Source organism: Pseudomonas sp. D(2018) (genome assembly GCF_005502555.1).
Lineage (GTDB): Bacteria > Pseudomonadota > Gammaproteobacteria > Pseudomonadales > Pseudomonadaceae > Metapseudomonas > Metapseudomonas resinovorans.
The window spans coordinates 1-56,696 of sequence record NZ_SCOK01000023.1 but is presented as its reverse complement, the minus strand read 5'-3'; the positions used below and the strand labels follow the sequence as shown (position 1 = coordinate 56,696).

The following is a 56,696-nucleotide window of genomic DNA, read 5'->3' as shown; positions in this document are numbered from 1 at the left end:
GGGCCTATCGCTGCGCCAGGGCACCATCGTCGATGCCACGCTGATCCATGCGCCGAGTTCGACCAAGAACCAGGACGGTAAGCGCGACCCGGAAATGCACCAGACCAAGAAAGGCAACACCTACTACTTCGGCATGAAGGCGCACATCGGTGTGGATGCTGAGTCGGGGCTGGTGCACAGCGTGGTGGGCACGGCGGCCAACGTGGCCGATGTCACCCAGGTCGATCGCCTGCTGCACGGCGAGGAAAACGTGGTCTGTGCCGATGCCGGCTATACCGGTGTCGAGAAGCGCGAAGAGCATGCGGGTCGCCAGGTGATTTGGCAGGTCGCGGCACGCCGCAGCACCTACCAGAAGCACGGTAAACGCAGCCTGCTGTACCGGGTGAAACGTCGGATTGAAAAGGCCAAGGCGCAGGTGCGGGCGAAGGTCGAACATCCGTTTCGGGTGATCAAGCGTCAGTTTTGTTACGTGAAGGTGCGCTTCCGGGGTCTGGCGAAGAACACTACACAGTTGGTGACACTGTTCGCCCTGTCGAACCTGTGGATGGCCCGCCGGCATCTACTGACGAATGCAGGAGAGGTGCGCCTGTAACGTGGGGAATAGCCGTCGCGAGGTGCTCGCGGCGGCTAAAAACACAGAAGTGAGCGGGTGATCTGATCGTTTTTGATCGACTCTCCGCCTTCAAAATCGGCGAGGGCCGAAGTCTGTACCAGAAATACATGGCTACTTCAGACCATCCCTAGGGCCTCTGACGTTACAGTTGCATCGTGATGATTATATGATGCTGCTTCGGTGATTTTTCGGGCACCGACGACCGATAGGGGCCTGGACCCGCCCCCGCTGGAGGGAGCTCACCTGCGGATACTTTTCCTCGCTCTTACGTTTGATCGAGAGAGCATTCGGCCAACCAGAAGTATAGCTCCGAGGAGACACTGTCGGAAGATTTGCAACTACCACTCAATATGGGCACTGCCGCGTTCTCGGAAATACTCACGGAGTTGGGGTTCGTAAGAGGGCTTTTGCTTACGGTAAAGCTGCAATAACGGCTCTGGCTTACTGGAAACGCGTTGAATAGCGGTGTCAATACGCTTGGCCATCTGCCTGCCCCAAACGTTCCGTGGGCAATATATTCCTGTTGGTATCAGGCTTGGGTTCTCCATCATAGGGACGCTGACCAATACAGTCGAGTAGGGGATCGCCCTTCTGATCTCTGCCGAGACAATGGGAAACTCAAAGGTGTAATCCAAGCGTTTGAGGCTAACCATGGCGATCAGGTTAACTCCGGGTGAGGAAGTGTTGATGATCTCAAGCGTGCCCTGCTTGACACCCTTATCAATGAGGTCTGCAAGTTCTGGTGGATACGCGCGGGTCGATGAAATTCCGCCCTTGAGCGGTTTTTCCAGCAGTTTTGCAAGGCTGAGCTGTCCGTGCTCCACAGCGAGGGCGGGCAGTAGGTCGGCGCGGCTGACTAGCTCCATTGGCAATGCAGGGAGATAGGGAATGAAGACTCCGCTCTTGCTCCGATCTGGATTTCGCAGCGTCAGAGTGGAACAGATCGGCCGGCCTGCGAAAAGATCCCGATCAAGACGCCGTGGCGTAGACCTTTCATACCGATGAATTAGCCCAGGAAGCTGCGCTTCGAGCAGCTTCTGCGCATCTAGTACGATGCCCTCATCAGGCGTTCCGTCGCGATGAGTCGCTGCCCCGGGCACGTCCAGTACTGCCCAGGTCATGTCCTCAGCGAAGGTATGAGCACTCAGGAAGCTCCAAGAGGCCACCGTCAGAACAAGGAGCTTAGGGAAGGTCATCATAGATACCGCCACAGGACGTCCTGAGCGTAGATGCGGGCGTCCTTCATTTTGTAAGGATAGCGACTCGAAAGAGAGGGAGAGCAGGTGGGTGTTCAGTGGTCAACCCATCCTAGTGTAGTGGGGTCACTGAAGTGGGTACCCCTTTTAGGCGAGGTCAGGGTCAGAAACGGTAGGTGGAGTGGGCGTTGAACGCTTCGCTCAAGCAATACCTGAGGGGAATCGCTCTAGCAAGTACCTCATGAACTACTAATATGACGCCGAGCATATTTATGTGCGCGGAGGGGAGGGTGCAAACTCGTCGTTGAGGCGAGACGCCAGGCAGGAGTTTATTTGCGCCTTATGAGCTGAAGAAACTCCTGGCGAGAGTTGGCAGACTCGCGGAATGCTCCGAGCATCACCGACGTGGTCATCACCGAGTTCTGCTTTTCCACTCCGCGCATCATCATACACATGTGTTTTGCTTCGATTACTACTGCGACGCCTGCGGCCTGAGTGATGCTGTGTACTGCGTTGGCGATTTGCTTTGTGAGGTCCTCTTGAATTTGCAGTCGACGGGCGAACAGATCTACGATTCGCGCGACTTTCGAGAGGCCAAGGACCTTCCCTGTAGGCATGTAAGCTACATGCGCCTTACCGATAAAAGGCAGTAGATGGTGCTCGCATAGCGAATACAATTCGATGTCGCGCACGATCACCATTTCATCGGTATCAGACGCAAAAAGGGCGCCAGAAACTACGTCCTCTAGCGAAAGCGCATAGCCTTGGCATAAATAGCTCATGGCGTTTGCGGCGCGCTTGGGCGTATCTAGCAGACCTTCGCGGTTGGGGTCTTCACCCAGGTCAATAATGATCTCTCGGAAATGTTCCGCCATCTTATCTTTCATGGTTATTCCTATTGCAGCGCCCCCCCTGGCCCGGGGGAGCACCAAACAGTGTTGTTCCTTGACGTGCAGGCTGAGTTTTCATTCCCATTGCATTGGCAACCATGCAGCTGAACAGTGAGACCACATCGGGCTGGCTGCTGGTAGTTGCCCCTTCAAGCATGGAAAAGATCGCTTGTGCGGCTATTTCCGGGGGGAGTGGATGAAACAGTTGCTGTGCGATGCCTTGCTGCAAAATGTTCTGTAAACACTGTTTTTGCTGTAGCCGCAACGAATGAATGCTCAGCTGCTGTTCACCTGTCAGACTGCGAAGCTCCCGACGTGCCAGATCTTGATGTTGTCGATGCTGCAGATTGAACTCGATGTGCGCGCGCACGAAGGCTTCGAGGCGCTGGCTTGGATGCGGGATAGTCTGGCTTTCTTCGATCAGTGTGTCGAGCAGGTCCGCCTCATACTCTTCAATTAGTTCGAAAAGCAGTGAACGCTTGCTGTCCATATGGTTGTACAACGAGCCGACTTGCATACCTATTGCGGCGGCCAACTGGCGCAGGCTAACCGCGTCGAAACTGCGTTCGACGAACATTTCCAACGCGACTTGACGGAGGTGCTGGCTCGACGAAGGACTTTCCATGCAATGCCCTGGCGACCGAGTGATCGAGTAAGCTGAGGCAGGAAGCATTTGTTCAGCTCCTTTTCAGCGCTAGTGCAACACCTTGACCGCCGCCGATGCACAAGGTCGCTAGTCCAGTCCAAGCGTCGTGCTTGAGCATCAAGTGAATCAGGGCAGAAGTGCGGGTGATGGCTACTATTACAACCTCTTGCATGATCACCTCTGAATAAAACACGTGGCTCTATAACCTTTTGAGTCGGAGCCACGGTCTGCCAAACGGGGGGCAGAAAACTCGCTAGGATGGGGCCTAATCAAAGCTGGGCCGCATGTATGCGCACCACCTTGTCGGCCTGGCCTGCATCATGAAATTGCGGGGGAGTGCCATGCCACTGCTCCAACAAGCGCGCTTTCTGCTGTTGGGCGTGCGCCAGATAGCGCTCTTTGACTGCGCCATAGCCACGTACGGCATCCGGTAGCTTGGCCAACTGCACGGCAGTGTCGAGCTTGTCAGGTGTGAGCCCGGACAGCAGTTCCTCAAGGATTTGTTCGTAGTTACGTAGCCACTCGCGTTCGACCTTGCGCTCATGGGTGTAGGCGAACGGGTCGAGCCACGTGTTACGTATGCCCTTCAGCTTGGCAAGCAGCTTGAAGCCTTTGAGCATCCAGGGACCGTAACTGCGCTTGGCCGGCGCGACACCGGGACCCGCTTTGTTGAGCAGTGGCGGGGCAAGATGAAAGCGCAGGTTATAATCGCCCTCGAAGGTTGCCTCGATCTTCTTGAGGAACTCGCCGTGAGTGAACAGACGAGCGACTTCATACTCGTCTTTGATCGCCAAGACCTTGAAGTAGTATCGGGCCACCGCTTCGGTCAGCTCGCCGGGCTTGCCCGACAAAGCGCGTTCCGCGGCGCTGAACTGTTCGACTCGACTCAGGTAGCGATTGCCGTACTCTGCGTTTTGGTACGCAGTGAGATACTCGACGCGCCGCGCGACGGCTTCTTCCAGGCTCTGGGATATTTGCCTGTCAGGGTTGACCACCTTCCCTGCTTCAAGATTGTCTCGTACGCGTTGCAGGTCCACTGCGGCGCGACGCCCCCAGGTGAAGGCACTGCGGTTGAACGCCACGGCAGTACCATTGAGTTCGATGGCTTCAAGCAATGCAGCTTCACCCACCGGCAGCCAACCCTTTTGATAGGCATAGCCGAGCATAAAGGTATTGGTCGCAATCGAATCGCCCATTAGCGCTGTCGCAATATCGCTGGCATCGATAAAGGTGGCGTGGCTGTCACCGACAGCCTCCCGAATCTGTGAGGCCATCCCTTGGCTACGAAACTGTGGGTCAGGATGGGCCGTTAGGTCACCGCTTTCGGCTTGCTGCGCGAAGGTTCGGATAAAAGCGCTGGTGATGCTTTCCTCGCTATTGATCAGCGCATAGGTGACACCCTGGCGGACTTTGGCGAGAGTCTCGGTATTGGCGCTGACTACCAGATCGCAGCCCAGCAACAAACTGGCCTCACCTTCTGCGATGCGTGGAGCGAACAGTTGATCCTGGTGCGCGGCGATGCGGATATGTGACCAGACCGCGCCGCCTTTTTGCGCCATGCCGGCCATATCAAGGTTCAGCGCACCTTTGCCCTCGATAAAAGCCGCCATGCCGAGGAGTGCGCCGATGGTGACCACCCCGGTGCCGCCTACGCCGGTGACCAAGATGCTGTAGGGCTCATCCAGACTCATAGTCGGAGGGGCTGGAAGATCCCATCGGTCCTCTGGGTGTTCTGCCATAGCCTTGGGCTTGCGCAGGTTACCGCCTTCGACTGTGACGAAACTCGGGCAAAAGCCGGACAGACAAGTGAAATCCTTGTTGCAGGATGACTGGTCGATCTCGCGTTTGCGGCCGAACTCTGTTTCTACCGCGACCACGGACATGCAGTTGGATTTGCTGCTGCAGTCGCCGCAGCCTTCGCAGACGGCTTCGTTGATTACGACCCGGCGTGCCGGGTCGGGAAACTTGCCGCGCTTGCGGCGGCGGCGTTTCTCGGCGGCGCAGGTCTGGTCGTAGATGATTGCTGACACGCCAGGAAACTCGCGTAGTTCCTTCTGCACCTCTTGAATCTGGTCGCGGCGCAGGACCGGCACGCCGGGCGCCAGGTCGTGCACATCCCGGTACCTGTCCGGGTCGTCACTGACCACCACGATGCACTGCACGCCTTCGGCGGCGAGCTGGCGGGAAATCTGCGACACGGTCAGGCTCCCGTCCACCGGCTGGCCGCCGGTCATCGCCACCGCATCGTTGTAGAGGATCTTGTAGGTGATCGGCACCTTGGCCGCCACGGCCGCGCGGATGGCCAGCAGGCCGGAGTGGAAGTAGGTACCGTCGCCGAGATTGGCGAACACGTGGCGGGTTTCGGTGAATGGCGCCTGGCCGACCCAGGCCACGCCTTCGCCGCCCATCTGGCTGAAGGTTTCGGTCCGCGGGTAGATCCAGGCGGCCATGTAGTGGCAGCCGATGCCGGCTAGCGCGCGGCTGCCTTCCGGCACTTTGGTGGAGGTATTGTGCGGGCAGCCGGAGCAGTAGTGCGGCACGCGGTCCATTAGGTTGCTGAACTGCTGCTTGCAGCCGAGCTGGGCCTTCAGCACCCCCAGTCGCGCCTGCAGCGGCCCATGCGGATGCAGGTGCAGGATGCGCTTGGCCAGGGCGCGGGCGATCTGCGTCGGAGTCAGGTCGTTGATCGCGGGTAGTAGCCAGTCGGTGTGCGGCAGGCTCCACTCACCCTTGTCATCGAACTTGCCGACGATGCGCGGGCGCACGTCCTCGCGCCAGTTGTAGAGTTCCTCCTTGAGCTGATACTCGATCATGTGGCGCTTTTCCTCGACCACCACGATTTCCTCCAGCCCTTCAGCGAACTGGCGCACGCCCTCAGCTTCCAGCGGCCAGACCATGCCCACCTTGTATACCCGTATGCCAATTCGTTCGGCCATCTCCTGGTCGATGCTGAGCATGTCCAGCGCCTGGCAGACATCCAGGTAGGATTTGCCGGAGGTGATGATGCCGATGCGCGCATTCCGTGAGTCGAGAGTCACGCGGTTCAGACCGTTGGCGCGGGCATAGGCGGCGGCGGCGTACAGCTTGTGCTCCAGCAGGCGCTGCTCTTGAGCCAGCGGCGGGTCCGGCCAGCGAATGTTGAGGCCGCCCTCCGGCAGATCGAAATCGGGAATGACCGGCTGCACGCGGTTGATGTCGAGATCGACGATGGCCGCGCTTTCCACGGTGTCGGCCACCGCCTTGAGCGCCACCCAGCAACCGGAGTAGCGCGACATGGCGAAGCCGTGCAGGCCATAGTCGAGATATTCCTGTACGCCGGATGGTGCCAGTACCGGCATCATCACGGCCTTGAAAATGTGCTCGGTCTGGTGCGGCAGCGAGGAGGAGCGGGCGCCGTGGTCATCGCCGGCGATAGCCAGCACGCCGCCGAACTTCGAGGTGCCGGCGGCGTTGGCGTGGCGGAACACGTCGCCGCAGCGGTCCACGCCGGGGCCTTTGCCGTACCACATGCCGAACACGCCGTCGTACTTGGCGCCGGGGAACAGGTTGACCTGCTGAGTGCCCCATAGCGAGGTGGCCGCGAGGTCCTCGTTGACCCCCGGTTGGAACCTAACATGGTTCTGCTTGAGGTGGTCGCGGGCTTTCCACAGCGCCTGGTCGAAGCCGCCTAGCGGCGAACCGCGGTAGCCGGAGATGAAGCCGGCAGTGTCGAGACCGTTGATGAGGTCGCGCTGGCGCTGCATCAGGGGCAGGCGCACCAGTGCCTGGATGCCGGTCATCAGGGCTTTCCCGGTTTGCTGGACGTACTTGTCTTCCAGCGAGGGCGATGTGCTCATGGCTAACCTCCAATTGTTCTTCGATGCGACCAACCTGTGGGCGCCGCATTTTTCTTTGAACAGATTATTGGTTAGTGTTTAGATATCGTTAAGCAATAAAAATTAGTCTTAGGTATCTGTTTATCAAATACCTCGGTGGTCACCCTGCTGTATTTCGGCGATAGCCTTTTGCATTTCGGCGATAGCCCGATTCGTTGTCTCCGCCTCCGTCCTTCCGTTTACTCGTTTTGCGGTCCCGCTGAGAGGGAGCGCCAGCAGCGGCTGAAAACAACAACAACGAGCGAGACGGAGATTTCTGATGTCGAGTGCCAACCTGATCGGCGGCCGTTTGGTAATTGGCTTGGCGGCGGCCCTGGCCTGTGGCGGTGTGCTCCAGGCGAAGGAGTTCGGGACCGGGAATCCAGACCTGAGCCTGCGCTGGGACAATACGCTGCGCTACAACTTGGGGGTACGGGCCGAGGAGCGGGAGCGCGCGCTGGCCAACAACGCTACCTATGACGAGTCCGACTCCAAGTTCGACCGTGGAGATGTGGTGACCAACCGCCTCGACCTGATGAGCGAGTTCGAGCTGGCCTACCAGCAGTACCACGGCTTCCGTATCAGCGCCGCGGCCTGGTACGACCAAGCTTACGCGGATGGCGACGTGGAGACCGGCGAGGGCAACGTCTTCTACCCCGGCGCCTTTCCAGGGCCGAGCACGCCGAGCTACCGGGGGGGCGAGTACTCTGGTTTTACCAAGCGCTATCACCGGGGCGTCAGCGGCGAACTGCTGGATGCCTTCGCCTTCACCCGTTTCAACCTCGGTGACGTACCAGTCAGCCTGCGCGCCGGCCGGCACACGGTCTACTGGGGCAGCGGGTTGCTGATCGCCGGCCACGCCATTTCCTACTCGCAGGCTCCGCTCGACGGTCGCAAGGCGGTGAGCAACCCCGGCACTGAGACGCGCGAGATATTCCTGCCGCTGACCCAGCTCTCAGCCCAGGCACATGTGACCGATAGGCTGTCGGTCGCCGCCCAGCACTTCTTCGAATGGGACACCACACGCGCGCGAGAAGGCGGCACCTACCTGGCCTCGGCCGACATCGCCCTGGAAGGGCCGAACCAGTTGCCGGTCGCGCCTGGCTTCGTGCGGCCTCTGATCGATCCGCTGACTCCGGGCGACAGCAGCAACTGGGGGGTGATGGGCACCTATAGTCTCGATTTCCTGCACTCTGATATCGGCCTGTACTACCGCGAATTCGACGATTACAACCCGTGGGGCCTGCAGGTGGGTGGCAACTTCGCCCGCTACGTGTATGCCGACAACGTCAGGCTCTATGGCCTGAGCTGGTCGGCCGGGCCGGTGCTGGGGGGCGGCTCGGTAGGGGTGGATCTGTCCTATCGGCAGAACACTTCGCTGGTCTCGAGCAATTTCAGTTCCGTGGATAACCAAGGGGCGCGTGGCGACACTTGGCACCTGGTGGTCAACGGCCTCTGGCTGCTTCCACGCACGGACTTCTTCGACACCGGTAACTTCATCGCCGAAATGGCCTACAGCCACGTGCAACGCGTGACCGACCGCAAGGAGCTGTTCAAGGGCGAAGGCTACTCCGGCTGTCCGACTGGACAGGACAAAGAGTGGGGCTGTGCCACGCGCAACTATGTTGGTGTCGCCTTCAGCTTCGCGCCGCAGTGGCTGGGAGTGTTTCCGGGCTGGAACATCTCCGCGCCCATGAGCTTTGACTACGGCGTGTCGGGCAATGCCGCCACCGGCGGCGGCAGCGAGGGTAAGTACAGCTACAAGATCGGCATCAAGGGCACGCTGGATGAGCGTTATGACGTGACCCTGGCCTACATCGGCTACGGCAGCTCTCGCAAATACGCCGACATCCCCAGCGTGGGCAAGACGGTGGTCGGCGGTGCCGGCGACATCGGGCTGTCCGATCGCAACTGGATCTCGCTAACCCTGAGCACCGCGTTCTGATCCGCTGCCGGCTTCGCGGCCGGTGCGACACCACGGTACTGCGCTTGTGACGAAGACGCGCGGCGCGCTCGCCTGGTGTTTCCCAAGACCATGACTGGAGATTTCCATGCAACCGAACATCTACACTACGGGGCTCCTTGCCATCGTACTGGCCGGCCCGGCTCTGGCCGAAGGCAGCGATTTGCCAAGCGATCTCGGCGGCAAGCTGACGCGTTTTGGTGCCATTGCCGCCGGCAATGCGGAGGGCACCATCGCTCCCTATGACGGGGGCCTCAAGGTGCCGGCCGGAATGCAACCCGGTGACGGCAGTTGGCCCAACCCGTTCGAGGGTGAGAAACCTCGGCTGCGGATCACTGCGGCCAATGCTGATCAGTATGCCGAACAGCTATCCGCAGGGCAGATGAGGCTGCTCAAGCAGCTCCCGGATACCTATTTCATGGATATCTAAACATCCCCGATGCCCTGGGCATGTCCTTGCCGCAAGCCGCGGACATCGTCGCCCTGGCCCTGCGGGAACTGCCCAACGGACCGACCCTGATCCACCCGCAAGACGTCGACATAACCGGCTTCGGGCAGCCACCTGGGTCAGCGCGGCGCGAGCACGTGATCGCCCAGAGCGCCGAGGCGGCGGTTTTCATCGGCAACGACTGACGCACTTATCACGGGAGCGACGAGACTTGAGTATGAAGGGTTTCAATAACGCGGAATTCAAGCGTGGCTGGCACGTGCTGATCCTGGCCGTGGTCGGGGTGGCCACCAGCTCCAGCTCGCTGCTGCTTTACAGCTTCAGCTCTATGATCATCCCGCTGGAGGGGGCCATGGGCTGGGCGCGCAGCGACCTGCAGGCGGCTATTACCGCCCTGTCACTGGGCACGATCGTCGGCGCGCAACTGGCTGGCTGGCTCAACCTCCGCTACGGCCTGCGCGTCGTCACATTGGTGTCGCTGGTCGTACTGGCCCTGAGCGTCTTTATGCTGACTCGCATCGGCGGCTCGATCTGGACGCTCTATCTGGGGTTCTTCCTGGTGCCGTTGGCGGGCGTAGGCACCCTGCAAATCACCTGGTCGCACCTGGTCAACCTGTGGTTCGTGGAGAACCGCGGGCTGGCTCTGGCGATTATCCTTAGCGGCTCGGGCCTCGCGGCTATTGCCCTGCCGCTGATCACCACCTGGGCGGTCACGCGCTGGGGCTGGCAGGCCGGCTTCCTTGCGCTAGGCCTGCTGCCGGTGCTCTTCGCTCTGCCACTGGCGCTGCGTTGGCTGGAGCCTGTGGCGGCGACGCGCCGGGTCGCGGTGGAGGTAAGCGAGACGGTGCGGAGGTTGCCGGGCATCATGCTGAGAGATGCGCTGCGTTCCTGGCGCTTCTGGGTCTGCAACCTGTCCATGATCCTGGTGGTGGCCTGTGTGGTCGGCATGGTTACCAATATCGTGCCGCTGCTGCAGGACCGTGGACTGAGCGCCACCCAGGCCGGCCAGGTGTTCAGCAGCTTCGGCATTTCATTGATCCTTGGCCGCCTGGTAGTGGGCTATCTGATCGACCGACTGTGGGCTCCGGGGGGCTCTGCCCTGGCGCTGCTGATGCCGGCTTTCGCCTGCCTGATCTTCGCCTACGCCGAACCCGGGCTGCAGTGGTTCACCGTCGCCACGCTACTGGTGGGCATCGGCGCCGGTGCCGAGTTCGATATTGCCGCGTTCCTCATCGCACGCTATTTCGGCATGCGTGATTACGGTCGCCTGTTCGGCGTGCACTTGGGACTGGTCACCGCCGGTGCTGCCGCCGCGCCATTGCTGTTCGGCCAGTTGTTCGAGATCAGCGGCGGCTATGCCGGCATGCTCGGCTTCTGCTTCGTCTGCTTCCTGGCCGGCCCGCTGCTGCTAACGCTGGGCGGCTACCCGCTGTTCAGGCAGGGGGCGGCAGTGTCGCCTGGATAAAATACTGGACAAATAATAAAAATGTGTTCAATTAAATGACTTCCGAATTCATGCATAGAACAACAAGATGGAGGCCGTATGCGCGCTGCTGTGATTTCCGAACGCAATGCCCCGCCGGTGGTGGGCGATTTCCGTGAACCCGAGCCGCAGGACGGCGCGGTACTGATCGACGTGGACACCGCCGGCCTCGGCGGCTGGGATGTGCTGGGCGCCTATCGTCTGGGCGTGGAGTATCCCTGCGTGATCCGTGGCGAAGGAGTGGGCCGCGCGCCCGACGGCCGCCGCGTATATTTTGGCGAGCGCTCGGTCGCGCCGTTCGGAGCCTGGGCCGAGCGTACTCTGGTGCCCGCCGCCGAGGTGTGGGAGGTGCCGGACGAGGTGGACGACAAGACCGCTATCAGCATGGGCATCGCCGCCACCGGGGCCATCGTGCCGTTGGAGAAGGCTGCAATCCAGAAGGGCGAGAAGGTGTTGATCCTCGGCGCCACCGGCACCCTCGGCCAAATCGCCCTGCAACTGGCGCGCAATATGGGCGCTGGCAAGGTGGTGGGCGCGGCGCGCTCGGCTGAAGCGCTGATAAGCTTGAAGTCGCGCGGCATCGTCGACGAGGTGGTGACCCTGGGCGGCGCCGACGACGTAGCCGCACTGAAGGACGCCGCCGGCGGCGGCTTCGACGTGGTCCTTGATCTGGTCTGCGGCCAGCCGATGCTCACCGCGCTGAAGGCCACCAACTGGGGGGCGCGAATCATGACCATCGGCACCGGGGCGGGTCGGCAGGTCAACCTGGACATCGCGGACCTGCTGTTCCGCTCGTTGTCCTGCATCGGCACCGGCCAGCGTCCACCAGCAGAGCGCGAGCAGATCTGGCGGCGCCTGCTGAAAATCGCCAAGGAGCAGGACATCCAGGTCGACTATCTGGATTACACCCTGGACCAGGCCGCTGAAGCCTGGGCCGCCCAGGTGTCCGGCCCACACGCGAAGATCACGGCAAGCATCAGACGCTGAGCCAGATTGATGGGGGACCTTCCGCCGCTTACCCCGGTTTCGGCTGCGCAGACTTTTGTACACTGAGGCCGAAGCCGAACGATTACTTGACGTGTCAGGAGGGACGTCAACTGCTGCGCTGACGACGGAACTCCTCCGGCGTCAGCCCGACCTCCTTGCGAAAGGCCGCCGTGAAGGCTGCGGCGTTCTGGAAGCCGGCAGCATAGGCGACCTGCTTGATCAGCAGATGCTGGTCAGCGAGCAGCGCGATAGCTTTCCTGATCCGGATTTCCGCCGCGTAGCGGCGCAGGGTCTTGCCGGTGGTGTTCCGAAAACGGGTCGACAGCTTTCTCACCGACAGGGCGCAGGCATCGGCCAGCCGGTGCAGGGAAGTGTCCTCGTTCGGGCCGGCCTCCAATATCTCCCGCAGCAGATTGAGTTGGCGGGGGCCGAGTTTATTGGAATCCTCGTCGTCGTTCCGGTTGCCGAGGAATTCCCGGCGCAACTCCAGGGCGATGCTGGTCAGTAGGCATTCGGTATGCAACTCGCTGGCGAATCCCGGTGCGGCGACTTCTTCCGCCAGGCGTTGCAGGGTGCTCTGCAGGTACAGGCTCTGCAGGTTCAGCATGTTCTCGTCGGTGTGGCCATCCCAGTCCCAGTGATAGGCGGCCAGAGGGCCGAGGTCCGTAGGATCGAACAAGCAGATCAGCGCCTTTTGCTGGCAGGCGCCATGTTTGAGGTGGAATTCAGTACCATGAGGAATGAACAGAAGTTGGCCAAGTGGCTTGAATCGATGTGTGGCGTGTCCGCGGAAGCTGCCGAAATTATGCGATACGTCGTTGCACTCGAGGCCGGACGGCGTGAGTAGCATGCGTACCAGACAGCTTTTCCGGGTCTCGATCAGTGCTGTTCCCGCTCTGGACCACTGGGCGTGTTCCAGCCGGACGTCGAAACCTTTCTTGCTGAGCGAGGCTTCGGTCAGAAAGTCGCCCGAGTGTTCAGACTCGTACTCGCAATAATTGATCGCGTTCATTTTCAACCTTCAGCAATTCTTGTTCTTGGTGCTGAAATTCGAACGGTCGCGAAACCGCTGGGCATCCCGATTGCCGATACGCCGTTGACAGGAATCGCCACGAACACCTGAGTTTACCCAGCACGATCGCGAAGGCGATTCATAAAAACAAGAGGCAGGTATTAGGAAAGCAGATGGCGAAAGGCAAAGACATTTCCATGCGTCAGCTTCGCTACTTCGTGGCGGCGGCGGATGCCGGCCAGTTCTCCCAGGCTGCGCTCAAGGTGCATGTTTCACAGTCGGCGATCACCGCGGCGGTCCTGCAACTGGAGGAGAGCCTGGGTGTCAGCCTGTTCGAGCGCCTGCCCTATGGTGTGGCGCTGACCGCCGAGGGGCACAAGTTCGCCCAGCACGCACGGCACATCCTCGACACTCTGCAGGATGCCTTGAGTGAACCGCTGTTCCTAAGGCATGTGATGCAGGGCGAGGTGCGGGTCGGCGCCTCGTATACAGTGCTCGGCTACTTCCTGCCTTCTCTGCTGGCGCGCTTCAAGCGCAGCTACCCGCAGGTGGAGATCGACCTGATCGATATGGATCGCGAGACCATCGAGGCGGCGGTGGCCGATGGCCGACTCGACCTGGGACTGGCGATTATTTCCAACAGCCCGGACCTGTCCCGTTTCGAGCACCATGTGCTGATCCGATCGCGGCGCCAGCTCTGGCTGGCCAGCCAGCATCCGTTGATGACGGCGACCTCGGTCACCTTGGAGGATGTTGCCAGGCATGCCTACATCCTGGCGACGGTCGACGAGGGCGACGTATCCACCAGCCGATACTGGGATGCGCGCGGACTGGTGCCGGACGTGGCGTTCCGCACTTCCTCGATGGAGGCCCTGCGCGGCCTGGTGGCCCACGGTTTCGGCGTCACCATTCTCTCCGACATGCTCTACCGTGCCTGGTCTCTGGAAGGCAAGAAGATCGAGGCGCGTCCACTGGCCGACGCCATACCGCCCATGGAGCTCGGACTAATCTGGCGCCCCGGCGCAAGCCTGTCGGAGCCCGCCCAAGCGTTCCGGCAATTCCTGATTATGGCCTGCGCTTCCTAGGGGGCGTCGGCGTTTCAATCTTGGCCACGATGAGGCCTATCAGTAGGTGAAGCTTTTAGCCGAATAGGAGCGCGTAGCGCGCTCCTCGGGATGCCCCTAGTGCTCCTCCAGCTCGGCTTCGATGGCCTGGAGCAGACGGGGATCGTCCGCCGCCACGTCCGGTGCGAAGCGACCAATCACCTGCCCGTTACGGCTGACCAGGAACTTCTCGAAGTTCCACAGCACCGCCAGTTCTGACGTGGACTCTATGCCGTAACTCTTGAGGCGCTCGCGCATTGGGCCTTCGCCGATAGTGTGGGGTTGCGCCTCGGTCAGCAGCCGGTATAGCGGGTGGCGGTCTTCGCCGGTCACCGTGATCTTGGAGAACAGGGGAAACTGGACTGCGTAGTTCAGGCTGCAGAACGCCTTGATCTCCTCGTCGCTGCCCGGTTCCTGCTCTCTGAAGTCGTTGGCCGGAAAGCCCAGCACCTCAAGCCCGGTTTCACGCTTGTTCTCGTAGAGCTTCTCCAGGCCCTCGTACTGCGGGGTGAGCCCACACTTGGAGGCGACGTTCACCACCAGCAGCACCTTGCCCTTGAAGCGGTCGAGCGTCAGGGAAGCGCCTTCGATGGTCTTGAGCGGGATGTCGTAGATCGTCTGGGTCATGCTGTTTTGCACCTTGCGGATGTGGAAAAGGGGGAAGGTTGTCCCTCTCACGCGTTTTCGTTGCGCTTGCGAGCGGCTTCCGCAAAATCGCGCTTGAGGGTTGGGAAATAGGCGATCTGCCCACCCATTCCGCCGCTGATGTCAATGGAAGCGGCGCTGATGAAGCTGGCGTACTCACTGGCCAGGAACAGGGCCATGCCGGCGATGTCCTCGGGCTTGCCGAAGCGGCCGAGCGGCACCACCTTGAGAACCATCTCGTTGAACTCCTCGCGGCTCACGCCTGGGGGCATCTCCTTATAGTGGCGGTCCCACTGTCCGGTGTCGATCCAACCCATGTTCAGGCTGTTGACCAGGATGTTGTCCCTGGCGAGGGACATGCCCAGCGAGCGTGAGAGGGCGATGCAGGAAGCGCGGTTGATCACCGAGGGAATTCCGTCCGGGGTGGGGATGCTGCCGGCGAGGGCGTTGATTTCGATGATCCTGCCCCAGCGCTGTGCGCGCATGTGGGGGACCACCGCCTGGACGAAGCGGAAGTGGCCCATCTGCAGGATATTGGCGTGAGCAAGGATGTCCTCAGGCGTCAATGTATCAAGGTTGCCACCCTTGCCTTGGCCTGCATTGTTCACGAGCACATCGACGCCACCCCAGGCTTCTACCACTTCGTCGACGAAGCTTCTCACCCTGGCGGTGTCCGTTACGTCAACAGCGCGCGCGATGACGTCCAATGCGTAGTCTTCGAGGGACTTTCCCACCGCTGATATTGCGTCTTCGCTCCGGGCGCAAATGGCCACTCTCGCACCTTCTGCAGCAAATGCCTCAGCGATTGCTCGGCCGATGCCTCGTGAAGCGCCAGTTACGATTACTCGCTTCCCTCTGAGGTCAATGTTCATACGTTCTCCTTGCTAGTAGACGGGGTCGCCGCCCCAACGGCAGCGCTGATGCGGGTTTGGCTCGGGCGCTAGGCTGGCCACTCCCGGTCGCCATGGGAAGGCTTGTGTTGAACATAAAACAGCAATGTGTTTAATTTGTCGAGCCACGCATCAGTTTGGATGCATGCGTACCCAAGCAGAAGTGCACAAGGAGTGGGAGGGCAGTAACAATTCTGTATATGGAATTGCAATCTGTATCTGGAATTTGTGGGTTTTATCGGCTAGTCTAGGTTTCACGCAAAAAGGAACGGTTCCTCAGTTCCTGTGCAGATGGTCGATCTATTCCTTGGGCGTGCCTGGTCCGGAATGGAGTGGGTTTCCCTTTTAAGTAGCTGAAAATAAAAATAAAAGGACCTCAAATGAATGTGATGAAACAGCTGGGTGATGGGCCGTTTATACGCAGCAGTCTGGCTCTCGTAGTCATGGCGTGCAGCAGCGGGATCGCGGCGATGGAGTTCGATCTCGGAAATCCGGATCTGCGCCTGCGGTGGGACAACACGGTGCGCTACAACCTGGGCTTCCGAATGGAGGATCAGGACAAAAAGATCATGAACAATCCGAACTTCGATGAGTCCGACGGGAAGTTCGATAAAGGCGACATTGTTACCAATCGCCTCGATCTGTTGACCGAGCTCGACTTGTCCTATCGGCAGGATTTCGGTGGGCGTGTCAGCGCCGCCGGCTGGTATGACGACGCCTATCACAACCCTTCTGTGGAAAGTAACGTTCCCGGCTTCTCAACCAGCTACAACAGGGATCGCTACAGCTCTGAGGTGGAACGCTACACCAATGGCCCTTCTGGCGAGATCCTCGACGCGTTTCTCTGGACCAACTTCAGTCTCGGTGCGACTCCCGTCAACCTGAAGGCGGGTCGCCATGCAGTGTTTTGGGGTGAAGGCCTGCTGTTCGGGGCCCACGCAGTTTCCTATTCGCAGGCGCCGACGGATGGGGTCAAGGCCGTTACCAGTCCTGGTATCGAGACCAAGGAAGTCTTCCTGCCGATAGGTCAGGTTTCCGCCAAAGCCCAGGTAACCGATTCGTTGTCTGTCGCTGCCCAATATTTTTATGAGTGGGATAACACTCGTTTCCCTTACGGGGGGACCTTTTTCGGCGCTGCTGACCCTTTCTTCGAGGGGCCTGACCGACTGCCGGCCGCTCCGGGCTTCAACCTCAATCACGTATCGTCGAAGCGCGGCCGGGATGGCGAAAACTGGGGCCTTATGGCCAAGCTGAATGTGGAGTCGATTGAGACAACATTCGGGGCTTACTATCGACAGTTCGACGACTATCAACCTTGGCTTTCCCCTCAGATCAACTTGGCTTCGCGTGAGTACCGGCTCGTTTATCCTCGTGACGTAAAGCTTTACGGCCTGAGCTTCTCCAGGGCTATTGCCACTGTCGCAGTCGGGGCAGAGCTTTCGTATCGAAAGGACGGTGCGCTCAACGCCACGGGTGTGAGCCTTCTGGATGACGAGGGCCCGCGTGGTGACACCATTCATTTCGTGGCGAACGCTGTATATGGCGTACCGCGCAACTTCATTTCGGACAACGCCACTCTCGTGGCTGAGTTCGCGTACAGCCACTTGGACAAAGTGACCTCCCACGAAGAACTGTACAAAGGCGAAGGCTTTGCCGGCTGTACGGATCTCCGAACCCCCAGAATTCCTGGATCCGGCAACAAGTCCGATGGATGCTCGACTCGTGATTACTACGCCATTGCCGTGAATTACACGCCGCAGTACGTGGAAATTCTGCCGTCATGGACTCTGGATGTGCCGCTCACCGTGAATTACGGCCTGCATGGCAACGCCGCTAGCGCCGGCGGAGGTGCGGAGGGTGCTCTGTCCTGGTCCGTCGGAGCCAAGATGACCTATCGGCAGGAGCATGAGTTCAGCGTTCGCTACGCCGATACTTCAGCACAGGAGAAAAATGTTCTCAATGCCAACGGGGATAGGATGGTCAACGGCAATGGCAACGTCGGAGGTACGGACCGTGGCTGGCTGACCTTCACTTACAAAACCTCCTTTTAATAATTCCAAGAGCGGAGACTGGCTATGAAACTCCAACTCGCTTTGAGTCTTGCCTTAAGTGGACTGTCTGTATGTGCTTTTGCTGCGGTCAGTTCGGAAGAAGCTGCCGAACTGGGTAAATCGCTGACGCCTTGGGGAGCAATCCAGGCCGGCAATGCAGACGGGACGATTCCTGCCTATGAAGGCGGCCTCCGCCAGGCTCCGCCCGGTTTCAAGCCGGACAGCGGATTCTGGGTTGATCCGTTCAAGGACGAGAAGCCCCTGTTCCGGATCGATGCGAAAAATGCAGATCAGTACGCTGACAAGCTGAGTGAAGGTCAGAAGGCGTTGCTGAAGAAGAACCCGGACACCTGGTACATGGACGTCTATCCGAGCCACCGCACCACTGCCTATCCGCAGGAAGTGGTGGAGGCTACTTTGCGCAACGCTACCGGCTGCCAGGTTCAGAAGGACGGCTTGGCGGTTGATCCAGCCTGTCGTGGCGGCTTGCCGTTCCCGATACCCAAGAATGGCAACGAGGTGATCTGGAATCAGCAGCTGCGGTACAAGATCGGTCCCGGCTACTCCACCACTAAGTCGTCCAACAGTTGGGTGATCGACAGCAATGGTCAGGTAACCAAGACTGCGGAGCAGGCGACCTTCGAGGAAACCCCGTACTACCAGGTCAGTCTGTCTGATCGTGATCCGCTGATGTATGCCCGCGTGTTCTCTCTGAACAACTTTCCCGCGCGACGCTCTGGAGAGGTCATCGTTTTGAATGACTACCTCGACCCGACGTCCAAGCCGCGACGCTCTTTCAGCTACACCCCGGGTCAACGCCGGGTCAAGTTGGCTCCTGAGTTCGCGTTCGATACTCCGGTTGCCAGCCAGGGTGGCGTGACTCTCTTCGACGAGCTCCAGATGTTCTCCGGTAGCCAATCTCGCTTCGACTACAAGTTGGTTGGCCGTAAGGAAATGTACATTCCCTACAACGCCTACAAGTTTTACTTCGATTGCAAGCAGGACGAGCAGTTCCAAAAGAGCCACGCCAATCCAGCTTGCGAGCGTTGGGAGTTGCATCGTGTCTGGGTGGTCGAGGCCACACTCAAACCGGGTCAACGTCACGTCTACAGCAAACGCACCTACTACCTGGACGAAGACACTTTTGGCATCGGCCTGTATGACGCCTGGGACAAAAGCGGCGCGTTGTATCGCTCGATCTTCCTGAGTGGTGTGCAGCTGTACGACAAGAATATTCCCTACAGCGTGAAGAACGTCGTGTATGACTTCAATAAGGGGATGTGGGCGTTGCTTAACGATGCTCTGAAGGGAGGCTACTGGTTCTCAGGCAAGGCGTACAGCGAGCGTGAAATGAACCCGGAGGCGATTGTCTCGCGGGTAACCCAGCGCTGATATCTGTTGCTTGCCCGCGCTGACTGGGAGGTCCGTGTGGGCAGGTCAGCTGAAATGGGCCGCAAGGGCGCATCTTTGAGCGCCCGCTGCGTCCCACCCTGCGGTTGAGGATAAAAACAATGATTAGCCCGGGCCTTGACGTAATTCATTCGCTGTTCAGTCGTGCGATCGTGGGATTGCCCCGTCGATCGTTCAGCGCAGCGTTGTTGTTCTCACTACTGCTGCCTGTTTCCGTCTTTGCTGAGCAAGGCTCGGACGCCGATTCGTTACGGGCGCCTGCGCAGATTTTTGACTCGCGCCTGCCTGCGCCGGTGATAGGTATAGCCCGAGCTGGCAAAGCCTTAGTCAGCGTTGGGCCCCGCGGTCTTATCCAGCGCTCTGAGGATGGTGGCAAGTCCTGGCGGCAGATGCCCAGCCCGGTATCCAGCGATTTGGTCCAGGTGCGTTTCAGCGATGCGCTGAATGGATGGGTTGTTGGTCACGATTCCGTATTGCTACATACCACCGACGGCGGCACCAACTGGAAAGTTCAACTTGATGGACGCAGTGTGCTTGCACTGCTGCAAGACCAGTACAGCCGTCGCGCCAATGCAGGCGATCAAGTAGCCGACGACCTGCTTCGCGAAATCAATCTCGCGATGAGTACCTCAGCAACGCCCGATGTTATGGCCGCTCCTTTCCTCGATGTGCTGTTCGATGGTAACGGCAACGGTTTCGTGGTCGGTGCATTCGGCATGATCTTGCACAGCCGGGACGCTGGCGCGACCTGGGAGCCTTGGGTTGACCGCACCGCCAACGAACGACGCATGCACCTGTACGGATTGGCTGAGCGAGAAGGCGTCTTCTATGTCAGCGGGGAACAGGGCTTGTTGATGCGTCTTGATTCCCAGACACAGCGATTTGTGACTGTGGAAACCCCCTACACAGGAACCTATTTCGGCGTCAGGTCCTTCGAAGGCTTGCTGCTGGTGTATGGCCTGCGCGGCAATTTATTCGTCAGTCGAGACAACGCCCTGCACTGGCAAAAGATCGAGACCGGTCTGAAATCCAGCGTCGTCGATGTTGTGGAGCTGGGCAGTGAGTTGCTTGTCGCCAGCCAGAGCGGACAGATGGTGTTGCTCAATCAGCGCAACCTCGGCATCACCTCGCTGCAGTCGCCAGAGATCGGTGAAATTTACGCGGCGAGCTATTCCGACGAGGCCGGTATGTTGGTTGTGACTCAGTTCTCCGGCGCCAAGCTTGTCGACATCGCCAGCGCAGAGTGAGCCTGCCGTCGCGGACCTCCAAAGAGAATAAAGAAATGGTAGAGCAGAAATACAACAGCGGAATGCCGGTGGTTCCGGACCTCAAGGACTTTGACATGTCGTCCGGCGGGCTCTTTGAACGGGTGATCTTTAACAACCGCATTCTGGTGATCGTTGCCTGTTTGCTCGCTACGGTGGTGCTCGGTTTTTTCGCGACCCGACTGCAGGTCAATGCCAGTTTCGAGAAGATGATTCCGAGCTCCAGCCCTTACATCAAGAATTATCTGGCCTACAAGAGCGAGCTGCCGGGATTGGGCAATAGCATTCGCGTGGTGGTCGAGAACAAACAAGGTGATATCTACAACCCGGACTACCTGCTCGCCTTACAGAAAGTCAACGACACGCTCTATCTAATTCCCGGCGTCGACCGGTCGTGGATGAAGTCGTTGTGGATGCCCATCGTTCGCTGGAAAGAGGTGACGGAGGAGGGCATCGAGGGTGGTGCCGTGATGCCAGCCGACTACGACGGGAGCGAAGCCTCGATCAGTGCCTTGCGCCGTAATATTGCTCGCGCCGGCATCATCGGAGGCCTAGTGGCCAATGACGGCCGCTCCAGCATGATCGTCGCGCCACTGCTAGATACCAATCCTCAAACTGGGGAGCCGCTCAACTATGGTGAGTTCTCCAGGCAGCTTGAAGAACAGTTGCGCTCAATGGAGAGCGACAAGATTGGTATCCACATCGTCGGCTTCAGTAAGCTGGTTGGCGATCTGATCGACGGTCTCTACGCCGTCATGCTGTTCTTTGGCGCTTCTGTGATCATCGCCGCAGTGTTCGTCTATCTCTATACCCGCTGCCTGAGAAGTACTCTGCTGCTAGTCGGTATTGCCGTAGCAGGCGTGGTCTGGTTGCTCGGTCTGATGCAGTTGCTCGGATATGAACTAGACCCTTATTCGATTTTGGTGCCGTTCCTGATCTTCGCCATAGGCGTTTCCCATGGCACCCAGAAGATGAACGGGATCCTGCAGGACATCGGTCGCGGTACACACAAGTATGTCGCCGCGCGCTATACCTTTCGCCGCCTGTTCCTCACAGGGTTGACGGCCCTGCTGTGCAATATCGTTGGATTCGCGGTTCTGGTGATCATCGATATCCCAGTGATTCGTGATCTCGCGCTGACAACCAGTATTGGTGTGGCCGTGTTGATCTTCACCAAGCTGCTGCTTATTCCCGTGGCACTCTCCTATATCGGAGTAAGCAAAAAGGCTGCGCGCATCGCGATCGAGAAGGATCGCGCTGATGAGGAGAATCGCGGTTTCCTGGGGCATGTCTGGCATGGTCTCGATCGATTTACTGAACGCCGTTGGGCGACAGTAGTGATCGGACTATCTCTAATCGTTACTGCGGTTGGCAGCGTGGTCATGCTGGATCTCAAGGTTGGTGACCTCGATCCGGGTGCTCCGGAGCTACGCCCAGAATCACGCTATAACCGAGACAACGCCTACATTACCGCGCACTACGGGCTTTCCAGCGACCAGTTCGTAGTGATTATGAAAACCAACGAAGACAGCTGCCGTCTTTACCAGTCATTGCAAACAATGGACAAACTGGCTTGGCAGTTGCGTCAGACCGAAGGTGTACAGACCACTAACTCACTTGCTGAAACCGTGCGCTTCATCACTGCGGGGATGGCTGAGGGTAGTGGTAAGTGGCTGGCCATCAGTCGTGATCAGGCGATCACCAACTCGTCGGTGGATGCCGCAATGATTTCGGCACCAGGTATCACTAATCAGAAGTGCTCAGTGACTCCGCTTATTGCGTATCTGGCGGATCATAAGGCCGACACGCTTAACCGGGTGCTCAAGGTCACCGAAAATTTCGCCGCGCAACACAATACAGCCGCGGGATCTGAGCAGCCGCTGGAGTTCCTCCTGGCTGCCGGTAACGCCGGCATCGAGGCTGCGACCAACATTGAGGTTGAGAAGGGCATCGTCACCATGTATCTCGCGGTATACGGTGCCACGGCGCTGCTTTGCCTGCTGACCTTCCGCAGTTGGCGCGCCACTGTTGTCGCACTGATTCCGCTCCTTATGACCACAATTATCTGCAAGGCGCTAATGGTCTGGCTAGGTATTGGCTTGAAGGTGGCCACATTGCCAGTTATTGCAGTAGGCGTTGGAGTCGGTGTCGACTACGCGCTCTATTTGCTCAGCGTGCAGTTGGCTGTCCAAGAGCGTGGCGGCAGCCTGGCCGTGGCTTACCGGCGCTCGCTCGATTTTACGGGGAGGGTTGTGGCGCTCATTGGCCTGACTATGGCCGCGGGCGTCGTCACTTGGGCCTGGTCGCCCATCAAGTTCCAGGCCGACATGGGGATACTGCTGACCTTCATGTTCCTCTGGAACATGCTCGGGGCGCTGGTATTGATTCCCGCATTGTCCCACTTCCTGCTCAATCCCAAGACCAGTGCCGCCTCTCCCGAAACTACGCAAGGCGAGAAGGTCGCAGGCTCCTTGGAGCAGGGCAAGCGAGTGAATACCCAGGCCGTCATCGCACATTAGTAAACCAACGTACAGACGATGGCATCAGCCGATCTCGTTGGTCGGGCTTGTGCCGTGGCTAGCAATTGGAGGGAAGTCAGATGTTCGAATTATTGATGAGTGCCGACATGATGGTTCCGGATCCTGATGGGATGACGGAGAAGCTGGTAGACAAGCTCGGTGTCTACAAGCACGAGCGCTGGCGTCAGGCGTTCGATAACCATCCCTACATCGCGCACTTCCTGCGTGTGCATAAGTCATTAGCGGTAGCTCCGACACGTATTGAACCTCAGTGGCACCTCGATAAACCGAATCCCGGTGATCCGCTCTTCCACGACTTCCTGGAAAGCCTCAAGGACTACCAGGGACATCACCGGCCGATGATCACTCACTCCATTGTCCTTGCACTGCACCGTGAGAAGTTTGCCGTACTGGTGGACAAGCTGATGCGACGCCGTCTGCCGTTCCGCATGGCTCAGCGTACTCCGGAGATGCCCTTCGACCGCCTGTGGCTCGGTGCTACGCCGGAGAAGCCCTACTATCAGCCCTCGGTTGATGGCGGCCTGTGCATCGAGATCATGGAGACTGAGCCACTGCAGATGCCCCCGGAAACCTACGCCCTGCCACCGGCCCAGCCGCGGGACTTGGCGCCGGGTGGTATGGTACGGGTTACCGCCCGCGGCTTCCTGGTACGCGATCTGGATGAGACCTTGCGAAAGGTTTCCGCCAACCTCGACTGGGAACCCAGCGGCCCGGTAGAGCATCTGCGCGAAGAAGGCTATCGCCGTGCGCGCATGGGTTTCATGGTGGCCAACAGCGCGACCCTGGATGTGATCGAAGCGACTTACTGGAACACTGACGCTGGCCACTACCTGAACAATTGGGGACCGGGCCCGTACTACATCCGCATCGGCGTCAACGACCTGGCTGCCAAGGCCGAGGACCTGCGCGCGCGCGGTACTGCCTTTGAATGGATCGAGTCGTCTGAGGCGGTTGGAGGTAAGTCCTTGATCAAGATCGATCCGAAAGAATTGGACGGTCAGGTCATTGAGTTTGAGGAGTGCACCGCATGAGTGCCATCGATTCTCTTCCTCAGATCATCAACGAAGCGGTGCGCATTGAACGTGATGATGCGGTTGGGTGGATTGTGTTAACTCGCCCCGGGCAGATTAACGCGATTAACGATAGCGTCCGGCAGGGTGTACCTCAGGCTCTAGCGCAACTCGACAAAGATCCTCAGGTACGGGTCATTGTCATCCGTGGGGAAGGAGAGCGTGGGTTTTGCGCCGGCGCTGATATCAAAGAGCGTCGCAGTGTTGAATCTTCTCTGCAGGTCCGTCAGCGGATGGAAGGATCACGCTGGATCGAGTCGCTGGATTCGGTGGCCAAGCCCATCATCGCGGCGATCCACGGGTACTGTATGGGGGGCGGTCTGGAGCTGGCATTGGCCTGCGATATTCGTTTCGCCGCGCCGAATGCGATCTTTGCACTGCCAGAAACCGGACTTGGCCTGATTCCTGGTGGTGGTGGTACTCAGCGCCTATCGCGAGTCGTCGCGCCCGGACGGGCCCTGGACATGCTGCTGACTGGTGACCGGATGAATGCCGAGGAGGCGCGGCAGATTGGCTTGGTGAGCCGCTTGGCCGGCTCTGCGGAGTCCCTTCTCTCCGAAGTGGCTGCCTTCGCTTTGCGAATTGCCAGCAAGCCTCCGGCGGCCTCTGCATTCGTCAAGCAGGCGGCTCGCGCATCCTTGGAGATGGATCTGAAAAGCGGTCTGAACCTGGAGCTCGATCTGTTCGCTCTGTTGGCGCCGACCAAGGACGTGAAGGAAGCTGCGTTAGCATTCAGCGAGCGCCGTGAGCCGCGTTTCACCGGCGAATAGCATCTACTCCTCCTCAGTCACGAAAGAGAACAGTTTCATGAGTACAGGAAAGCTTGCGGGGCGGGTTGCCATAATCACAGGCTCCGGCGGCGGTCTGGGAGCCGAATGCGCTCGGGTACTAGCCTCACACGGGGCTAGCATTGCAGTGGTCGATATCAACGGCGATGCTGCGGAGTCAGTGGCGGAATCTTTGCGCTCGATAGGCAGTCAGGCACTGAGTATCCGTACCGATGTTTCATCGGAGGAAGACGTGCATGCGATGGTTGCGCGGGTCAAGGAGCGATTCGGTCGCATCGATGTATTGCACAACAACGCTGCGGTGCTGGACGCCGAGCAGCGCCAGCGCGACCGCGATCTCTGCAACCTCGACATGGTGGCATGGGATAGGGCAATGGCGGTTAACTTGCGTGGCGCGGTGCTATGCACCAAGCATGTAATTCCGGTGATGCTTGAGCAGAGCAAAGGCTCAGTGATCTTTGCTACGTCTGGTCTAGGTATGCAGGGTGATATGTCGTTGTCGGCGTATGCAACTTCGAAGGCCGCGCTGATGATGCTGCCGAAGCTGGTGGCAGCCCAGTACGGCAAACGCGGTATTCGTGGTAACGCCGTGCAGATCGGATTGGCGCCGCAGCACCCTTTGCCTGAGGCCTTACTGGACATCATGCGTGACAATCACTGTACGCCGGAGCTCGGCACCCCTCGGCAGATTGCTGACGTTGTGGCCTTTCTGGCCTCCGACGAGTCTTCGTTCGTCACCGGAACAACGCTTGTGGCCGACGGTGGCTTTAGCAGCCACACCCCTTCGCTAGTGGCGGTGCGCACGCTGTTCGAGCAGATGGGCCGCAATAGCATGTGATTGGCGGGGTGGTCCCACGCCCCGCAGGCTTCAGTGGCCGCTGTGCGGGGCTCGGGATGCATCGTTGGCCCGGCCGGCTAGTATCCAGGCCAGGGTGACAACGCCCAGCGACAAGGCCAGGGCCAGCGCTGCGCCGGAGGCGAGCAGCAGCGGGGTGTGCCAAAAGAACGGTGCGATGACCGCCGCTAGCACGGCATTGAACCCGGTCTGGATGAACAGTTGCAGCGACGATCCCAACCCCCGCCACTGCGGTACGCAATCCAGCCCCGCCAGCACGATGGTGGGCTGGACCAGTGCCATGCCGAGTGTATAGACGAACAGATAGGGTAGGTACCAGCCGGATGCCGCGGGCGCCCAGCGGCACAGGGCGAGATTCCACAGGCTGGCCATCGTCATAATGGCGAACCCAGTTGCCAGGTACCGCCTGGCCGACCAGCGCTGCGCGAAGCGACCGGACAGGTGGGAGCCCAGCATCATGCCTGCAGTAGCCGGACCGAACAGCCAGATGAAATCGGTTTCCTCCAGCCTCAGGTGACGCGCCAGGAACACTGGGGCGGACAGCACGTAGATGAAGAAGCCGGCGAACATCAGGGCGAAGGTGACCGCCCAGAGCATGAACGGGACGTTCGACAGCACCTGCCGGTAGTCCGCCAGCAGGGCCCTGCCCGAGAAAGGTTGCCGCTCGCCGGGCGGCAGCGTTTCCGGAAGGTGGAAGATCACCATGGCCAACAAGGTCAGGCCCATCGCCGTCAGCAAACCGAAGTTCGCGCGCCAGCCCATCCGGACCTGTAGCCAGCCGCCCAACACCGGACCTACGGCGGGGGCCAGCGCGAACAGCATGACCACTAGCGCATAGAGGCGCTGCGCGGCGGCGCCCGTGTAGAGGTCGCGGATCACGGCCCGGCCGACGACGATGCCGGCGCCGGCGGAAAGACCCTGCAACACCCGGCAGACATATATCTGCTCGATGCGCGTGGCGCAGGCGGCGCCCAGGGATGCCAGGACGAAGGCTGACAGCCCGGCGATCACCACCGGCCGCCGTCCCAGGCTGTCGGAGAGGGCGCCATGCCAGAGCGACATGAAGGCGAACGCGGCAAAATACAGGGACAGGGTGATCTGCAGCTCGATGTCCGTCACGTCGAACACCGCCTCCATCTCCGCGAAGGAGGGCATGTAGATGTTGATGGTGAACGGACCCAGCATCGCCAGGCCGGCAAGGAGGATGGGCAGGAGTCTCGCCGTGGCGGGGGAAATCAAGGGAAGCCTTCCGTCGTTGACCGTGGCAGGTGCCAGGCTTTGATTACTTTAAGCAAAAATAAAGAAAGTGTCTAAATTAATTCCGGGCATGCTTCGCCATGCAGCGCAAGGTCGGAGCGTGGTGAATGCTTTTACCGACGGTAAAACGACTGCCCAACTATTCGCAGGCGGTTATTGCTAGCGTGGAATTCCCGGTGGCCTGCCAGACCGGCTGGCACAGCCTTGGGCCGTTCGCCGTCCGATTGCGAGCAAGGCGTAGCGGCCCGACGACAGGTTTCCCGAGGACGTCTGAAACTCACCATAAACAGCGACGAACAAGAACAATCAACCCATGAACAACTACAACAGAGATTTCGATGTGATAATCGTCGGTGGCGGCACCAACGGTCTGTCGGCCGGCTGCTACCTGGGGATGGATGGCAAGAGGGTGCTGGTGCTCGAGGCGCTGGACAAGGTTGGCGGCATGGCTTCATCGGGCTACCTGATACCCGAGGCGCCCCAGCATCTAGTGCACCCCTGCGCCATGGACATGATGTCCATGCGTGTGCATGCACATGTGCCCCGTGAGTTGGAGCTCGCGCGGCATGGCTTCAAGTCGATCGAGCTGTCGCCGGGCTACGTCTACCTGCATCCCGACGGTACCTCGCTGGTGTTTTGGCGCGATAGACAACGGACGGCTGCGGAAATCCGTCGCTACAGCGCGAAGGACGCCGAGGCGTTCCTCGAATTCATGAAGGTCGTCGACCTGTTCCTCGACATCGCCCTACCGATGATGCGAGTCGACCCGGCGCGTACCAACCTTATGACCAAGCTGAAGGTGGTGGGCACCGCGCTCAAGCACCGCAAGCTGAAGCCTGAGCTGATGGCCCTGATGACTGGCTCCGCCCACCAGGCCGCGCGTGAGCGCTTCGAGCACCCGGTGACCATTTCCGCCATGTGTGCGCTGACCGGCCTGGCCGGCGACATCAGCGCCGACGGTGGCGGCATCTATTACGCCCTGCTTGGCTTCCTCCACCGCTTCGGTGTTGGCCGAGTGATCGGCGGCATGCAGCAGCTAAGCAATGCCATGCGCGAGCGCCTGGAGGAGCTGGGTGGCCAAGTCATGACCTCGGCCCGCGTCGGCGAAATCCTCGCCAGCCACGGCAAGGTCCGGGGTGTCAGGCTGGCCGACGGGCGTGAGTTCACAGCACGCGCGGTCATCGCCGGCTGCCACCCCAAGGTGGCGCTAGAGATGGTTAGCACCGGGGAACTGCCGAGGAACCTGCTGACCCGCATCGCCCTGGCACCGGCCAACGCCAGGGGTTCGGGGCCGTTGAAGGTCGACCTAGCGCTCGACGGGCAGATTTCCGTGCCCCGTTTCGAGGCCGCCAGGGGCGACGATGTCGATCTGCGCAAGGCCTGCCTGATAATCGGCACGGAGGAGGCGGTGTTGGAGAACTTCGCCGCCAGCGCCCGTGGCGAAGTGCCGCGCCTGCCGTATATCACCATGGTTGCACCCAACTCGGTGGACCCTTCGCAGTCGCCGCCGGGACAGGACGTGCTCTACATCTATCCGCCAGTGATGCCGGTCGCCCCGCGCGAGGGCTGGGACGCGCTCAGGGAGCGGGTGGCCGACCAGGTGGTCGAGCAGCTGTCCGAATACGTCGAGGGTATCCAGGGGCATGTGATTGGTCGCTGGATCGAGGCGGCGCCGGACTTCACTGCCCGCCTGAATACGGTGAACGGCTGTGTGGTGCATATCGACACCACATCCATGCGTTCCAGCGCCATGCGTCCAGCCTATGGGCTCGGCGGCGACACGTTGCCGGTCGAGGGGCTGTACCTCGGCAGCGCCGGCATCCACCCGGGCGGCGGCGTCAACGGTATGGCCGGGCGGCTCGCGGCCAGCCGGGTGAAGCGCTACCTGGCGAAAGCCGGCGGAAAGTAGACGGCGGGCGCGCCGGCACTAGCCGGCGCGGTCGTTTACCTCTGCGCAATGCTGGCGAGTATGAAATCCGCGGAGTGCTGGCGCCAGGTGGTTATGCCTTCCTCGGAGGCGGTGTCCAGCCCTGCCAGCGCCGACATCGAATAGCGGTTGGTGAACCAACCGGTGGTGACCAGCGCGGCGGTGGCGAGAAACAGCCGGGGGTTGATCCCTGCCTTAAAGTCCCCAGCCTCGGCACCGCGGCGGAGAATGCAGTCGAGCTTGTCAATAAGCGTCGGCGTCAGCTCCAAGAAGTGATTGCGTGGGGTCTGATGGGTGTCGTGGTAGTGGATGCCCTCCAAGGCCAGGGCGCCGAGAAGCGGGTCATGACGATACTGGTCGAAGAAGTGGTTGAGCATCCTGCGCATGGCCTGCGTCGGAGGCAACGAATCGATATCCAGTTCCACCAACTCGGACATGACACGCTCCGAGCACTCGTCCAGCACTGCGACGAACAATCCTTCCTTGGAGCCGTAGTAGTGGTAGATCAACTGCTTGGTGATCCCCGCCTCGCGGGCAAGCTCCTCCATACGCACGCCTGCAAGTCCTTTCTCCGCGAACTCTAGGCGAGCCGCCTCGATCAGGCGTCGGATCGTATTGCGTTTTCCGGGTTCGTTCTGCACAGGAGTTTTCACCCTGGTCCCCTTATGGCAGCGATGTGCCGACGTACTTCGTTTGACCTTGGGTAAAACGAATCGAGTCGCAGAAAAAAAGCAGCCCGTTAGTATCCCAAGTCAGTGATTCCGAAAGGATACCGCTACTTGTGGCCTGGCGAGCAAGCCGGCGTGTTTCCAAATGAATATCGCAGCGAGACCCTCGCCCCGCGATGCTGCTGGCCTGTCCTCGTGCCGGCGTCGGTCGACTTCGACAACAACAATTCCACAGAGTGTTGAATCTCATGAGCACCAATAGCGCTTCTGCCGTAGATCTCAAGAAAAACTACTCCGCAGTCTCCGAAACCTATCGCGGCACCGATCTGGACATTCATGCCGTATGTCGCGAACAGCGGCTGAAGTCACCAATCTATGAAGGAGACTTCATCGCCCAGTTTGGTGTCCCGACCAATGCCGGTGTTCAGCAGGGTACCCGACCGACTTTCGCTCTGTTTAAGTACCAGGACGTAATGGCCGTGCTGCGCGACGGCAATACCTTCACCAGTGGTTTCATCGCCGAGGGCCTGGGGGCCTTCTTCGACGGCCTCGTGATCCTGGCCATGGACGGTGAGCCGCACCGCAAGGTTCGCGCCTTGCTGCAGCCGGCCTTCATGCCTGAGAGCGTGAACAAGTGGCGTGGGCAGATTGACGAGTTGATTCGTGAGGAATTCCTCAAGCCTCTGGTGCCGCAGAAGAAGGCCGACCTGATGGAGTTCGGTCTGGAGTTGCCGATCCGCATCATGTACGCCCTAATGGGATTCCCCTCGGACGACCCTTCGAAATATAAGCAGTACGCTGCCTGGGCTCTGGCCATGGTCGGCGGCAACCAGATCGACCCGGCTAAGATGGAGGAGGCCCGTAAGCAGGCCGGTATCGCGGTCAAGGGGTTGTATAACGCTATCCAGGAAGTTGTGGTGCGCCGCCGCGCCGAGGGCAGTGAAGGCGACGACGTGGTTGGTCGTCTGCTGCGTGCCGAATTCGAAGGTCGCACCCTGGACGATCACGAGGTGATCACATTCACCCGTTCGTTGCTTCCCGCTGCTGGTGAAACCACCACTCGAATGTTCGGTTCGGTGATGGCTTTGCTGCTCACCACGCCGGGTCTGCTGGAGCGAGTGAAGGCAGACCGCTCGCTGATTCCCAAGTTGATGGACGAAACTGCGCGCTACGAACCGGTGGCCACTTTCAAGGTGCGTGAGACGGCAAAGGACGTGGAGTTCCACGGCGTGAAGATCCCCAAGGGCTCCTTCGTTCAATGCTTGGTGGTGTCCGCCAATCGTGACGAGGACGCCTTCGAGAATCCCGAGGTGTTCGACATCGACCGCAAGCTCAAGCCTTCCTTCGGCTTCGGTTTCGGCCCGCACATGTGCATCGGCCAGTTCATCGCCAAGGTCGAGATCAGTTGCTCGATCAACGCCATCCTCGATCTGCTCCCCAATATCCGCCTCGACCCGACACAACCTGCTCCTGTCATCGAGGGCGCGCAGTTGCGTGGCACCGCGTCGCTCCCCGTGATCTGGGACTGAGCATCGATATCCCCGTTGCCTTAGGTGCATTTCGACAATAACGACAAGAGACGATTTTCATGAGAGCGTTCAAAACGATTCCAGAGCGCGGCGATTTCGGCTTCCAGCAGCTGGTCGGCCCGCACCAAGTCACCGGCGCTGCGATAGGCGGCAGCCGCGGCTTCTTTGGGCTGCAACTGAGTAAGTCCGCGCCGTTCGGCTCAGTGCGTGACGAGGACGGCAACATCTATTCGTTCGTGCGCTCTCTGCTGGCCCCAGGCGGCACGCCGAACCCGACCAAGTTCTTCTACCTGAATAACCATGTCGACGGCGTCAACCTGCGCATGGACCACGAGAAGATGGCCCTTCAGGCGTTGACGCCGATGCCGGTGCAGACCCTAGACGGCGACACCGTGCGCTGGACTAACCAGCCCGGCGAGGCCGGCAACGGCTGGGAGATCACCGCCAACAGCGAGCGCTTGACCTGGCGGGAAGATGGCTTGTTCCAGCTGGAGGGTCGCCTGCTCGGTCCTGGTCTGCAGTGGTATCTGCCGGGGGTGGAGTGGGGCACCTTCTATGTGTCGCAGCTCTGGGAGCTGGCCGGCGTCTGCGAAGGTAGGCCGGTGAAGGGGGCGATGGCGCTCGACCAGTTCTACATGGCTGAGGGTGGCGCGATCCACTTCAAGAAGGACCTGGTGGTCAACAACAACAAGCATGTCCTGTGGTGGTCGTTCGTCACCGTGTACAAGGACGGAAGTTGGGATGCCGGCTCCTTCATGGTTGGTCACGACCACCTGGGCTACGCGATCTTCAGCAACGACAAGGGCGAGGTGCGCGTCACCACCGATATCGAGGGGCAGACCCGGCACAAGGAAGGCAGCTATTTCCTGGAGTCGGCGCGGATCGTTCTCGATAGTAAGGAAGAGTGGGAGTTCCTCCCCGACCCCAAGGGCGAAATGATCGACTTCGTCGGCGGCTTCCCGATCACCGCGCAACAGGAGGGGCGCTGGCGCCGGGTGGGTGATACCCGCGAGCCCTCGCACTGGCTGGGCTGGGGCGAGTCCGACCGGCGCAACGGATCGGCGCGTAACGTGCCGGGCCGGGATCTCTGACCCAACCTGACGAGCTTCCCGCGGCTTGATTGCCGCGGGAGTTTTCCCGAACAAGAACAACACCAGAGGAAGCAGGCGATGAGGTTTAAAGACAAGGTGGTGCTGGTCACCGGCGCCGGGCGTGGCATGGGGCGCGCAATCGCCCTGGCCTATGCGCAGGAAGGGGCCAGAGTGGTAGTGTCCGCACGCACGCCACGTCATGGCGAGGAAACCGTCGCGCAAATCACGTCGCTGGGAGGCGAGGCCCATCTGGTCGGCGGCGACATCGCCGATCGCGCGGCTGTCAAGGCCATGGTCGAGGGTGGCATGGAGCGCTTCGGCGCGCTGGACATCCTGGTGCATTGCGCCGCCGATACGGCGCGTGGGTTGATCAGCGAGATGGCCGACGACACTTTCGATCATCTGGTGCGCAGTAACATCCAGTCGCTGTTCTGGCTCGCCAAGGATTGCGCCCCCTACCTGTCCAGGGCGAGCGACAAGGGCCGGGTCATTTTCATCTCCTCCGGTGAGGCCAATCGCAAGTACACGCCAACGCTTATCCCCTACAGTTCCAGCAAGGCGTTTATGAACGCCTTTGCCCGTGGGCTGGCCGTAGAGTTCGGCGCGTTGAACATCCTGGTCAACGTGATCGAGCCGGGGCTGATCGGCACGGACCATATGTTCGAGTCTCTGGGCGAGGAACTGCCGCACCGTCTGGCCGGACACTTCCCCGTTCCACGTCTGGGGCAGTCGGCCGATATAGCCGCCGCCGCTTTGTTTCTGACCTCCATCGAGGCCTCCTACATTACCGGCACCTCGCTGCTGGTTGACGGTGGCGCCACCATGGTGGCCATGCCGAAGGTCGAAGAAATCCTCAAGGGACGTTGAGCCCGAAAAGTACGGCCCGACTGCCACGGCGGGCCGAGATAGGAGTCCTCGCATGTCCGATACATCCACTTCGCGCGAGCGGGCCGCCATTGACCTCGCCGAGTTCAAGCGTGGCTGGCGCATCCTGCTATTCGGCCTCGTCGGCATCTGCACTAGTATCAGTGCGGGCCTGCTCTACGGCTTCGGCACCCTGGTCATTCCCCTTGAGCAGGCCTTTGGTTGGAGCCGAGGTGAATTGCAGGCGTCAATCACCTTCCTGTTCGCCGGTGTCGCGATCTCCACTCAGTTGGTAGGTCCGTTGTATCGCTGCTTCGGCTTGCGCCGGGTGGCAATCTTCTCGATCGTGCTGCAGGTGATCGGATATACGGCGATCACCCGGATTGAGCATTCCATCGGCTGGTTATACCTGGCGTTCTTTGCCATGCCGCTGGTTTGCGCGGGAACCATCGCCATCACCTGGACGCAACTGGTCAACCTGTGGTTCGAGCGCAACCGTGGCCTGGCCCTGGCGGTCATTCTCTGCGGCACCGGAATGATGGCCGTGGTGTTGCCGCCACTGCTGGCCAGGCTGATCGCACTGTTCGGCTGGCAGGCGGGCTTTTTCACTCTAGCAGCGCTGCCGTTGCTGTTCACCTTGCCGATGGCATTGTTGTGGATGCGCCTGCCGAGCGAGGTCGGGTTGGAGTCGCTAGCGGGGAGCGAGACGGTATCGCAGATGGATGGTTTCAGCTTCCGCCAGGCGCTGCGATCACCGGTCTACTGGAGTTTCAACGTTGCCCTGATCCTCTCGGTGTGCCTGACCGTCGGCATGGTCACCAATATCGTACCGATGCTGCAGGGGAAGGGGATTTCCGCCCAAGCGGCGAGTCAGATTTTCAGCAGCTTCGGCGTTTCCATTATCGCCGGGCGCTTGCTGGTGGGTTATCTGCTGGACCGTTACCGACCGATCCTTGTGGCAGTGATCAGTCTGGCGCTGCCAGCCATCGGTTGTGCGATCTTTCTGTTCGGTGACGTGCAAAGCACGGCGCTGCTGGTGCTAGCCACCTTATGCATCGGTGCCAGCGCCGGCGCGGAGTTCGACTTGGCGGCTTTTCTCATGGCGCGTTATTTCGGGCTGCGCGAGTACGCGCGGATCTTCGGTCTGCACTTGGCGCTGATCACCATCGTCTCGGGGCTGATGCCAGTGTTCTTTGGCTACCTCTACGATGCCTACGATGGCTATTCGGCGGTGCTGCTGTGCTGCCTGGCCTGTTCCATCATCGGCCCGTCGATGTTGCTCTGGTTGCGGCCGGCAGCGGCGGTTGTGGCCCAACAACAGCCCACCTGAACGGGTGTGCACAAATCCGGCGACTGACTCGCCCATGGAAACCGAGGAGTAATCAATGAGTGCGCAAGAAGCCATCGAGCATTTCCTGCATGGCCAGATCGAATGCTGGAACAACGGCGACAAGGAGGGATTCTTCGAGCATTACCGTCGGGTGTCGCCTGCCGGTCTGAGTATTGAGTACGTCGGCCGGCCGCTGCCGACCGATCCCTGGCAGATCCTCGAAGGAATGTGGGAAAACCAGCAGCCGCGCTTCCGCGTAGAGGTCAAGGAAACCATTATCAACGGCGAGGAAGCCGCCTGCCACCATCGCAATGCGCTGCGCGACGGCAGCGGCGGCATCGAGACCATCGAGCTGTACCGTTTCCAGAACGGCAGGTTGTGGGTGCGCTACTTCATCAAGGCGTGAGGGGGCAAAGCGGAGCGCGACGACGGTCGCGCTCTGTTTGCACAGCGGTCAGCTACCGTTTGCCCCAGCACCAGATAGTTTTTTGACGTCGAGCAGCCGAGTGGCCTGTCTGGGATAAATTTGGACAGTGCATTGGCAATTGTTCCGTTACTCCCCCAGTCCCCGGCGTGGCTGCCGCTGGAGATTCAGCACCAGTAGCAGGCCGGTGGCCGATAGCAGAGCGGAGCAGAAGAACACCTGCTCCAGGCCGTAGCCGGAAACCACCAGCCCCATCAACGGTCCAGCCAGCCCCACCGCCAGGTCGAAGAACAACGAAAGCGTGCTTAGGGCCGAGTTGCGATTGGCATGTGGCGTGCGTGCCAGGGTTTCCACCGCCAGCCCCGGATATACCCAGGAAACGCCCAGGCCGGCCAGTGCCGAGCCGAGGATGGCCACTAGGGGCGAAGGCGCCAGCCAGACGAGCAGCAGGCCAAGTGTCTGCACCGCCATGCAGGCCGCGACCACTGGGTAGCCGCCGAAGCGTGACAGTGCATTGGGCGAGGCCAGCCTGGCGAAGATGAAGGCGATGCCGAAGGCGCTCAGGCAATAGGCCGCGTTGGCCCAGCCCTGGTTGTCGAAGTACAGGGCGATGAAGGCGGTCAGGCTGCCGAAGCCCACGGAACTGCAGGCGACGGCCAGGCCGTTGGGCAGCGCGGTGAGGAAAACGCTGCGGAACGGCAGCCGCGCGCCCGACAGCAAGGGCGCGGGGCGACGGGTCTGGGCGAACAGCAGGGTCAGGAAGCCGAGCAGGGTGATTCCCATACCGATGCCGGCAAGCCCCAGGTGATCCCGCATCAGTACGCCGAGCGGCGCGCCGATGGCGGTGCCGCCATAGGCGGCGATGCCGTTCCAGGACATGACCTGCGCGGTGCGTGCGGTGCCGTGCAAGCCGATGGCCCAGGTACAGCAGGGCGTGGAGATCAGGGCCGAAGAGAGGCCTTGGAGGATGCGCCCGGCCATCAGCAGCGCCAGGCTGACCCAGGGGGAAGCCGGCAGGACGAACGCCAGCGCCGTTAACAGGCCGCTGCTCGTCAGCACGGCCAGCCCCGCCATCACCGTGCATTTGGCGCCAAAGCGGTCGGCAAGCTGGCCGGCCAGTGGACGCGATAGCAGGGTCGTCAGGTATTGCGTGCCGATCACCAGGCCGGCTACCGCGCTGCCGAATCCCAGGGTGTTCAGCACATGGCCAGGCAGCACGGCCAGCGGCAGTCCGTTGCTGATGAAGGAGACGAAATTGAAGCATACGATCGAGATGATCGACAGGCCGGTGGGGAGTGATTGGCTGCGGGCGTTCATTGCATTTCGTCTTGTGCGGACGTGGAGTCGGCGAAGACCCGACGCCTAGGGGCCCGGGGTTGGCGAGGCGTGTAACGACGAGGGGCTGGGCACCCGGCGCCCAGGCCGAAGCCGCACCCAGGAGTGGGCGCGGCACCGGATGGTCAGTCGCGGTTGGCGGCTTCCCAAGCCTTGAGCTCGAAGCCCTCGGCGGCGGCCTCGGCAGCGGTCAGCCTGGGTGGGCGAGAGAGGATCTTGCGCGCGGACATGTGGTCCCCTGGTCGGTTGCAGGATTCCACCGCGATCAACTGGTCGTTGCGGAAGCACAGCACGGAGAGCTGGTGGGTTTCCGGAGAGCCAAGGGTGACGGTGCTGTCGTAGCCGGTGGAAAGCCCAGCGATCTGCAGCTTGAGGTTGCCCTGGTCGGTCCAGAACCAGGGCAGCGCACTGTACGGGGCCGGTTTGCCAAGCAGGCGGGCGGCCACGTTGCGGGCCTGGTCGGCGGCGTTCTGCACGGATTCGAGGCGGGTCGGACGCTCGTCGTTCTGCATGCAGGGGAAGCAGGCGACGTCGCCGATGGCGGAGATGTGCGGGTCGGAACTCAGCAAGTTGGAGTCCACGCGGATGCCGTTCTCTATGGCCAGGCCCGCTTCGTTGGCCAGTTGGGTGTTGGGGATCACTCCGATGCCAAAGACCACCAGTTCGGCCGGCAGCTTGCGGCCGTCCGAGGTTTCCACCGCGCTTACCTTGCCATTGTCACCTTCTATGCGAGTCAGGCCCTGGCGGAAGTCGAACTTCACCCCCCAGGCCTCGTGCGCCTGGCGGAACAGTTGGGACATCTCCGTCGATACGGCACGCGCCATCGGCCGATCGCCGAGTTCCAGCACGTGCACGCTGGCGCCCAGTTCGGCGGCCACCGCAGCAAATTCAAGGCCGATGAAGCCGGCGCCGACCACCACCACGTTGCGTACCTCTTTCACCAGTGGGGCGAGGGCATCGGCATCCTGCTTGGTCTTGACGCCGAATACCCCTTGCAACTCGGCACCGGGTACTGGCAGCGGACGGTTGTGCGCGCCGGTGGCCAGTACCAGGTGATCGTAGGCGGCCGCCTCGCCGGAGGCGAGCAGAACTCGGCGATTCTGCCGGTCGATGGCCGTCGCCTGGTTGTGGATCAACTCGATGCGCTGGGTGGTGAAGAACTCGGTTGGACGAAACAGCAGGGCGTTCTCGTTGATCTTACCGAGAAGGTAGGCCTTGGACAGCGGTGGGCGCTGGTAAGGAAGGCCAGGCTCGTCGCCGATCAGGGTGATGCTTCCGTCGTATCCCTCCAGACGCAGTGAGGCAGCAACCTGGAAGCCGGCTTGGCCAGCACCGACGATGACTACTGAGGCGAGTGACATGGGAACCTCTTCTTCAGAATTGCGACGCGGGCAGGTGCAGCACCAGGCCGTCGAGTTCTTCAGTAATGAACACCTGGCAGGTCAGGCGGCTGGTATCGCGGCGCTCGAAGGCGCAGTCGAGCATGTCGTTTTCGGTGCTGTCCGGAGCCGGGAGGCGCGCCAGCCACCCCGCGTCGACGTAGGCGTGGCAGGTGGCGCAGGCACAGGCTCCGCCGCAGTCCGCAGGGATGCCGGGAACGGCGGCGAAGGTGGCGGCCTGCATCACCGATTGGCCAATGTCTGCGGACACCTTGTGCTCGGTACCGTTGTGCTCAATGAAGGTCAATGTGGGCATGGTCTTCTCCTAGGGAGTCAGGTCAGGAATGGGCCGCGAGCGGTGTGGAGGCGAAGCGAGGGACGCGACCCAGGGTAAGCAACAGCAAGGGGCCGACAAGACTGCAGGCGAGGCAGTACACCAGCATTGCCGAGTAGGTGCCGGTATGGCTGAGCAGGAGGGCGAACAGCAGCGGTGCGAGGGCTGAAGCCACGGTGTTCAGACCTTGGTGCACACCGAACAGACGGCCATACTCACGCAGGCCGAAATAGCGGGCGACCAGGAAGGCGGCGATGTCGAACTCGGCGCCGGCACCGAAGCCGACCAAAACAGCGGCCAGCAGCAATGGGCCGAACTCGATAGTGCTGCCGAGATAGATAAGGCAGCCGATGGCCGGCAGGGCCAGGCTGAAGGCAGCCACTGCTGGTGGCCAGAGACGGTCGAGTAGGTAGCCGATGAGCATGCGACCGAAGATCAGCGCGATGCCGAATCCGCTGAAGATCAGGTTGGCCTCTGCGGCCGAAAGCCCCCTGGCCTGCAGCATGGGCACGGTACTGGTGACCATGCCGACTATCGAAGAAATCACCAGCGCCAGGGCCAGGTTGCATGTCCAGAATTTGGCCGAGCTCATCCCTTCGCGAAAGCTCAGGCCGGGTAGTTCAACCAGTGAGCTGCTGTCGTCCTGGCCATGCTTGCCGGTGCCGTCCGAGAGCTTGAACCACAGCAGGGTCACCGGTAGCAGTATCAGTAGGTTGAGCAGGGCGAGGATGATGAAGGCCGCGCGCCAGTCCCACTGTTCGATGCCCCAGGACATCAGCCTCGGGATGATCGCGGCGGTCAGGCCGGTACCGGACAGGCCGATGGCAAGGGCTAGCCCGCGATTGCGGTCGTACCAGAGGCTGAGCAACTGGGTCCAAGTCACCGCCAATGCGCCCATGCCGATCAATGGCAGGATGGCGAAAGCCAGGTAGAGCGACCAGACGGAGCCACTAAGCTGGGTGGTGCCCAGGTAACCCAGCGAGAGCAAGACCAGCGAAATGACTGTCATGCGCTTCATGCCATAGCGCAGGTTGAACCATCCGACCAGCTGCAGAGAAACCACTGCACCGCCGAACAGGAATGTGATTGCCGCCTGCAATTCGCTCTTGTTCCAGCCGAACGCCTGTTCCAGTGGCACAACCAGGGTGCCAAAGCCGTAGAGCAGGGCCGCATTGATACTGATGGCAACGCCGACTACGGAGAGCAATAGGATTCGCCATCCGCGGCGGAACTCACTGAAGTCAATTGCCGCTTCATTCTGGGAGGAAGGCATGGTCTGGCGTCCTTTATTGGTTTTGTGGGGCCAAGCTGTGGATAGAGACGCGGATTTTGTCGATTGATGATCTGAACATAAAACTGAATAATGTATAAATAATATGGCTAGGTGGGTGGCCTGTCTAGTCATGTCCCATAACAACAAGAAAGGTGAGCATCATGCTATTCCTGAAAAGACTCTCCATTGGCGCCAAGCTCCTCGTGCTGCCAGGGCTGTTCGTGCTCGCGCTGCTGATCGTCTCGGGTATGGCCTACCGGGGATTAGCCAAGCAGCAGGCGGTGATCGAGGAGATCGACCAGTTGCGTTTCCAGCAGTACCGTCAGGTACTTGAAACCTCTGCCGCCTCTCAGGCTGCGATGGTTGGTGCCTACGCCACGGTTGCGCGCATCCTCGAATCGAATGGATCGGCCTCATCCGAGGAACTGTTGTCTTACCTCGAAGATATGCAGGCCAGTGTCGACGACATGCGTGCCGGGCTGGACAGGCTGGCACGCGAGACAGGCTTGGGCGAAGAGGAGAAGGCTCTTTACCGTGCGGTGGAGGAGCAGGCTGGCGTGGTCGGCGAGGGGCTTTCCGAATTCAAGCGCACCGCGTTGGACGACCAGTTGCAAGCGGCATCGCTGCTCGGTCGGGTGCGTGCCGAATACAACGGTTTGCAAGGCCAGTTCAACCGTCTGTTGGGCCTGCAGGCGGAGCTGACCTCCGGCGCTTTCGCCGAGGCTGGCGCCATGCAGCGGCAGGTGTCGAAGATGCTGATTGGTGTGCTGCTGGCGGCCAGCACCTTGGCGCTGCTTGTCAGTCTGTTGCTGCGCGGTCAGATCGTTCGCTCCATCCGGGAGATCGAGCAGGCGTCGATCAGGTTGCGCGACGGCGACCTTACCCGGCGCGTGCGGGTTATCGGTCGCGACGAGATCGCTCACACGGCGCAGGCCTTCAACGAACTGATCGACAGCTTTCAGCAGGCCATGCGCCAGGTCGCAAGTGTGGCGGCTTCCGTCGGCGCCTCGGCTGAGGAGTTGGTGGGGGCCTCGGCACGGGTAGCCGAGAGTTCCACGGCGCAGGCCGGCGCTGTGGGAGCGGTGTCGATGACTATCGAACAGATGAGTGACGGCATCGCTGCGATTTCCAGCCATGCCGAGAGCCTGCGTAGTTCCGCTGAGGCCAGCCTGCATGGGGCGGAGGACGGTCACCTGGCCCTGTCGCGCCTGCTCGAAAAGATCGACAGTGTGCGCCACGCGTTCTCCGCCATACGTGGCTCGGTGGGCGACTTCGTCGAAAGCACCACGGCGATCACAGCCAGTATCACGCAGGTCAAGGACCTCTCCGCGCAGACTAACCTGCTGGCACTCAATGCCGCGATCGAGGCGGCGAGGGCTGGCGAGAGCGGGCGGGGCTTCAGCGTGGTTGCCGACGAAGTGCGCAACCTGGCTCAGCGCTCGGCGCTCGCCGCCAACTCCATCAACGAGTTGACTGCAAAGTTGGAGGGGCAGTCAGAGATTGTGGACGAAGCCTTGCGCGCTGGAACTGTGGCGCTGGAAGACAGTGGCAGGTTGCTGGTCGAGTTGGAGAGTACTCTGCAGCAGGCGACAGAGTTGGTGGGAGACTCAACCCGTGGAGTGGACCAGATTGCTGATGCGGTGCGGGTGCAGAGCGAAGGTGGACGAGATATCGCCTCAAACATCGAGCGTATTGCACGAATGGCGGGAGAGGGGGATGCGATCGCTCACCGGGTCTCTAGCGCGGTGATTTCTTTACGTGAGTTGTCCGAGGAATTGAATCTGGCGGTGAGCCGCTTTCGATTCCAGGGTTGATCTGCCCCCTCAGCGTAGATCCAGTCGGTCTCATTGCTCATGTCTTGAGCGTTTTATACAAAAAACGAATTAATGACCATATCCGTTCGCTTTTCTAGCTTGGCTTGTCCTATGGCGCGAGCACTAGCATTGGGTTAAGGGCGTGATTTGTTTGTTCAAGTATATGATTTTTAGGAATTTTATTGATGTAATTCGAGCTGTACATGATGGTTTATTTACAAACGCGCAAAAAGTGTTCATTATTTTTCTGCCTGCCTACATGAGGAGAATAAGATGAATTCTGACAAGGCTCGATTCGAAGTTGTGGTCGATCGCAGTCGCTGCTGCGGCTATGGGCTTTGTGCCGCGATCTGCCCAAGCGTCTACAAGCTGGATGCTGATGGTTTGGTTTATGTGGATAGCAAGGCCGTTCCCCCGGAGCTCGAAGAGGAAGCGCGCGAGGGGGCTGAGGCTTGTCCGGCCGAGGCGATCTGGCTCGAGGAGATCAAGTCAGAGGGTGAATAGCGGGGTCGTCATCGTGAGGCCTGGATGAATAAGAACAAGAAGTGGAGGGTGCAATGACTGGGCGTCTTGAAGGTAAGGTTGCTCTGATTACCGGGACCGGCGGTGGTCAGGGCAGGGCAGCAGCATTGCGCTTCGCCCGTGAGGGAGCGATTGTGGTGGGCTGCGACGTGAATGCCGTCGCGCATCGGGAAACCGCTGCCCTGTTGCACGCAGAAGGACTGCGTTTGTACGGCCAGGCGCCCGTCGATCTCGGCGACCACGAGCAGGCCAGGGCCTGGGTTGAAGCGGCAGTGACCGAACATGGCGCTATCGACATCCTCTACAACAATGCTTCGGCTGCGCGTTTTGGAAAAGTCAGCGAGTTCTCCATCGAGGACTGGCATTACACCATTCGTAACGAAGTCGATTTGCTCTTCTACACGACCAAGTACGCCTGGGATCATCTGGCCGAGCGACGCGGAGTGATCATCAACGTCTCGTCCACGGCGGCCTGGGGCGGTTCCAAGGTGGCCGGCATCTCTGCGCATGCCGCTGCCAAGGGGGCGGTAGTTTCTTTCACCCGCCAACTAGCGGTGGAAGGGGCTCCACTCGGTATCCGTGCTGTAAGTCTCAGCCCTGGTTTCATCGCTACTCCTGGCACCGCGGAGTTCCTGGAAAACCCGGTGGCGCGGGCCGCTCTGCTCGACGGTGTACTGATGGATCGCCCGGGAGAGCCCGAGGAAGTGGTCGCTCTGGCGCTGTTCCTGGCGTCCAGCGAGGCCTCTTTTGTTACCGGCTCCGATTTCGTCATCGATGGTGGTCTGCTGGCCATCTAGTCTCTGCGGCCGCCACTCATACGGCATTCGAACAATAAGGTGAATTCATGGATATCATCGGCATCGGTTATATGGGGTTCGAGACCGCGAACCTCGACGCCTGGCGCGAGTATGGCCCGCAGGTCATGGGCTTCGGCATCGGCAAGTCGCCGGAGAGTGATCCACAATCGCTGTATTTCCGCATCGACGACCGCCGTCACCGTTTCGCCTTCCATCCCGGCAAGGTCGACCGCCTGGCCTACATCGGCTGGGAGGCGCTCGGACGCATGGCGTTCGAGGATGGCCTGAGGCGGCTCGAAGCCGCAGGTATCGAGTTCACTCGCGGCGATGCTGCCTTCTGTGAGTTGCGTGGGGTACGTGAGGTGGTGCGCTTCCGCGACCCAGTCGGCTACCAGTACGAGCTGTTCTACGCGCAGAAATGGACGCCGCGCTCGTTCATCCCTGGTCGTCCGCATACTGGCTTCCTGGCCGACGAGCGCGGGGCCGGGCATGTGGTGGTGATCACTCCGGAGTACACTCCAGAGCTGGAACATTTCCTCCTCAATGTGATGGGGTTCCATTGGTATGGCGCGGGAGCGGGCAAGGGCCGCACCGGCTTCTTTCGGGCCAAGCTGAACAACCATACAAGTCATGACATTGCCTATGGGCATGGACCGGGGCGCATGGGGGTTCAGCACGTCGGTCTGTTTGTGCGCAGCGTGCGCGACGTCGGCGAGACCTATGACATTGTGCGCAAGCGTGAGTTGCCGATGATGATGACCCTCGGCCAGCACAGCCAGGATCCGCACCTGTCCTTCTACCACTTCAACCCCTCCGGCTTCGCCTTCGAGACCATCGCCGAGATCGAGCCGTGGCAGGGCGACCCCTATGAGCTCAACCCTGAGACTCTGAGTCTGTGGGGTCACGAGATCGTCGGGCCGATCCTAGGACCGAGCGTGCGCACGCCCGAAGAGGTGCTGGACGCCGAGTATCTGGCAGGCAAGAAGCGCTGAGCATGCGCCTTGCGAGGGTCGAGTCGGGCGGCGAGGCGTTTTGGGCGCTGCTCGAATCCGACCTCTGTCGATTGCGTCGTATTCGCGCGCCGTTCGAGGCCTGGGCGCCGACTGTGGGGCTGGGGCTGGCTGCCGACCTTTGTCTCGACAAGGTGCCCCTTGCGCTGTCGAACTGCCGTCTGCTGCCGCCCCTGCAGCCGGGGGCGCGGGCCTTCGGCGTGGGGCTAAACTATCGCAGCCACCTGGAGCGCCTGGGCAGTTCACCGCCAGTCCATCCGCTCGCTTACCTGAAGCCGGATTCTGCCTTGGTCGGTGCGCACGACGAGATCGCCTATCCGCCCCTTACCGGGCAGCTCGACTACGAGGTCGAGTTGGTCGCCGTGGTCGCCCGACCGCTATGTGACGAGCCCCGGGCCAGCGCTTGTCTGCTCGGCTACACGGTCGGCAATGATATCAGTGCGCGGGACGCGGGGCGGCGCATAGGTCGCCTCGATTTGCTGACCCAGAAGGCCATGGACCGTACCACGCCGGTCGGGCCCTGGATCGTGACACTCGACGAGCTTGGCGGTGCTGGGCAGCCGGAGCTGGAGGTGAGCCTGAGCGTCAACGGCGAGCGGCGTCAGCAGGACAACACTCGGCAGATGATCTTTCCGGTCGACGAACTTCTCGATTATCTCGATGCACGCATCAGCCTGCGTCCAGGGGATCTGGTGTTCACCGGCTCGACTCATGGCGTGGGTCTGGAGGACGGCCGCTTCCTGGCACCCGGGGACTTGGTTGAGGTGTGCATCGAGGGGCTCGGCACGCTGCGAAACCGGATCGGTCCCCGGCGCGTTCTAAATGCTGCACGCAGCGTCGGGCGGCTGGGACGGCCCGACGGCGAATGAGCATGGACAGGCAGACCTCCTCCACTCAGGGTGGGCCACTGGCAGATACGGAGCACTCTGTGTTTTGGGCGCCGCTGCGTCATGGGCTGTTCGTCGGGCTGTGGCTCGCCTGCGCCGTCGCCAACCTGGCAATCTGGATGCAGACGGTCGGGGCGGCCTGGATCATGACACTGCTGTCGGCGTCGCCGCTGATGGTCTCCCTGGTACAGACGGCGATCACCCTGCCAGTCTTCCTGTTCGGTCTGCCGGGCGGGGTGCTCGCCGACCGAATGGACCCTCGCCGCTTGCTGCTGTTTACTCAGTCGATCATCCTGGGGGCGGCCGCGGTGCTGTGCTTGTTGGACTGGGGTGGAGGACTGGAAGCCTGGTCACTGCTGCTGTGCACCTTCGTCTTGGGCACCGGTAGCGCCTTGGGGATGGCGGCCTGGATGGTGACGGTGGTCGGTGTCCTGCCGCGTGAGCAAGTGCCGGCGGCGATCTCTCTCAGCGGCATTTCGATCAACGCCACTCGTGCCTTGGGGCCGGCCCTGGCCGGCGCGTTGGTCGTATGGTGGAGCAGCGCCGCGGTGTTCCTGGCTATCGCCCTGTGCATGGCTGCAGTACTGGTCTTCATCTTCCGCCTGCCGGCCCGTGCCCGCGCCGACGCTCTTCCACCGGAAACCCTGGCTGGCGGCATGCGCAGCGGCCTGCGCTACATCCGCCATTCTGCTGTGCTGTCCAGCGCGCTCAAGCAGGTATTCGTCTTCACCAGTTGCGCCAGTGCGCTGTGGGCGCTGTTGCCGTTGGTGGCCAAGGAAGAGCTGGGCATGGACGCTGGTGGCTACGGCTTGCTGATGGCCTTCTTTGGGGCTGGCGCAGTACTGGCCGCGCTCGGCCTAACTAGCGTCTATCGCCGTTTCCCTCTGCGCCGGCTGATTGTCGTCGGCGCCATTGCCTTCGCCGCGGCAACCCTGGCGGCGGCGCTATCGCACAGCCAAGCGATGGTCTGCGTCATGCTGATGCTGGCCGGCATGGGCTGGATGGCGGTGAACGCAACCATCTCCACTGTGGTGCAGACCTACGCCGCGAACTGGGTGCGCGCTCGCGTCGCCTCGGTGTACCTGTTGGTGCTGATGGGCTCGATGGCCCTGGGTGGCGCTCTGTGGGGCGTTCTGGCGCAGTACCTGGGACTGGGCAACAGCCTGCTGCTGTCGGCGTCGAGCATCCTGCTCGGGTTGTTCTTGACGCGCCGCGGTGACATCGCCATGGGCCGGGAGGCGGATTTCGCCGACGCGCAGCAGACTGACAAGCTGGTGCTGGCCGGGGAGGTCGCCCATGACGACGGGCCCGTCTGCATCGAAGTCAGTTACCGGGTGAAGGTCGCCGAGCGTGAGGCTTTTCTGCGTACCGTCTATGCCGTAGGTCTGGCGCGGCGACGCAACGGTGCGCTTAACTGGCGGTTGTATCGCGACCTGACCGAGACCGACCACTATCTTGAGCGATTCATCGTCGAGTCGTGGCTGGACTACCTGCGTCATTGCGGGCGGCTGACTCAGAATGACGAAGCTCAGGAGTTGGCCCTGATGCGATTCCGAGATACGCGGCGAGAGGTCAAGCGTTACATCTACCAGGCACCGATGGAGCAGATCTGAGGTCAATTAATCTCTATATTAAATTTGTAGGTCCGATGTGTTCTCGTTATAGAATTGCAGCGTCAAGCCAACCGAGAAATAGCGCATGGATACTCCAGAGACCGTGGAAGCCGACGGCGACCGCAAGGCAATGGGTGCGGTCACTGTAAAACCGGTCGTCAATGCGATCCGCATCCTTCGTCACTTGAGCCAGGCCGGGGCGCCGGAGCGTTCGGTGGACATCGCCCGGCTGCTGTCGATCAACCCCAGCACCTGTTTCAACATCCTGCGAACCCTGGTGATGGAGGATGTCGTCGATTTCAATCCGATGTCGAAGCGCTATTCGGCGGGGCTGGGATTGGCCCGCTTGGTGGGGCAGTTGGTCACCCAGGGGCAGCGTGTGCAGTTGGTCAAACCCCTGCTGCAGGAGTTCGCGGCGCGTATGAGGGTGACCATCACCCTGTGGCAGCGCATGGGGGCGGACCGCATCGTCATCGTCAGTTCGGCGGCCAGTCCTACCGATGTCCGCATCGATATGGCCGAGGGTCAGCGTTTTCCCATGCTGATGGGGGCCAGCGGGCGCTTGTTTTCGACGCAGTTGGACCTGTATACCTCGGAGTTCGAAGCCATCTACGAGGGGATTCGCTGGGCGCGCCCACTCCCCATAGAAACCTACCGCGAGGAGGTGCGACTGGCCGCCGAGCGGGGCTGGGCGATTGACGATGGTTATTTCTCGGTCGGCATCCTGGCCGTTGCTGCACCTGTCTATTCCCCTGAGGGGGCGATCGACTACACCGTTTCAGCTGTGATGTTTCGTGGCCAGCGCGATGACGAAGGCATCAGGGAGCTGGCTGGCGCGATCACCGAGTTTTGCTCCGAGTTGGCCGACGTCTTGTTCTGATACCGGCCGAGTATGGGTCACTCGCGGACCAGCAGTAGGCTGCCGCCCAGCGGTCCACCGCCAGCGGCAACCACGGATACACGATTCTCCGTGGTCTGACGCCCTTGCGCGCGTCCCCATAGCTGCAAGCACGCCTCGTGGACGTAGCCCAGGCCATGGGTGCGGCCACCGGACAACTGGCCGCCGTTGGTGTTGATCGGCAGTTTGCCGTCCAAGGCGATGTGCTGGCCGCCTTCGACAAAGGCGCCGCTCTCGCCTACCGGGCAAAGGCCCAGCGCCTCGAGCCAGATCATGGTGAGGATGGAGAAGCCGTCGTAGAGTTGTGCCGAGTCGACGTCATCCGGGGTGTAGTCGGTCCGCTGCCACATCATCCGGCCAACGTCGAAGGCCGCCATCCCGGTCAGGGATATCTGATCCCAGGACCACGGCTGGTTCAACGCCGCGCCTATCGCCTCTATGCGGATCGGTGCGTGGCGGCCATCACGTGCGGCGTCGCGGCGCGACAGGACGATAGCGGTGGAGGCGTCGCAATGCACGTCGCAGTCGAACATGCGCAGCGGCGTGGAAATCATCCGCGACTGCATGTAGTCGTCCAGCGACATGGGGGTGCGGTAGATTGCCTTGGGATTGCGCATGGCGTTCCGCCGGCAGGTCAGCGCGATCTGCGCAAGCTGCTCGGGTCGGGTGCCGTATTCGTGGAAATGGCGTTGCGCGTACAGCGCCATCAGGTTGATCCCGGACAGCACATTGAAGGGGGTGAACCACTGCCAGGCATAGCTGCTGTCGCGACCCTGGGTCTTGTTGCTCAGGGCCCCGGCCTGCTTGTTGTGCAGGCGCGCCGAAGCCTCGGTAATGGTGCGGAAAACCAGGACGTGCCGGCACAGGCCGGCGGCGATGGCCATTGCGCCATTGATCATGCCCGCCAGTGGGCCGGGACCCTCGTAACCGGCACCGAACCAGTTGAGGTTCAGGCCTAGTGCGCTTTTCAGGGCGCTGGGGCCGACCGGGGAGAAGGGGTCGCCATTGTTGTTGTCCCCCGGCCAGCAGGCCACGCCATCTATGTCGTGGCGCTCTAGGCCAGCGTCGGCGATGGCTTCCAAGCAAGCATCGAGGGTCAGGCGCATGGCTGATTTGCTGGATGGTCGGGCCACCTCGGACTGGCCGATGCCGGTGATGGCGACATCTTTCTCGTAGCGCTGCTCAATCATCATTGATCCTTCTCGAATAAGGGCAGCCAGACGTCCTCGACGTTCAGGAAGCTGACCCGTACCGGCATGTCGATATACACCCGCTGTGGATCCATGCCGACGACGTTGCTGACGAAGCGCAGGCCCTCCTGCTCGTCCAGCTCAATAATGGCGACCACGTAGGGCACTTCCAGGTCGCTGCTCCACTGCTGGTAGTTGAGGGTATAACTCAGCACTTTGCCCTTTCCTGAGACCGCGCACGGCGACACATCGAGGCTCGCGCAGCGCGGGCAGATCGGGCCGGGCGGGTGGAAGAAGCGCGTGCAGCCGTTGCACTTGTGGATCAGTAGTTGGCCGTGCTCGCCGCCCTGCCAGAAGGCACGGTTGTCGGCATTGAGGGCGGGCAGTTTTCTGGGCATTCGCGGAACCTGCGGGTGCGCTGGCTTGGGATGCTGACGACTTTAACAATTGTACATATTTTTGAAAAGTGTCATATATTGGGCGGCGATACGAGCACGCCCAATCAGGCTCGCGATAAACAACAAGAGGATCCTTTTGCCATGTCCCGGCCTTTGCAAGACAAGACAATCATAGTCACCGGCGGTTCCGGCGCTCTGGGTAGCGCCTTGGGCCGCCTACTGCTGGAGCGCGGCGCGCAGATTGCCCTGCTCGACCGCGCCGACGCGCCTGCCAGCCTACGCGAGGCCCCAGGGTTGCTTTCGTTGGGAGGTGTCGACCTGAGTTCCGCCGAGTCGGCGCAGGCGGCCGTGGCCAAGGTGGTCGGGCATTTCGGGCGGATCGACGGACTGGTCAACGTGGCTGGCGGATTTGCCTGGGAGACCCTGGAGGGCGGCAGCCTGGAAACCTGGGACCGCCTGTACCAGATCAACCTGCGCACCGCACTGGTTAGCAGCCAAGCGGCTCTGAGCCATTTGCTCGAATCGCCGGCGGGGCGAATCGTGAACGTCGGCGCGCTGGCCTCGCTGAAGGCAGGGCTGGGCATGGGCGCTTATGCCGCCTCGAAGTCCGGTGTGGCTCGCCTGACCGAAGCCTTGGCCGAGGAGCTGAAGGATCGTGGCGTCACCGTCAACGCCGTGCTGCCGAGCATTATTGATACTCCGACAAACCGCACCGATATGCCGGATGCCGATGTCGGCCGTTGGGTCACGCCGGAGGCCCTGGCCCGGGTGATCGCCTTCCTGCTTTCGGATGACGCCGCGCCCATCACTGGCGCCTGCCTGCCCGTGAGTGGCCGGGTATGACGCCCACTTTCAGCTGCTGGCACTCGACGGGAGTACAAGAACTATGAGACTGGTGACCTTTACTGATGGCAGCGGCTTCCAGCTTGCAGGGGCGCTTTTGGAGAACGATCAGGTCGTTCTGGACCTGCAGGCGGCCTATCGGGTGGTTCAGGGGCGCGAATGTCCGGAGCTAAGCAGCGTGCTGGCGCTGGTCGAGGCAGGCGAGGACGGTCTGGCGCTGGCCCGCTCGCTGGTGGAGCGGGCGCCTGCCCTGGCGGTGCGCGAGCGCGACCGGGTGAAGCTGCGCGCGCCGATCCAACCGCCGCCGCAGATGCGCGACTGCTCCTGCTTCGAGCTGCACCTGCGGCAAAGCTTCGCCGCCGCACGCCGCGCCCGGGCACTGCGCACGCCGGACCCCGAGGCGACCCTCAAGGCGATGAATACGCGCGCCGACGAGCGGGTCATCGAGACCTTCAATCGGCAACCCATCTACTACAAGTGCAACCGCTTCGCTGTCATCGGCATCGACGACGAGTTCCAGTGGCCTGGCTTCAGCAAGGCGTTGGACTTCGAGTTGGAGTTCGGCTGCTACATCGGCAGACGCGGCAAGGATATAAGCCGCGATGCTGCCCGTTCGCACATCTTCGGTTACACCATCTTCAACGACATGAGCGCGCGCGATGCTCAGGCGGCGGAGATGCCCGGCATGCTCGGCCCGGCCAAGAGCAAGGACTTCGACACGGCGAACATCATGGGGCCGTGCCTAGTGACGGCCGACGAGCTGGGCGATCCCTATGACCTGAACATGGTCGCGCGGGTCAACGGCGAGGAGTGGGGGCGGGGCAACACCCGCGACATGCGTTGGTCCTTCGAGGATGTGATCGCCCACATTTCGCGTTCAGAAACCCTCTATCCCGGCGAATTCCTCGGCTCCGGCACGGTGGGTAATGGTTGCGGTCTGGAGCAACTGCGCTATCTGCGGCCGGGTGATCTGGTTGAGTTGGAGGTGGATGGAATCGGAGTGCTGAGCACTAGCGTCGGCAGCGCCGGGAAAGTTGTTACCTGATATGCCCGAATCACCTGTCCTGGGCGTGGGAAGCCGGCGGTTGCGGGTATACCCGGGGTGGGAGGGAAGATTCACCCACTTTTTTAGTGGTGATTTCTATGTACATTTTTATGAAAAGTGTCTTATATTCTGTCCCGACTTAAGTTCGCCGTAGTGCCCTGAACAGGAGGCAATCATGCTAACAAGAACAAGCCCAGTATTGTCCGACGGAACCAAGGTTTCCGATCTCATCTACCCCGATACCCGTGAAGTGCAGATGCGCGTGTTGTCGGACCGTGAGATCTACGAGTTGGAGATGGAAAAAATCTTCGGCAAGATTTGGGTCTTTCTCGGACACGAGTCCGAGATTCCCAATTCCGGAGACTTCATGGTCCGCGACATGGGCTCCGATTCGGTGATCGTAGCCCGGGGCAAAGACGGGGCCGTCTACGTGAACCTCAACGTCTGCCCGCACCGCGGTATGCGTATCAGCACGGCCGACTGTGGCAACACGCAGATCCACAAGTGCATCTACCACGGCTGGGCCTTCCGTCCTAACGGCGACTTCATCGGTTCGCCGGTCGAGCGCGAATGTATGCACGGCAAGATGCTGTCGAAAGATGAACTGGGACTGAAAAAAGCCCGGGTGACGCTCTACGGCGGTCTGGTATTCGCTACCTGGAACATCGATGGCCCGTCGTTCGAGGAGTTCCTCGGCGATGCCAAGTGGTACTACGACATGCTTTTCTGCCGCTCGGACAAGGGGATGGAAGTGCTCGGTCCACCACAGCGCTTCATCGTCAACGCCAACTGGAAGACTGCCGGCGAGCAATCGGCCGCCGATGGTTTCCACACCCTGACACTGCACCGTTGGCTGGGCGAAGTGGGCAACTACGCGAAGAAGGGCGAGGGGGAAGGCGAGGGGGCGGATCTCAGTCCCGAGATGATCGGCGTGGAGATCAGCTCGCCGCATGGTCACGCTCTGCGCTGCATCGACCTCGCGCGCAAGATCAAGCGTCTGACCGGCCTCGATCCGGAAGAGCTGTCCGTGCAGGAGAAGCTGAATGCGCTGCCTCCGGCCGGAATGACCCGCGACATGGTCGAGCAGCTGTCCCGCAACCTGAGCGAGGACCAGCTCAAGGTGCTGACTAGCATGCCGCCGCAGGTGGGTGGAATGTTCCCGAACATTCTTTTCGGTTTTGTTTATATTCCGCAGTCCGATGGTTCGGTGGTCGGCTCCATGACTATGCACGCCTACGTTCCTCAGGGGCCGGACAAGCTCGAGTTCGTCAACTGGATCTTCGCCGAGAAGGATGCGCCGGCCGAATTGCGGGAGAAGATGCTGAAGCAGACCATCCAGCTGTTCGGCACCTCCGGCATGGTCGAGCAGGACGACTCCGACACCTGGCCTCATATGACGCTGGCCGCCAAAGGAGCGATGGGCCGCCAGATGACCTTGAAATACCAGGCATGCTACGAGACTGGTGCTCCCGAGGGCTGGCCGGGGCCGGGTATCGTCAACGAGGGTTTCACCAAGGACGACACCCAGTGGCATTGGTGGCAGTACTGGCACGAGCTGATGACGGCTGAAGACTGATCGTCGCCCCTGGCACAACAACAATTTCAGGAGTTACTCATGGCCCAAGTACAAGAGCGTGGCGCCGACCAGATCCAGCCTGGATCCCCGGTTGGAATCAAGCGTGTCCCGGTCGGTTCCGAGATCTATAACCAAGTGGTGACCTTCCTCTACGAGGAAGCGACGTTACTGGACCAGATTCGCCTGCAGGAATGGGCTGCGCGCCTGGCCACCGACCTGGTCTACACCGTGCCGTTGCGGCACACCCGCCTGCAGTCCGAGCTGTCCACTACTATCGTGCGCAGCGTGCAGCATTACCACGACGACTACCGCTCGATCATGGGACGGATCCTGCGTCTGTCTGGCAAGAGCGCCTGGGCGGAAGACCCGCCCTCCCGTACCCGTCGGCTGGTAACCAACGTGTTCGTGGAAGAGACGGAAAAAGGTGACGAGTTCGTGGTGACCAGTTACCTGTTGCTGACCCGTAACCGCTTCAAGGATCACCATGTCGACATCATCAGCGGTGAGCGCCGGGATGTGCTGCGCCTGACCGAAGATGGTTTCAAGCTGGCGCGCCGCGAGGTCATCCTCGACCAGGCCGTGCTGGGGACGCCGAACCTCGCCGTGTTCCTCTGATGGCCTTGGCCTGCCCCTCGTTAGGAGGGGCGGGCTTCCTCTTTCCCGGACAGCCAGTTCTGGTCATCCATGCACAGCGCCGACGCCGCTTCGCTGAAGTCCCAGGTGGAGCCCTTGATCCGCAGCGCTTGTGTGGCCCGTGCTGGTTGCTGGCTGTAGCAGCGGCCAGTACTGGAGGCATGCACCTGAGCATCCAGGTTGTTCATGCGGCCCAGCGAGATCTGTATGCAGCGGCGTAGCAGCAGTGCGGCTTCCGCTTCCTCTTCGGACAGATTGTTGAGCGCCCAGCGAGCCATTCCTTCACGCAGGTTGACCCCGCAGTAGGGCGGTGGACTCTCGATGGTCGAGCCATGCACGTCCCAGCTAAGTAGGGTGGCGCCGTCGCGTAGCAGGACCGGGTTGGTGCGCTCGTCGATGCGGTCCGGAACCTGAATGTCGTACCGGCGCCGGGTCGCCCCTCGAGCGGCGTGGGCGATGGCCAGGCCGGCCAGGTCGAGCAGATGCGTGCATTGGTGCTGGGCATCTGTCTGCCGGGTCACTGAGTGGGCGATCTGGCTGAGCGGCATGCCGATCAGCCGCTCCAGTTGTCCGGTTGCCTGCGGGCAGGCGGAGTAGGGGTAGCGTACGGCCTCGCCCCCGATCTCGCTCACGATGCCGTCGCGGTGGCGCAGCCAGACGCGGAAGTGGTGGAAGTCGTCCTCCAGGCTCGCGCGCACCTCTCTAGTGGCGTCCTGTATCGTCGAAGCTATTTCCACCCGGCGTCGGAACATGCTGCTCATCGTGGTTTCCTTGTGCTGTTTTCGCAGGTGCTTGTCGCTAAGGATTGCAGTATATTTGAACACTATACGTAAAATTGTTCACCAAAAAACAAGAAGGAATTCGCTATGAAGCTGTTGCAAGAGCAAGTGGCGCTGATTACCGGCGCTGGCGGTGGAATCGGGCGAGGGGTGGCGCTGAGTTTTGCTAAGGCTGGTGCCGCAGTGCTGGTCGCCGAGCTCGACGAGATCAGCGGCAGGGCGGTGGAGCAGGAGTTGCAGGCACTGGGAGCCCGGGCCCTGTTCGTCAAGACCGACGTTACCCGCAAGGTGGATGTCGAGGCGGCCATCCAGGTGGCCGTCGAGCGGTTCGGCGGCCTGGACATCCTGGTCAACAATGCCTTCGCTCCCACACCCAACGTGTTGCTGGAGGATAAGACCGACGAGATGCTGGCCCGCACCCTGGATTCCACCCTGTGGGCCGCCTGGTGGTCGATGAAGGCCGCCCTGCCGCATATGCGCGCGCGAGGAGGTGGCAAGATCGTCAACTTCTACTCCATCGACACCGAGGTCGGGGCCTGGTTGCATGGCGACTACAACGCGGCCAAGTCGGGCGTCGTCGGCCTGACCCGCAGTGCCGCCTCGGAGTGGGGGCGTTTCAATATTCGCGTGAACGCCATCGCGCCAACTGCCATGGGCGCGACCTTCCACAAGCTGGCCGCAGAGAACCCGGGCTTCGCCGAGCGCTCCGCGGCCATGCGACCGCTGGGACGCTGCGGCGAGCCGGAGGAGGACATTGGGCCGGTGGTGGTGTTCCTGGCGTCGGAAATGTCGCGCTTTGTCACTGGCGAAACAATTCACGTCGATGGTGGGCTGCACCTGCCCGGCTATAACTCCCGTCCAGCGGACGTTCCGGTTCGCGAATATTGACAAGGCGATCGGTGCGGGTGGCGCCGAGTCTTTGTTCCGTGGGATGGTGTGCCAGGCTGGGGATGCCAGCCTGGCGTACGGTCATTTTTTTGCGACCTTGATGTCTGTGTCTTCCAGGTCCCAGGTATCGGCCGTCTTGCCCTCGTCGCGCAACTGGTACTTCAGCACGCGGCCCTGGGGATTTTTCGGCAGGTTGCGGCGGAACTCGATATATCGCGGCAGGGCGTAGTAGGGCACCGAATCGGTCGCCCAGTGGAACAGCTCTTCCGGCGTCAATCGGGCCCCCTGGTGCAACACGGCGGTCACCTTGACGTCATCTTCACCCTTGTCGGATGGCACGGCATGCACCGCTACCTCAGCTAGGTCAGGGTGTACGGCGAATGCTGCCTCCATTTCGAAGCTGGAGATGTTTTCGCCACGGCGCCGCAGGTAGTCCTTTTTGCGGTCGACGAAATAGAAGAAGCCGTCGTCGTCGAACTTGCCAATGTCACCGGTGTGGAACCACATGTTGCGCATCAGTTTCAGGGTGTCCGCTGGGCGGTTCCAGTAGCCCTGGAACATGATGTCCGGGCGTAGCGGACGAACCACGATCTCGCCGGGGGCGTTTGCTGGCAGTTCCTGGTCGTTGTCGTCGACGATGCGCACGTCGAAGTCCGGGATTCGCTTGCCGGATGAGCCGGGTGCTGCGTACTCACCGGCCGCCAGGGAGGTGACCACGCAAGCTTCGGTGAGACCATAGCCATTGCCACCGACCAACTTGGTGCCGAAGCGCTCGCGCCAGATCTTCTTGGTTTCCTCTGTGTAGGGGTTGCCGCGCGCAGTGTGGATCTGGCCGTAACAGCGCCGCATCGCATCGTTGTCCGGCGCCTGGGCGAGCAGACCGCCCATGCCACCTAGGATGGAGGCGATGGTCGCTCCGGAGCGTTCGACTTCCTGCCAGAAATTGGAGACCGAGAAGCGCGGCAGGATGGCGGCCCGCGCGCCGACCAGAATGCTGGCGATGATGCTGACGCACAGGGCGTTCATGTGGAACAGCGGCAGCGGCGTGATGGTCACGTCGTTTTCGTCGGCTGGGCCGGCACGCAACTGCAGGCGGGCCAGATTGCACATGAAGTTGTAGCTGATCATGCAGCCTTTCGACGGCCCGGTGGTGCCGGAGGTATAGATCAGGCAGGCAAGGTCGGAAGGCTGGGGCTTGCTGGTGAAAGGCGTGTCGTCCTCGCCACGGAACTCATCCAGGTTGGTAATCGGAATTATGCATTCGGCGGGCTCGGCCAGGTCGCCACGGTAGAGGATTTGGCTGACCTCGCCGAGCTGCTCAGCGAGCGGCAAGATGCGCGGCAGGTAGTCGGCTTCGCAGATGACCAGGTGGGTCCTCGTGTCGGCGATCTGGTGGCGCAGGAATTCGCCCTTGAGCGCGGTGTTGATCGGCACGCTGACTGCACGGAGCTTGTTGATGGCCAGCCAGCAGACGACCGCGTCGATATTGTTGTCCAACATGGTCAGCACGGTCTCGCCCGGTTGCACACCAAGGGTGGCCAGGGAGTGAGCCATGCGGGTGGATAGAGAGTCAACTTCCGCATATGTGTATAGATTTCCACTGAAATCCAGCAGGACCCTGTCTGGATGCCGTGCAACCGCTCGATCGAGTGCTGCGATGACGGTGTCTCTCTCGCCTACGGACCACGTGTCCGGATGACCAATGCCACTCATAGCTCATCTCCTTTGGAGGCCTTCCCCGCTGTGGGATGGCAGATTTTATTTTGGTGGGAGAATGCCATTCTAAATTCAAATTTGTCGATTGTCTCCAGCTAAGATTTGAACAAATCCATGTAATACTGCCTATATCCTGTGCTAATGTGACGAAAATTTATCAGCTGAGAATTCCTATCAATGTCAAGGAACGCTACGAAACCCAGCAAAACAGCACTTGCTGCTCCTGCCAGGAGGAAGCCTGTCGCCGCAGAGAAGCCCCCTGCGGAGGTTAAACAGGCTGTTCAGAAAAATGGCCGTGCGTCTTCGGTAGCCGGAACCAAGGTAAAGCCCAATCGGCGTTCCGAGGAGACTATTGGCAATATCCTCGCCGCCACCGAAGAGGTGGTGCTGCGCTCGGGGGCGGATAGGATTTCGATCCTGGATGTCTGCCAGGTGGCGGGGGTGTCGCGGGGCACCTTTTACCGCTATTTCTCATCCCAGGAAGACCTTCTGGATACCTTCTCCCGGCACAAGCGGGACAGTTTCCATGTTTCCCTGTCCCAAGCCCTGGAGGATATAGCTGATCCCGATGCACGCCTGAATGCGCTGATCGCCTACCTCGATACCTATCTCGAGGAGAGTCGCGCGCGACGTCTGCTGGTCGTTGCTCCTGAGTATGCGTTGGGTTTCTTCCGGCGTATTTTCCATGACTCCATCGTGCGCTTTCAGGACTTGCTGGGCATCGTCTTCGACGAGTGGGATGCCCGGCTCGGGGTCAAGCTCGATCGTGAGCTGGTTTGCGAGATGGTCATCCGCTACGTGCTGAGCGAGATTCTTGTGCCAGAGGGCAGCGGTCGGCGCCTCCTCCCGGTCCGAGTGAGAAAACTCGTTGCTGCTCTGACCATCGGTTCCACTTCCCGCTCCCGCCGCTGATCCTCCTGTGTTCCCGGCCGCCTTGTGGATAAGGGTGGCCGATCTTCTTTTATC

General features: G+C 60.9%; 50 protein-coding genes and 2 pseudogenes (1 of these 52 running past the window's edge). 34 read left to right on the top strand and 18 right to left on the bottom strand.

The window, feature by feature from the left end:
• Window positions 1-592, top strand: partial view of an IS5 family transposase gene (locus tag FFS60_RS16135; protein ID WP_137822533.1) — the 3' portion only. It extends 389 nt beyond the left edge of the window; only the last 592 of its 981 coding nucleotides appear in the window; its start codon lies beyond the left edge, outside the window; it ends in the stop codon at window positions 590-592.
• 359 nt (window positions 593-951) lie between these two features.
• Here FFS60_RS16135 and FFS60_RS16130 read toward each other — a convergent pair whose 3' ends face one another.
• The 5 genes and pseudogenes from FFS60_RS16130 to FFS60_RS16110 all read right to left on the bottom strand — a co-directional run bounded on the left by FFS60_RS16130 (window position 952) and on the right by FFS60_RS16110 (window position 7,181).
• Window positions 952-1,812 (bottom strand): hypothetical protein, encoded by an 861-nt coding sequence (locus FFS60_RS16130; RefSeq protein ID WP_137822532.1) that lies wholly within the window; start codon window positions 1,810-1,812, stop codon window positions 952-954.
• 326 nt (window positions 1,813-2,138) lie between these two features.
• On the bottom strand, window positions 2,139-2,684 hold the full coding sequence (gene folE, locus FFS60_RS16125) for a GTP cyclohydrolase I FolE (protein WP_371926437.1): 546 nt from the start codon (window positions 2,682-2,684) through the stop codon (window positions 2,139-2,141).
• 1 nt (window position 2,685) lies between these two features.
• Complete coding sequence (locus tag FFS60_RS16120; RefSeq protein ID WP_218570603.1) at window positions 2,686-3,324, bottom strand: TetR/AcrR family transcriptional regulator; 639 nt, start codon at window positions 3,322-3,324, stop codon at window positions 2,686-2,688.
• Window positions 3,325-3,376: 52 nt separating this feature from the next.
• Window positions 3,377-3,475: pseudogene (locus FFS60_RS16115) on the bottom strand (acetyl-CoA C-acyltransferase); the annotation flags it as partial.
• A gap of 139 nt (window positions 3,476-3,614) precedes the next feature.
• Window positions 3,615-7,181 carry an indolepyruvate ferredoxin oxidoreductase family protein gene (locus FFS60_RS16110; RefSeq protein WP_137822529.1) on the bottom strand — a complete coding sequence of 1,189 codons (3,567 nt, stop codon included), beginning with the start codon at window positions 7,179-7,181 and terminating at the stop codon, window positions 3,615-3,617.
• Between the two features lie 298 nt (window positions 7,182-7,479).
• Here FFS60_RS16110 and FFS60_RS16105 point away from each other — a divergent pair, with 298 nt between their 5' ends.
• The 5 genes from FFS60_RS16105 (at window position 7,480) to FFS60_RS16085 (ending at window position 12,080) form a co-directional block, all read left to right on the top strand.
• A complete protein-coding gene (locus tag FFS60_RS16105) occupies window positions 7,480-9,144 on the top strand; it encodes a DUF1302 domain-containing protein (protein ID WP_137822528.1) in 1,665 nt (554 codons plus the stop codon).
• 106 nt (window positions 9,145-9,250) lie between these two features.
• Entirely contained in the window at window positions 9,251-9,592 is a 342-nt protein-coding gene (locus FFS60_RS16100; RefSeq protein WP_371926434.1) for a DUF1329 domain-containing protein, read from the top strand.
• 20 nt (window positions 9,593-9,612) lie between these two features.
• Window positions 9,613-9,795, top strand: a complete 183-nt coding sequence (locus FFS60_RS16095; RefSeq protein ID WP_256658098.1) for a hypothetical protein — start codon at window positions 9,613-9,615, stop codon at window positions 9,793-9,795.
• 32 nt (window positions 9,796-9,827) lie between these two features.
• Complete coding sequence (locus FFS60_RS16090) at window positions 9,828-11,075, top strand: MFS transporter (protein ID WP_137822527.1); 1,248 nt, start codon at window positions 9,828-9,830, stop codon at window positions 11,073-11,075.
• Window positions 11,076-11,153: 78 nt separating this feature from the next.
• Window positions 11,154-12,080 carry a zinc-binding dehydrogenase gene (locus tag FFS60_RS16085; RefSeq protein WP_137822526.1) on the top strand — a complete coding sequence of 309 codons (927 nt, stop codon included), beginning with the start codon at window positions 11,154-11,156 and terminating at the stop codon, window positions 12,078-12,080.
• Between the two features lie 106 nt (window positions 12,081-12,186).
• Here FFS60_RS16085 and FFS60_RS16080 read toward each other — a convergent pair whose 3' ends face one another.
• Complete coding sequence (locus FFS60_RS16080) at window positions 12,187-13,092, bottom strand: AraC family transcriptional regulator (RefSeq protein WP_137822525.1); 906 nt, start codon at window positions 13,090-13,092, stop codon at window positions 12,187-12,189.
• A gap of 173 nt (window positions 13,093-13,265) precedes the next feature.
• On the opposite strand from FFS60_RS16080, the gene FFS60_RS16075 reads away from it, so the two are divergent.
• A complete protein-coding gene (locus FFS60_RS16075; protein ID WP_137822524.1) occupies window positions 13,266-14,177 on the top strand; it encodes a LysR family transcriptional regulator in 912 nt (303 codons plus the stop codon).
• A 96-nt stretch (window positions 14,178-14,273) separates the two neighbouring features.
• On the opposite strand, the gene FFS60_RS16070 is transcribed toward FFS60_RS16075, so the two are convergent.
• The gene (locus tag FFS60_RS16070; RefSeq protein ID WP_137822523.1) at window positions 14,274-14,822 is read right to left on the bottom strand and encodes a glutathione peroxidase; all 549 of its coding nucleotides are present in this window, start codon (window positions 14,820-14,822) and stop codon (window positions 14,274-14,276) included.
• 47 nt (window positions 14,823-14,869) lie between these two features.
• Complete coding sequence (locus FFS60_RS16065; RefSeq protein WP_137822522.1) at window positions 14,870-15,712, bottom strand: SDR family oxidoreductase; 843 nt, start codon at window positions 15,710-15,712, stop codon at window positions 14,870-14,872.
• Window positions 15,713-16,110: 398 nt separating this feature from the next.
• On the opposite strand from FFS60_RS16065, the gene FFS60_RS16060 reads away from it, so the two are divergent.
• From FFS60_RS16060 to FFS60_RS16030, 7 genes are all read left to right on the top strand, one after another.
• Window positions 16,111-17,781, top strand: coding sequence for a DUF1302 domain-containing protein (locus FFS60_RS16060; protein WP_137822521.1), 1,671 nt, complete (start codon window positions 16,111-16,113; stop codon window positions 17,779-17,781).
• A gap of 24 nt (window positions 17,782-17,805) precedes the next feature.
• Window positions 17,806-19,173: a DUF1329 domain-containing protein gene (locus tag FFS60_RS16055; RefSeq protein WP_137822520.1), complete on the top strand. Its 1,368-nt coding sequence runs from the start codon at window positions 17,806-17,808 to the stop codon at window positions 19,171-19,173.
• A gap of 119 nt (window positions 19,174-19,292) precedes the next feature.
• Window positions 19,293-20,438, top strand: coding sequence for a YCF48-related protein (locus FFS60_RS16050; RefSeq protein WP_137822519.1), 1,146 nt, complete (start codon window positions 19,293-19,295; stop codon window positions 20,436-20,438).
• Between the two features lie 35 nt (window positions 20,439-20,473).
• Entirely contained in the window at window positions 20,474-22,975 is a 2,502-nt protein-coding gene (locus FFS60_RS16045) for an RND family transporter (RefSeq protein WP_137822518.1), read from the top strand.
• Between the two features lie 80 nt (window positions 22,976-23,055).
• Window positions 23,056-24,027, top strand: a complete 972-nt coding sequence (locus FFS60_RS16040; RefSeq protein WP_137822517.1) for a lactoylglutathione lyase — start codon at window positions 23,056-23,058, stop codon at window positions 24,025-24,027.
• On the top strand, window positions 24,024-24,836 hold the full coding sequence (locus FFS60_RS16035; protein WP_137822516.1) for an enoyl-CoA hydratase/isomerase family protein: 813 nt from the start codon (window positions 24,024-24,026) through the stop codon (window positions 24,834-24,836). Before FFS60_RS16040 ends, FFS60_RS16035 begins: the two co-directional genes overlap by 4 nt.
• 37 nt (window positions 24,837-24,873) lie before the next feature.
• On the top strand, window positions 24,874-25,692 hold the full coding sequence (locus FFS60_RS16030) for an SDR family NAD(P)-dependent oxidoreductase (protein WP_028628898.1): 819 nt from the start codon (window positions 24,874-24,876) through the stop codon (window positions 25,690-25,692).
• A 30-nt stretch (window positions 25,693-25,722) separates the two neighbouring features.
• Here FFS60_RS16030 and FFS60_RS16025 read toward each other — a convergent pair whose 3' ends face one another.
• Complete coding sequence (locus FFS60_RS16025; protein ID WP_137822515.1) at window positions 25,723-26,949, bottom strand: multidrug effflux MFS transporter; 1,227 nt, start codon at window positions 26,947-26,949, stop codon at window positions 25,723-25,725.
• Window positions 26,950-27,280: 331 nt separating this feature from the next.
• On the opposite strand from FFS60_RS16025, the gene FFS60_RS16020 reads away from it, so the two are divergent.
• Window positions 27,281-28,876, top strand: a complete 1,596-nt coding sequence (locus FFS60_RS16020; protein ID WP_137822514.1) for an NAD(P)/FAD-dependent oxidoreductase — start codon at window positions 27,281-27,283, stop codon at window positions 28,874-28,876.
• Between the two features lie 35 nt (window positions 28,877-28,911).
• Here the strand turns inward: FFS60_RS16020 and FFS60_RS16015 are convergent, their stop codons facing one another.
• Complete coding sequence (locus tag FFS60_RS16015; RefSeq protein ID WP_137822513.1) at window positions 28,912-29,547, bottom strand: TetR/AcrR family transcriptional regulator; 636 nt, start codon at window positions 29,545-29,547, stop codon at window positions 28,912-28,914.
• 263 nt (window positions 29,548-29,810) lie between these two features.
• Between FFS60_RS16015 and FFS60_RS16010 the strand changes: the two genes are divergently transcribed.
• From FFS60_RS16010 to FFS60_RS15990, 5 genes are all read left to right on the top strand, one after another.
• Window positions 29,811-31,091: a cytochrome P450 gene (locus FFS60_RS16010; protein WP_137822512.1), complete on the top strand. Its 1,281-nt coding sequence runs from the start codon at window positions 29,811-29,813 to the stop codon at window positions 31,089-31,091.
• A gap of 59 nt (window positions 31,092-31,150) precedes the next feature.
• On the top strand, window positions 31,151-32,182 hold the full coding sequence (locus tag FFS60_RS16005) for a hypothetical protein (protein WP_137822511.1): 1,032 nt from the start codon (window positions 31,151-31,153) through the stop codon (window positions 32,180-32,182).
• 78 nt (window positions 32,183-32,260) lie between these two features.
• Complete coding sequence (locus tag FFS60_RS16000; RefSeq protein ID WP_137822510.1) at window positions 32,261-33,049, top strand: SDR family NAD(P)-dependent oxidoreductase; 789 nt, start codon at window positions 32,261-32,263, stop codon at window positions 33,047-33,049.
• A 52-nt stretch (window positions 33,050-33,101) separates the two neighbouring features.
• The gene (locus FFS60_RS15995; protein WP_137822509.1) at window positions 33,102-34,376 is read left to right on the top strand and encodes an MFS transporter; all 1,275 of its coding nucleotides are present in this window, start codon (window positions 33,102-33,104) and stop codon (window positions 34,374-34,376) included.
• A 55-nt stretch (window positions 34,377-34,431) separates the two neighbouring features.
• Window positions 34,432-34,782 (top strand): nuclear transport factor 2 family protein, encoded by a 351-nt coding sequence (locus tag FFS60_RS15990; RefSeq protein WP_137822508.1) that lies wholly within the window; start codon window positions 34,432-34,434, stop codon window positions 34,780-34,782.
• A gap of 147 nt (window positions 34,783-34,929) precedes the next feature.
• On the opposite strand, the gene FFS60_RS15985 is transcribed toward FFS60_RS15990, so the two are convergent.
• The 4 genes from FFS60_RS15985 to FFS60_RS15970 all read right to left on the bottom strand — a co-directional run bounded on the left by FFS60_RS15985 (window position 34,930) and on the right by FFS60_RS15970 (window position 39,121).
• Window positions 34,930-36,117, bottom strand: a complete 1,188-nt coding sequence (locus tag FFS60_RS15985; protein WP_137822507.1) for an MFS transporter — start codon at window positions 36,115-36,117, stop codon at window positions 34,930-34,932.
• Between the two features lie 143 nt (window positions 36,118-36,260).
• On the bottom strand, window positions 36,261-37,496 hold the full coding sequence (locus tag FFS60_RS15980) for an NAD(P)/FAD-dependent oxidoreductase (RefSeq protein ID WP_137822506.1): 1,236 nt from the start codon (window positions 37,494-37,496) through the stop codon (window positions 36,261-36,263).
• Window positions 37,497-37,509: 13 nt separating this feature from the next.
• Complete coding sequence (locus tag FFS60_RS15975) at window positions 37,510-37,830, bottom strand: 2Fe-2S iron-sulfur cluster-binding protein (RefSeq protein WP_137822505.1); 321 nt, start codon at window positions 37,828-37,830, stop codon at window positions 37,510-37,512.
• A gap of 22 nt (window positions 37,831-37,852) precedes the next feature.
• Window positions 37,853-39,121 carry an MFS transporter gene (locus FFS60_RS15970; RefSeq protein WP_137822504.1) on the bottom strand — a complete coding sequence of 423 codons (1,269 nt, stop codon included), beginning with the start codon at window positions 39,119-39,121 and terminating at the stop codon, window positions 37,853-37,855.
• 161 nt (window positions 39,122-39,282) lie between these two features.
• On the opposite strand from FFS60_RS15970, the pseudogene FFS60_RS29450 reads away from it, so the two are divergent.
• The 8 genes and pseudogenes from FFS60_RS29450 to FFS60_RS15935 all read left to right on the top strand — a co-directional run.
• Window positions 39,283-40,071: pseudogene (locus tag FFS60_RS29450) on the top strand (HAMP domain-containing protein); the annotation flags it as partial.
• 18 nt (window positions 40,072-40,089) lie between these two features.
• On the top strand, window positions 40,090-40,935 hold the full coding sequence (locus tag FFS60_RS29445; protein WP_371926436.1) for a methyl-accepting chemotaxis protein: 846 nt from the start codon (window positions 40,090-40,092) through the stop codon (window positions 40,933-40,935).
• A 273-nt stretch (window positions 40,936-41,208) separates the two neighbouring features.
• Complete coding sequence (locus FFS60_RS15960; protein WP_028628918.1) at window positions 41,209-41,439, top strand: ferredoxin; 231 nt, start codon at window positions 41,209-41,211, stop codon at window positions 41,437-41,439.
• Window positions 41,440-41,492: 53 nt separating this feature from the next.
• Window positions 41,493-42,254 (top strand): SDR family NAD(P)-dependent oxidoreductase, encoded by a 762-nt coding sequence (locus tag FFS60_RS15955; RefSeq protein WP_137822502.1) that lies wholly within the window; start codon window positions 41,493-41,495, stop codon window positions 42,252-42,254.
• Between the two features lie 47 nt (window positions 42,255-42,301).
• Window positions 42,302-43,246 (top strand): VOC family protein, encoded by a 945-nt coding sequence (locus FFS60_RS15950; RefSeq protein ID WP_137822501.1) that lies wholly within the window; start codon window positions 42,302-42,304, stop codon window positions 43,244-43,246.
• A 2-nt stretch (window positions 43,247-43,248) separates the two neighbouring features.
• Window positions 43,249-44,133 (top strand): fumarylacetoacetate hydrolase family protein, encoded by an 885-nt coding sequence (locus tag FFS60_RS15945; RefSeq protein WP_137822500.1) that lies wholly within the window; start codon window positions 43,249-43,251, stop codon window positions 44,131-44,133.
• Entirely contained in the window at window positions 44,130-45,764 is a 1,635-nt protein-coding gene (locus FFS60_RS15940; protein ID WP_256658097.1) for an MFS transporter, read from the top strand. The genes FFS60_RS15945 and FFS60_RS15940 overlap by 4 nt, the downstream gene beginning before the upstream one ends.
• Before the next feature lie 85 nt (window positions 45,765-45,849).
• On the top strand, window positions 45,850-46,644 hold the full coding sequence (locus FFS60_RS15935) for an IclR family transcriptional regulator (RefSeq protein ID WP_137822498.1): 795 nt from the start codon (window positions 45,850-45,852) through the stop codon (window positions 46,642-46,644).
• 17 nt (window positions 46,645-46,661) lie between these two features.
• On the opposite strand, the gene FFS60_RS15930 is transcribed toward FFS60_RS15935, so the two are convergent.
• On the bottom strand, window positions 46,662-47,852 hold the full coding sequence (locus tag FFS60_RS15930; protein ID WP_137822546.1) for a thiolase family protein: 1,191 nt from the start codon (window positions 47,850-47,852) through the stop codon (window positions 46,662-46,664).
• A complete protein-coding gene (locus tag FFS60_RS15925; protein WP_137822497.1) occupies window positions 47,852-48,250 on the bottom strand; it encodes a Zn-ribbon domain-containing OB-fold protein in 399 nt (132 codons plus the stop codon). The genes FFS60_RS15930 and FFS60_RS15925 overlap by 1 nt, the downstream gene beginning before the upstream one ends.
• A 141-nt stretch (window positions 48,251-48,391) precedes the next feature.
• On the opposite strand from FFS60_RS15925, the gene FFS60_RS15920 reads away from it, so the two are divergent.
• From FFS60_RS15920 to FFS60_RS15905, 4 genes are all read left to right on the top strand, one after another.
• Complete coding sequence (locus FFS60_RS15920) at window positions 48,392-49,093, top strand: SDR family NAD(P)-dependent oxidoreductase (protein ID WP_137822496.1); 702 nt, start codon at window positions 48,392-48,394, stop codon at window positions 49,091-49,093.
• A gap of 43 nt (window positions 49,094-49,136) precedes the next feature.
• Entirely contained in the window at window positions 49,137-50,138 is a 1,002-nt protein-coding gene (locus FFS60_RS15915; protein WP_137822495.1) for a fumarylacetoacetate hydrolase family protein, read from the top strand.
• 175 nt (window positions 50,139-50,313) lie between these two features.
• On the top strand, window positions 50,314-51,714 hold the full coding sequence (locus FFS60_RS15910) for an aromatic ring-hydroxylating dioxygenase subunit alpha (protein WP_137822494.1): 1,401 nt from the start codon (window positions 50,314-50,316) through the stop codon (window positions 51,712-51,714).
• Between the two features lie 39 nt (window positions 51,715-51,753).
• Complete coding sequence (locus tag FFS60_RS15905; protein ID WP_028628929.1) at window positions 51,754-52,329, top strand: aromatic-ring-hydroxylating dioxygenase subunit beta; 576 nt, start codon at window positions 51,754-51,756, stop codon at window positions 52,327-52,329.
• A gap of 20 nt (window positions 52,330-52,349) precedes the next feature.
• On the opposite strand, the gene FFS60_RS15900 is transcribed toward FFS60_RS15905, so the two are convergent.
• Window positions 52,350-53,108, bottom strand: a complete 759-nt coding sequence (locus tag FFS60_RS15900) for a DUF2889 domain-containing protein (RefSeq protein WP_028628930.1) — start codon at window positions 53,106-53,108, stop codon at window positions 52,350-52,352.
• A gap of 105 nt (window positions 53,109-53,213) precedes the next feature.
• Between FFS60_RS15900 and FFS60_RS15895 the strand changes: the two genes are divergently transcribed.
• Window positions 53,214-54,014 (top strand): SDR family NAD(P)-dependent oxidoreductase, encoded by an 801-nt coding sequence (locus FFS60_RS15895; RefSeq protein WP_137822493.1) that lies wholly within the window; start codon window positions 53,214-53,216, stop codon window positions 54,012-54,014.
• Window positions 54,015-54,095: 81 nt separating this feature from the next.
• Here FFS60_RS15895 and FFS60_RS15890 read toward each other — a convergent pair whose 3' ends face one another.
• Window positions 54,096-55,727: an ATP-dependent acyl-CoA ligase gene (locus FFS60_RS15890; RefSeq protein WP_137822492.1), complete on the bottom strand. Its 1,632-nt coding sequence runs from the start codon at window positions 55,725-55,727 to the stop codon at window positions 54,096-54,098.
• Between the two features lie 180 nt (window positions 55,728-55,907).
• Here FFS60_RS15890 and FFS60_RS15885 point away from each other — a divergent pair, with 180 nt between their 5' ends.
• On the top strand, window positions 55,908-56,642 hold the full coding sequence (locus FFS60_RS15885; protein ID WP_137822491.1) for a TetR/AcrR family transcriptional regulator: 735 nt from the start codon (window positions 55,908-55,910) through the stop codon (window positions 56,640-56,642).
• The last annotated feature ends 54 nt before the right edge of the window (window positions 56,643-56,696 follow it).

Coding starts and splice junctions, on each gene's coding strand:
- FFS60_RS15905 (WP_028628929.1), top strand. CDS start 51,754: ATGGCCCAAGTACAAGAGCGTGGCGCCGACCAGATCCAGCCTGGATCC.
- FFS60_RS16080 (WP_137822525.1), bottom strand. CDS start 13,092: ATGAACGCGATCAATTATTGCGAGTACGAGTCTGAACACTCGGGCGAC.
- FFS60_RS16005 (WP_137822511.1), top strand. CDS start 31,151: ATGAGAGCGTTCAAAACGATTCCAGAGCGCGGCGATTTCGGCTTCCAG.
- FFS60_RS15915 (WP_137822495.1), top strand. CDS start 49,137: ATGAGACTGGTGACCTTTACTGATGGCAGCGGCTTCCAGCTTGCAGGG.
- FFS60_RS15920 (WP_137822496.1), top strand. CDS start 48,392: ATGTCCCGGCCTTTGCAAGACAAGACAATCATAGTCACCGGCGGTTCC.
- FFS60_RS15955 (WP_137822502.1), top strand. CDS start 41,493: ATGACTGGGCGTCTTGAAGGTAAGGTTGCTCTGATTACCGGGACCGGC.
- FFS60_RS15940 (WP_256658097.1), top strand. CDS start 44,130: ATGAGCATGGACAGGCAGACCTCCTCCACTCAGGGTGGGCCACTGGCA.
- FFS60_RS16020 (WP_137822514.1), top strand. CDS start 27,281: ATGAACAACTACAACAGAGATTTCGATGTGATAATCGTCGGTGGCGGC.
- FFS60_RS16040 (WP_137822517.1), top strand. CDS start 23,056: ATGTTCGAATTATTGATGAGTGCCGACATGATGGTTCCGGATCCTGAT.
- FFS60_RS16085 (WP_137822526.1), top strand. CDS start 11,154: ATGCGCGCTGCTGTGATTTCCGAACGCAATGCCCCGCCGGTGGTGGGC.
- FFS60_RS15985 (WP_137822507.1), bottom strand. CDS start 36,117: ATGAACGCCCGCAGCCAATCACTCCCCACCGGCCTGTCGATCATCTCG.
- FFS60_RS16075 (WP_137822524.1), top strand. CDS start 13,266: ATGGCGAAAGGCAAAGACATTTCCATGCGTCAGCTTCGCTACTTCGTG.
- FFS60_RS15935 (WP_137822498.1), top strand. CDS start 45,850: ATGGATACTCCAGAGACCGTGGAAGCCGACGGCGACCGCAAGGCAATG.
- FFS60_RS16065 (WP_137822522.1), bottom strand. CDS start 15,712: ATGAACATTGACCTCAGAGGGAAGCGAGTAATCGTAACTGGCGCTTCA.
- FFS60_RS15970 (WP_137822504.1), bottom strand. CDS start 39,121: ATGCCTTCCTCCCAGAATGAAGCGGCAATTGACTTCAGTGAGTTCCGC.
- FFS60_RS16130 (WP_137822532.1), bottom strand. CDS start 1,812: ATGATGACCTTCCCTAAGCTCCTTGTTCTGACGGTGGCCTCTTGGAGC.
- FFS60_RS15890 (WP_137822492.1), bottom strand. CDS start 55,727: ATGAGTGGCATTGGTCATCCGGACACGTGGTCCGTAGGCGAGAGAGAC.
- FFS60_RS16120 (WP_218570603.1), bottom strand. CDS start 3,324: ATGGAAAGTCCTTCGTCGAGCCAGCACCTCCGTCAAGTCGCGTTGGAA.
- FFS60_RS15930 (WP_137822546.1), bottom strand. CDS start 47,852: ATGATTGAGCAGCGCTACGAGAAAGATGTCGCCATCACCGGCATCGGC.
- FFS60_RS15980 (WP_137822506.1), bottom strand. CDS start 37,496: ATGTCACTCGCCTCAGTAGTCATCGTCGGTGCTGGCCAAGCCGGCTTC.
- FFS60_RS15925 (WP_137822497.1), bottom strand. CDS start 48,250: ATGCCCAGAAAACTGCCCGCCCTCAATGCCGACAACCGTGCCTTCTGG.
- FFS60_RS15900 (WP_028628930.1), bottom strand. CDS start 53,108: ATGAGCAGCATGTTCCGACGCCGGGTGGAAATAGCTTCGACGATACAG.
- FFS60_RS16060 (WP_137822521.1), top strand. CDS start 16,111: ATGAATGTGATGAAACAGCTGGGTGATGGGCCGTTTATACGCAGCAGT.
- FFS60_RS16050 (WP_137822519.1), top strand. CDS start 19,293: ATGATTAGCCCGGGCCTTGACGTAATTCATTCGCTGTTCAGTCGTGCG.
- FFS60_RS15950 (WP_137822501.1), top strand. CDS start 42,302: ATGGATATCATCGGCATCGGTTATATGGGGTTCGAGACCGCGAACCTC.
- FFS60_RS16045 (WP_137822518.1), top strand. CDS start 20,474: ATGGTAGAGCAGAAATACAACAGCGGAATGCCGGTGGTTCCGGACCTC.
- FFS60_RS16010 (WP_137822512.1), top strand. CDS start 29,811: ATGAGCACCAATAGCGCTTCTGCCGTAGATCTCAAGAAAAACTACTCC.
- FFS60_RS29445 (WP_371926436.1), top strand. CDS start 40,090: ATGCGCCAGGTCGCAAGTGTGGCGGCTTCCGTCGGCGCCTCGGCTGAG.
- FFS60_RS15990 (WP_137822508.1), top strand. CDS start 34,432: ATGAGTGCGCAAGAAGCCATCGAGCATTTCCTGCATGGCCAGATCGAA.
- FFS60_RS16035 (WP_137822516.1), top strand. CDS start 24,024: ATGAGTGCCATCGATTCTCTTCCTCAGATCATCAACGAAGCGGTGCGC.
- FFS60_RS16070 (WP_137822523.1), bottom strand. CDS start 14,822: ATGACCCAGACGATCTACGACATCCCGCTCAAGACCATCGAAGGCGCT.
- FFS60_RS15885 (WP_137822491.1), top strand. CDS start 55,908: ATGTCAAGGAACGCTACGAAACCCAGCAAAACAGCACTTGCTGCTCCT.
- FFS60_RS16105 (WP_137822528.1), top strand. CDS start 7,480: ATGTCGAGTGCCAACCTGATCGGCGGCCGTTTGGTAATTGGCTTGGCG.
- FFS60_RS15995 (WP_137822509.1), top strand. CDS start 33,102: ATGTCCGATACATCCACTTCGCGCGAGCGGGCCGCCATTGACCTCGCC.
- folE (WP_371926437.1), bottom strand. CDS start 2,684: ATGGCGGAACATTTCCGAGAGATCATTATTGACCTGGGTGAAGACCCC.
- FFS60_RS15910 (WP_137822494.1), top strand. CDS start 50,314: ATGCTAACAAGAACAAGCCCAGTATTGTCCGACGGAACCAAGGTTTCC.
- FFS60_RS16000 (WP_137822510.1), top strand. CDS start 32,261: ATGAGGTTTAAAGACAAGGTGGTGCTGGTCACCGGCGCCGGGCGTGGC.
- FFS60_RS16110 (WP_137822529.1), bottom strand. CDS start 7,181: ATGAGCACATCGCCCTCGCTGGAAGACAAGTACGTCCAGCAAACCGGG.
- FFS60_RS15960 (WP_028628918.1), top strand. CDS start 41,209: ATGAATTCTGACAAGGCTCGATTCGAAGTTGTGGTCGATCGCAGTCGC.
- FFS60_RS16055 (WP_137822520.1), top strand. CDS start 17,806: ATGAAACTCCAACTCGCTTTGAGTCTTGCCTTAAGTGGACTGTCTGTA.
- FFS60_RS16095 (WP_256658098.1), top strand. CDS start 9,613: ATGTCCTTGCCGCAAGCCGCGGACATCGTCGCCCTGGCCCTGCGGGAA.
- FFS60_RS16090 (WP_137822527.1), top strand. CDS start 9,828: ATGAAGGGTTTCAATAACGCGGAATTCAAGCGTGGCTGGCACGTGCTG.
- FFS60_RS15975 (WP_137822505.1), bottom strand. CDS start 37,830: ATGCCCACATTGACCTTCATTGAGCACAACGGTACCGAGCACAAGGTG.
- FFS60_RS16100 (WP_371926434.1), top strand. CDS start 9,251: ATGCAACCGAACATCTACACTACGGGGCTCCTTGCCATCGTACTGGCC.
- FFS60_RS16030 (WP_028628898.1), top strand. CDS start 24,874: ATGAGTACAGGAAAGCTTGCGGGGCGGGTTGCCATAATCACAGGCTCC.
- FFS60_RS15895 (WP_137822493.1), top strand. CDS start 53,214: ATGAAGCTGTTGCAAGAGCAAGTGGCGCTGATTACCGGCGCTGGCGGT.
- FFS60_RS15945 (WP_137822500.1), top strand. CDS start 43,249: ATGCGCCTTGCGAGGGTCGAGTCGGGCGGCGAGGCGTTTTGGGCGCTG.